Here is a 57,671-nt window from a genome sequence, read left to right as displayed (position 1 = left end):
CCAACGACTACCAGGCCGACGGATACCCGCAGAAGACAGCCGACCAGTCGGGCTTCGAACAGAGCACCATGGACACGCTGCGCGACATGATCCGGGTCAACCGCAACCACCCCTCGATCATCAACTGGTCGATGGGCAACGAGGTGTTCTTCACCTCCTCGGCCACCCTCGACAAGGCCAAGGCGCTGGTGAGCAGGCTGCGCGACTACGCACACCAGCTCGACCCGACGCGCAAGGCCGGGATGGGCGGCGTGCAACGCAGCTCGCTCGACCAGCTCCCGGTCAGCGACATCGCCGGCTACAACGGCGACGGTGGAAAGATCACCAACACCTGGATGCCCAACGTCGTCTCGGAATACGGGTCGTACACCTCCGACCGGCCCGGTCCCTACGACCCGACGTACGCCGACGTCAAGGACCCGAACGATTCGACCAAGTTCAAACTCACGACCGGAAGCGCCGGGCTGGCCATCTGGGCCGGCTTCGACCACGGCACGATCATGGACCCGAGCTTCGCCCGCATGGGCATGATCGACTACTACCGGCTGCCGAAGAACCAGTGGTACTGGTACCGGGCCAACAAGGCGAAGTGGTCCGGCACCACCAACCTTGCCGACCCCACCCCCGTCGCCCGGGAGCAGTCCACGAGCGCAACCGCGACCAGAATGACCCTGGAGACCGGGCGGTACTCCTCGACGACGGTCACCGACGACGGCATGACCGACACCCAGCTCGTAGTGACGATGCGCAACGCCTCCGGCGCCTGGGTCAACGACACCCGGACTGTCACGTTGACCGTCACCAACGGCCCGGGCGTCCTGCCCGGCGGCAAGTCGTATACCTTCACCCCCGGCACCCAGGCGTTCGACGGGAAGGCGGCGATCGAGTTCCGCTCCTACCACGCGGGCACGACGACCATCACGGCGAAGTCGGCTGGCCTGTCCGACGCCACCATCACCATCACCACCACCGACACCGTAGGCGCGGCGGGCGAAACAGAACCCGCCAACTTCGACAACGCGGCCCTCTGGCGCTCGCCCACCGGATCCGGCTCGCAACTCGTCGGCGGCCAGTCCGGCCGGTGCGTGGACGTACCGAACTCGAGCACCACCAACGGGACACAGGTCCAGCTGTGGGACTGCGGCGGTGGCAGCAACCAGCGCTGGAGCGCGACATCGGGCAAGCAGCTGCAGGTGTACGGCAACAAGTGCCTGGACGCCAACGGCCAGGGCACCAGCAACGGCACTCAGGTGATCATCTGGGACTGCAACAGTCAGTCCAACCAGCAATGGAACGTCAATTCCAACGGCACCATCACGGGCGTCCAGTCCGGGCTGTGCCTCGACGCCAACGCCGCCGGAACCGCGAACGGCACAAAGATCATCCTTTGGTCGTGCAACGGCGGCGCGAACCAGCAATGGAGCCTCGGGAACTGACCCGCCGGCACCCACAGGAGGCAACGGCAAGTTCGCCATGCGGTTGCCACCGCACGCCTTCTGAAGGTACGACACGCGCGAATCTTGGCTTCCGCTCATGCCGCCGAGGGTGCGCGACCTCGACCACGCCTGTTACGCCGCGTGAGGACGTCCCGCTTCGGTCGGCGCGCTGAACTGCCGGTGAGAGACGCCCGAGGCGCGGGCTCTTCGGTGACCTCGGTTGATCATCGCATTCGACGGTCGCTGGACAGGGGCCGGTGCAGGCGTCGGGGCGGGCCTCCGTACTTGTGCCCGCCCCGACGGGTAGCGCGTGGGTGTCAGCCTGCGGCGCAGGGTGCGCCGTTGAGCGTGAAGACGGTCGGGGCTGCGCTGTTGGTCGTCCAGGTGCCCTGGAATCCGACGGAGACGCTGGCGCCTGGATTGATGATGGCGTCCCATGGCGTGTTGATGATGGTCACGACCTGGCCGTCCTGGCGGATGCTGGAGGCGCCCCAGCCGGTGCCGGTGATCGTCTGGCCGGCGGGGAGGGTGAAGACCAGCGTCCAGCCGTTGATGGCGGTGGTACCGGTGTCGCTGATGGTCAGGTTCGCCACGAACCCGCCGGGCCACACGTTCATCGCGTACTGCACCCGGCAGGTTGGCGTGGTGTTCCGCTGGATCGTGAGGTGAGCGGTGGCCGTGCCCAGCGCAGTGCCGCCGCTGCTCAGGTTGACCGTCGCGTCCAACCCGGTCGCCGCGCATTGGCTGAGGGTCGCGGCGAAGGTGGAGTAGGTAAGGGTCTGGGTGGCTGTCCCGTTCGGTGGAAGGTTCGCCTGCTGCGCGATCGGGTCGATCGCCGTGCAGCCGGGCGGGACTCCGTTGACGCCGGGCGCGGTGTAATGAGCGGCCCAGATGCCCTGTACCGACACGGCGGTGCCGGTGCAGTTCCGCAGCACCAATGTGGCGGTCGCGTTTGCGCCTGCGATGACCGTCGAGGGCGCGAAGGTGAAGCTGGTGACCTGGATGGTTCCGGCACAGGTCGACTGGACGATCGTGAGGGGAGCGGTGAACGAGCCCACCGTGGTGCTGCCGACGCTCAGGTTCACGACTGCGTCCAACTCCGACGCCGTGCACTGCGCGAAGGTGGAGTAGGTAAGGGTCTGGGTGGCCGTCCCGTTGGGTGCGATGTTCGACTGCCGGACGATCGGGTCGATCGCCGGGCAGCCGGTCGGGATCCCGGTGACACCGGGCGCGGTGAACCGGCCGAACCAGGTGCCCGACACCGACACAGCGGAACTGGTGCAGTTCTGCACCGTCAGCGTGGCCGTCGAGCGTCCGCCCGGGCCGACCGTTGAAGGATCGAAGGTGAAGCTGGCGACTTGGACGGTTCCGGTACAGGCGGCGGGATCCGCGGCCGACTCGGTGCTGGCCCTTGCGGCGGCGCCGCCGATCACGACGGACATGATCGCGGCGGCCGTCAGGAGCACCCCAACTAATCTACGCATCTGTGACTCCAGTTCCACCCTGTCATGGCGTCGAGGAACGGCTGTTTCCTGCATCTTGGGTCGACGGCCACCCGTTGACAATGGAAGATGTCGATTCGATGGAGTTCTCTGTGTCTACAAGCGCCGCGAGTTGTAAGTTCCGAATGGAATGGTTCTGATTCGCCTCGTATTCGCTACGGACACCGAACTCCTGCCGTTGGAGAACCGCGACGGCCTCCTCTGGGCGTCCAGCATCAGCCAACAGTTCGGCGAGTGCACTGGCCGCATACCAGGTGCCGCCTTCAGGATGTGCCCCGCGCCTGTTCGATCGCCTGCTCGCGTCGCCCGCACCTGACCATCAGCGGCAGCCGCATCCTGAAGTACTCCCACTCCTCAGGGCCGTGGCGGGCCTTGAGGGTCGCGGGCCAGCAGGTCGGCCAGTTGGTCGCGGTTGTTGACCGAAGTGGAGTCCCGCGTGTGCAGCAGGGCGACCGCCTCTTCGACGCGGCCCTGCCGCTCCCGGATCGTGGCCAGCAGGTCGATAGCGTTGGACGGCTCGATGCGACGGCACCGGCACGACGGGTTGTCGTGGCGGAGCGGCGCCTCGATGCAGGCGCTCAGCAGCACGACAACCCCGTCGCCATATCCGCTATGCCGCCGTTGGTGCGCGCTGGCCGGCCCGAGCTCGTCACCGGCGGTGACCAGCCTCGGCAAGGCCGAGCTTCCTGTCGTGGCGATGTGCGGATGCGGCAGACCCGTCTAATCCTGGTCGACGAATGAGATTACTGCGTTGATGGCGTTGTCGCGGTGTCGGAGTCGGTCTGCCGGGTCCGTGTGAAGGCGGGCGTGCAGGTGCATGTCGTGCCAGCCGTCGGCGTGGAGCAGATATCCGCGTAGGGTGCCTTCAGAGGGAAACCCGCAACTCGTTGCGACGTTGCAGGACGCCGGGTTGCCGGTCGAGTGCAGCAGGAACAGGCGATGCAGCCGGAGCACCTGGAATGCCCACTGGGTGACTGCGAGGGTCGCCCTCGTCGCCACGCGGGCACCGCGCGCGGCGGGTATGACCCAGTAGGACACCTGCGCCTGGGCCGCGAACAACGCGATGGTGCGCAGACTGACCTGGCCAATCGCCCGATCGTCGCCGGTACGCACGACGGCCCAGCCCGCATCCGTCTCGGCCTGCCACGACGTGGCCCAGGCATCCACCCACTGGCGAGCCTCGTCATCACTGTCGATCCTGCGCATGTGCCAGTGCTGAATGTCGGGGGCAGCGAACGCGGCGCGGACGGCAGCGACGTCGTCGGCCCGCCACGGGCGCAGCACCAAGTCGTCGTCGACAGCCAGTCGAGGCTGCGTGAGGCTGCGGAGCGACCCGGCTGCAAGTGCGGGATCGACCAAACTCGGCATATTCATCACCGTAGCGGTCGGCGCCCGCACACGCCGCGTGAGTCGGTCAGCGGGCCACCACGAACCAACGATCCGGACTACGACGGCCGACGCCGGTGACTATTGGATCGCTGACGTCGCCTCCACGCTGCCGTATCAGCTGTCCACAGTGGAGGCGAGGATGATCTGGATAGGGGACGACTGGGCCGAGGACCACCACGACGTCGAGATGCTCGGCGACGACGGCCGCCGCATCGCCCGCGCCCGGCTACCGGAAGGCCTGGAGGGCATCACCCGGTTGCACGCGCTGATCGCCGAGAAGATGCCGGAGTCCTGGGCGGAGCTTGACCCCGCGGAGGCCGCCAGCCGAGTACGGATCGGTATCGAGACTGACCACGGCACCTGGGTTCAGGCGCTGGTCGCGGCCGGCTACCGGGTCTATGCGATCAACCCGATGTCGGTGGCCCGATATCGGGAGCGACACTCCACCTCCGACGCTGGCGATGCGCACGTGCTGGCCGAGATCGTCCGCCTCGACCACGCCCATCACCGCCAAATCGCCGGCGACAGCCCAGCCGCCGAAGCGGTCAAGCTCCTCGCCCGCGCCCACCAGAACCTGATCTGGGACCGCACCCGCCAGGTCCTACGCCTGCGCGCCGCGCTGCGGGAGTTCTTCCCCGCCGCTCTGGCCGCGTTCGACGACCTGACCGCCGGCGAGGCCCTCGAACTGCTCGACCGCGCACCCGACCCGGACCGCGCCGCCCGCCTGCCACGCCTGACGATCATCGCAGCACTACGCCGGGCCGGACGCCGCAACCTCGACGCCAGAGCCGATGCAACCCTGCAAACACTGCGCCAGGACCAGCTTCGCCAACCGGCCCCGGTGCAGCACGCCTGCGCCGCGATCGTGTCCAGCCAGGTCCAGCTCATCAACATCCTCAACATCGAGATCGCAGAACTCGGGCAGGCGGTGGCCGACCATTTTGGCCGGCACCGGGACGCTGAGCGCTTCCTCAGCCTGCCCGGCCTCGGCCCGGTCCTGAGCGCCCGGATCCTCGGAGGATTCGGCGACGACCCCCACCGCTACACCGACGCCAAAGCCCGCCGCAACAACGCCGGCACCTCACCAATCACCCGCGCCTCCGGCACCCGCCGCGTCGTCCTCGCCCGCTACGCCCGCAACCGACGCATCGCCGACGCTGTGCACCAATGGGCCTTCTGCGCCATGCGCGGCTCACCCGGCGCCCGCGCCTACTACGACGAACACACCGCCTGGAGCCATCTCCAGCCCACTACTTGACAAAACAGAACATGGGATATCTGCCGCGATCCGATCGCTACGTAGCGTGACAGCCCGAACCAGTGGCTCGGCATGCGGACATGCCGATGGCATTTCGGCTCGTCAGAGGACCGACGACGATCAAGCGGGCTCGGAAAGGTGAGAATCAGCTGGTTGTGGACGATCACGGAATTAGGTGATCGTCCACAGCTGGTCAAAGGGCGCTAAGGTTGCAGAAAACATGGGGTTCCTCGCGCGGTGAGCGCCGCAGACTTTCCCGGTCGATCACCAAAGTCTTCCCAATGAGAATCATCCACACGGGACAGCTAGTGGAATCACGGACCGTAGTCAACCTGCTGGGCCGCACGGCCGAGCTGGAGCTGATCGAGGCATTGCTTGCCGAGCGCAGCCCGACAGGCCTCTGTCTGCTGTTGCGCGGCGAGCCCGGGATCGGCAAGACATCGCTGCTGGATGCCGCGGCGGTGCGGGCCGAGGCGGCCGGGTTGCGGGTGTTGCACGCTTCGGGGGTGGAGTCCGAGGCGGAGATCAGCTTCTCGGCGCTGCATCAGCTGCTTTATCCGCTGCGTGAGCGTGCCGGCCGGCTGGCCGTGGGCCAGCGTGAGGTCATCGACCAGATTTTCGATCTCGCGCAGGCAGCCTCGCTGGACGTGTTGGTGGTCTCGACGGCGGTGCTGGCCCTGCTCAGCGAGGTCAGCGCCGAATGTCGGGTGCTGCTGATAGTCGACGACGTGCCGTGGTTGGACCGCGCCAGCGCGACGGTGCTGGGCTTCGTCGCCCGCCGCCTTGCCGATACCCCGGTGGCGTTCCTTGCCACGGCCCGCACCGGGGTCGTCAGCTTCTTCGACGAGGTCCGCCTACCCCAACTGGATGTCAGGCCACTCGACGAGCAGCCGGCGGCCACCCTGCTGGACAGCTGGTATCCGCAGCTGGCACCGTCGGTGCGGCGGCGGCTGCTCGACGAGGCTGCCGGCAATCCCCTCGCGCTGCGCGAGTTGCCCGCGGCGCTGACCGACCGGCAGCGCCACGGCCAGGACCCGCTGCCCGTGTTCCTGCCTCTTTCCGGGCGGCTGGAGGCGGCCTTCGCCCCGGCGATCGAGAGTCTGCCCGCACAGACCCGGCACGTGCTGCTGCTGGTCACGCTCGAGCCCGATGCGAGTCTGGCCATGCTCCTGCCGGCCACGGGTCGCGCGGATGTCGATGACCTCGAGTCGGCGCGACAGGCCGGCCTGGTGTTTGCGGACCCGGTCGCCAGCCGTATGTCGTTTCGCCCTCCGCTGATCCGCTCGGTGATCGTGCAACTGTCCTCGCCGGCTGAGCGCCGTGCGGCGCACCAGACTCTGGCCGACGTGGCCGACGACCCGTGCCCCCGGGCGTGGCATCTGGCCGAAGCCGCGACCGGCCCGGACGAAGCGGTGGCCCACGTGCTGGAGCAGGCGTTCCTTGCCGAGTTCCGCCGTGGCGGCGCGGCCGCCGCGGTGACCGCGCTGGTACGCGCTGCCGAACTGAGCCCACAACCGGCCGACCGGTCCCGCCGGCTGATCGAGGCCGCATATCTGGCCAGCAGCACCGGCCCGCTGGACCAGGTGCCCCGACTGCTGGCCGACGCCCGCAAGGCAGATGACGCCCGGCTGGTCTCGGGCACGCGCAGCGGATCAGTCTTCGCCGCCGCTACGGCAACCTACCTGCTTCATGCCGATGGCGATGCCAATGGCGCGTATCGCCTGCTGACCCAGGCGCTCGACGACGCGGCCACCGCCAAGCCCACCAGCGAGTGGATCGACGACCTGCTGTACGCGCTGCTGTTCGTGTGCATCTACGCCGCCCGGCCAATGTTCTGGGACCTGCTGGGAAACGCGCTGGCCCGCTTCGAACCGCAGGCGGCAATGCCCCTGCGGCTGTGCTACGACGCGTTCACCCACTCGACCCGGACCTCCGCAACGGTGCACGAGGGCCTCGCCCGCGCCTTCGCCGCGCTACCCACCGAAGCGGCACCCCAGTGGCTCATCCCCCTGGCGTTCGCGGCCATGCGGATGGACGCCCTGTCCGACTATCGCCACCTGGTCTGGCACATGATCGAGCGGGAACGCGACGGCGGCGCGATCGCCTTGGCGCTCACCGGCTTGCTGCTGCTCACCATCGACTCCTACCACCGCGGGCAGTGGGACGAGGTCGAGACCCTGGCACGTGAGGGGTTCGACCTGGCAGTCGCCAACGGTTATCACCTTCTCAAGGCACAGCTTCGGATCAGGCAGGCACTCGTTGCGGCCGCTCGCGGCAACGCCGACCTCGCCCAGTCCCTGACCAGCGAGGTCATGACCTGGGCCGCGCCGCGGGGCATCGGGCTGACGCAGGCATTCGCCCGGCAGGCGCTCGCCATCGCGAACCTGGGCCGAGGCGAGTACGAAGAGGCCTACGCCCAGACCTCCTGGATCGGCCTGCCCAGCATCCCCGGCACCGGCATTCCTGCCCGGTGGATGGTCATGGACCTGGTCGAGGCGGACGTACGTACCGGGCGGGTCGAGGAGGCCCGCGCCCACGTCGCCGCCGCCCAGCAGTCCGGCGTCCCCCGCGTCTCCACCCGCTCGGCGCTGATCACCGCCGGGGCCGCGGCCCTGGCTGCCCCAGACGACCAAGCGGGCGCGTTGTTCGAGGCGGCACTGTCCCTGCCCGACGCCGACCGGTGGCCGTGGGAACACGCACGCGTCCACCTCGCCTATGGGCAATGGCTACGCCGCACCCGCGACACCACCCGCGCCCGGCTGCACCTCCGCGCCGCCATCGAAACCTTCAACCGGCTCCACGCCGAACCGTGGGCGCAACGGGCCCGCGACGAACTCCGCGCCACCGGAGTCGCCACCGCCACCACCGGGCCCGACACCCGCACGCCCGCATTGACCGCGCAGGAGCGGCAGATCGCCACGCTGGCGGCCACCGGCCTGACCAACAAACAGATCGGCCAACAGCTGTTCCTGTCCCACCGCACGGTCGGCGCCCACCTGCACCGGATATTCCCCAAGCTCGGCATCACCTCACGCGCCGCCCTCCGCGCCGCGCTGGATACAACCACCGTCGACGAGCACGAGCAGGCCCCACGGCCAGCGTCCCCCACACCGAAGATCAAGACGGCCAGCGAACCGTTCGACAACGCACCGCTGAACACCGCCGAATCGCATAACTCCAGACTCGACGTGCTGAAACACCCGCCCTGATCTGCCGCTCCCGGCGTGCTGGCGTTCGACCTCGCCGGTGGGCAGTGGCTGGGAGGACGGTCGGGCGGGCCGTCCAGGTCCAGTCGTGGCGGTGTTCAGGTGATCTATGCGAGGTCCCGGTGCTCCGGCCCGGTGGGGGTCGGCGTGCGCTGCACGCTGATCCTCACGGCGCGAGGACGCCGAGGCGATCGGGATCACGCCGTCGGCGATCCGGCCGGCGCGCTTGACGGCGGCCGGCAAATTCGCGGCCAGCAGCACCGGAATGCGGGCCTGGACCGGCTTGGGGTTCACCTGCGAAGGCGCGATCCTGTAGAACTCGCCTTGGTGCCGGACCGGGTCCGGGCTCCACGCGGCCCGCATCGCCGTGATGAATTCCTCCGTGCGGGCGCCCTTGCGCCTGCTCGACACGTTCGCCGTCTCGAACTCGTTGTGCTGCCAGCCCTGTCCCAGCCCGGCGATGACCCGGCCGCCGCTGAGCCGATCCAGGGTGGCGAGCCGGCGGGCGAGCATCACGGGCACGTGCAGCGGCGCCACCAGGACCGCGGTGCCCAGCTTGATCCGCTCGGTCACGGCGGCGATATGGCTCAGCGTCTCCAGCGGCTCGTACGTCGAGCCGTAGAACTCCGGCAACATCTCGGGTTCACCCCCCGTCCACAGCACGACCTTGTCGATCGGGCGGAGCAGGCGTTCAAACGTCCACAAGGCGGTGTAGCCGAGCCGTTCGGCCTCCTTGGCGACCTTGACGATCGTCTCCGGTGAGGTCTGCGGCCCGGCGGTGGGCAGTGCGAGACCGAGTTCCATGGGGTCCTCCAACAGGTGCAATACATAAACGGGTTGTCAGACATCGGCAGTCCCGACGAGTCAGCGACGCCAGGCGCGGCCCGTATGCGCCGCGGCCCTACGCCGCCGGGGACCTGCCCGGCGGTCCTGCCGGCACGGTGGCCAACCCGTGCCCCCGGCAGCGGAGCTGCACGACTCCTTCCCAGGCACGAGGATCGGCCTAACCAAGGGAGATGAGTCAGGCATCGGGAGAGGTGGATCCTGCGGGTGCCGGGATGGTTCTGCCGGCACTTGGGGCCCTGAGTGGTCGGCAGCGCTGCATGAGGAGTCGCCGAACCGTCTCGTCGGACTGCCCGGATCAGGGGCGGTGCGTGATGGTGCGGATGCCGCGGACGGCGTCCGCGGGTTCACTGAGGCGCGCGGGCGTGCCGGGTCTGGCGCAGGTCGCGGACGCCTCCGGCGTGTCCCGCGCGATGATCAACCGGATCGAGCGTGCCGAGAGCAGCCCCACCGCTGTCATCCTCGGCAAACTGGCCGCTGCCTTCCAGGTCCCCGTCTCCGCCCTACTCACCCCTGCTGAGGCCACTGGGGTGCACCGGACGGCCGACGCCGCGGAATGGCACGATCCTGCCACCGGATATCGCCGGCGCCAGATCACCGGGCCGCGCTTCCCTGCAGACATCGCCGAAGTCCGCCTGCCGCCCGGGGCCCGCGTACCGTATCCGGCAGCATCCCTGGCCTTCCAGCGGGAGGCTATCTGGGTGCTCGACGGCAGGCTGACCTTCCACGAGGGCGATGCGGTGCACGAACTCAACCCGGGCGACTCGATCGAAGTCGATGAACAGTCCCGCACGTCTTCGCCAACAACAGCGATGCCGAGTGCCGCTATGCGGTCATCCTCACCCGCGTCCAATGGCCGTGACCCTTTCGCCGTCCGGCGCCATCGCTACCGCGCCTGCCGCACTGGATGCACGTCGATGTCCTGTACCGCGCCAATACTCGTCGCACATGGCGTGAGCTGCTGTTCCGTGATGTTGGTGCAGGATGGCGGGCGCGTTGGTTCGGCTGCTGTACCTGAGCGTTGTGCGGGTGTTCGGCTGGCTGCCGCAGGCCGTGCGGAGCGAGTCCGTGATGGCCGCGGAGCTGATGGTGTTGCGCCATGAGGTGGCGGTGCTACGTCGCCAGGTCGGTCGGCTGCGCCTGTCATGGCCGGAACGGGCGGTGTTGTCCGCGCTGGTCCGGGCGGTGCCACGGGAACTGTTGAAGCATCGGATCGTCACTCCGGCCACGCTGCTGGCCTGGCACCGCCGGCTGGTCCGCCGACACTGGACCTACCCGAGCCAGGCGGGGCGCCACGGGTCAGCGACGACGTCCGTGACCTGGTCGTGCGGCTGGCCCGGGAGAACCCGGGATGGGGGTATCGATGGATCCAAGGTGAGCTCGTCGGGCTCGGTCACCGGGTCGGCGCCGGCACCATCCGCCGCATTCTCGCTGGCTTCCGGGTACCGCCTGCGCTCAGACGACGCCGCGGCGCTTACGCCGGGCGCGACAGTGCAGGTCTGGGTGCTGCCGGGGGACCTGTCCGAGGTTCGCGTCGCCCGGCCCGGCGACGTGGACCGGATCCTGCCGTTCCAGGCCGCCCCGGAGGTGTCCGGCGAGTACCCCGACGGCGGCATCGACGGCCTCGGCGACCCGCCGGACCGGTTGCGCTGAACGGGTGGCGCCTCCGGTAGGGCCTACGCGGCATTGGCGCCCGGAACCGGCGGCGAGCACCGTGCTCAGCTCGCCCGGGACGACGGCGCTTGGGTCGCGCACCAGCAACCTGGACCCGGTCCTCCTTCTGGCGTCCGTTGCGGCCGCCTCGGCCTCGGGCACCTGTGGAGGTGCCACCCAAACCGTGCCCGCGACCGTCAGCCCACCCAGGGCATCCGGATTTGCCGCGCTGCGGAAGCATGGTGATCGGCCGGGCTCGTCACCGACGGTGAGTGGCTTGCCAGGCGCGGCGGGCCCGCGTCCTGGCCGGACAGCGCCGCGAAGGGCTGGCAGGATGTGAAATGAGCGTGGCGCACGGGCTTGGCGCCGATTTCGCGAAGCTCGTCGCCCGGTGCCGCACCTGGCATCGCGGCGGGGTGCCGACCGCCGTCACGCCTCGCACCGCCACACCATGCCCGACGCCTCGACTCCTGCCGCGCCGCGCCCGCCACCGCGACTGGCGACGCCTAACCGGTTGTCGCGAGGTGCGCTGACGAAAGCACCCGTTCACCGCCGCGGCGATGGATGGCTGCAGCGACACGTTCTCTACCGGATCATGGCAATCCCGTGTTTCCCGCACCACTCGCCATGATCCGGTAGAGATCGTGTCGTTGACGCGCCGTCAGTGTCCGTGGCCGTGTTGTCCGTGGCCGTGTTCTCCCGAACTCGCCGTGTTCCTTCAGCGCGCGAGGTTCGCGGTGCGCCAGAACCGGACGAGGGTTACCAACGACGCTCGTCCGATGGCCGCGGGCGCTGGCACGCCGCAACGACATCAGCGTGGTCCGGGTTCGTCGCTGCTCACCGTCCATGCCTCACTGACCGTCTGCCGCCAGGTGGTTCACGGTGGTCGTCACTCGGTGGTCCCGGCCGTTGACAGAAAGAGAAAGCGTTTTCCAGGTGGGAACCGTGGCGGCGGGAAGCTTTCGTGGAGTGGCCACCTGCGCCGGATGCCGTCAAGATCTGCGCCGGCAGCCGATACCGTGCAGGATGTTGGCCGTCCGGGTCGCCCGACGCCGCCGTCGCGCGACGGCGGCGTCGGGAAGCGGATCGCTCAGTCGAAGGTGACCTTGATCTTGCTCGAGGCGTCGAGGCCGACGTGACCCTTCGGCTGGATGGTGATGTCGCCGGACTTGCCGTCGAACTTGCGGCCGTCCGACAGCGTCCAGATGACGGCCCAGTGCACGACGGTGTCACTGCCGGTGAAGCGCATTTCGCCGCCTGCCCCGGACGTATACGCAAAGGTGGGCAGCTTGGTGATCGTCAGCGTGGCCCCGGAGGTGGCGACCATCCTCCCCGGCGTCATCGTCATCCCCTCGAGCGCCTCGAGCGGAGGGTCCCCGAACATGTCGATCGATGCGAACGTCCCGGGAAGGGCCGGACAGGAGGTGGGCGTGTCCGGGGTACCGGCGGCGGCCACGAACTGCGGGGAGGCGGCGCCGAAGCAGGTCTGCAGCGCGGTGTTGATCGCCGCGTCGGCCTTGGGCTTGGCGTCCGCCGACATGGTGGGCGCCGGCAGCGTGATCACGGCGACGTCGTCCGCCGCCGGCACGACCGTGACGGACCGGCCGTCGAACAGTTCGTTCGCGGGGGTGGTGACGGCGTACGCCCCCGGGAACGCCGGTCCGTTCTTGGCCGGGTCGACCGCGACGCCGTTCACCTTGACCTTGAGCTTCTCCGCGTCCGACAGGTTCGTGAAGGACAGCTTGACAAGCGGATTTTCCAGTTGGTACTTCCGTCCGCGGCGCTGCGCGTCGAGGGTCTGCGTCACGGTCGCGCCGTTCGCCTGGTACTGCACCGTGATGGTGGCCCTGTCCCCGGACTGGGCGACGTGGGTCACCTTCATGTGCTGGGGCCGCGACGCCGGGTCGACCAGGGCGGCGCCGCTGAGCAACAGGTCGGCGGTGGGCAGCTCCGCGGCGATCGAGCTCTTGTCGACGTCGCGCAGGGCGCCGAAGGCGTCGCCCGCGGCCAGGCGGGCGAAGTAGTCCTCCGCCACGCCGCGTGGGTCGGGGTGCAGCAGCCACCAGGCGGCCCCGCCGCCGGTCACGATGCTTCCGAGTAGCACGGCCGCGGCGACCAGCGCGAGGCGGCCCCGCCCGCGGGACGGGACGGGCTCGCCGCCCGGCTTGTCGTCATCGTCGTCATCCGAGGCGGCCGGCTCCTCGGCGGAGCCCGAGGCGGCCCGTTCTGTGGGGGCGAACTCCTCCGCGGCCGATGCGGTCGGCCTGTCTTCTTCCTGTATCGCGACCGGCTCGTCGATCGAGGCCGGTTCAGCAGCGTCAGTCACGGCGGGAAACAATAGGTGACCCGCCCGCTGCGTGCTGCCCCGCGGCCCGCACGCCACCTGCCGCGACGCACGGTTCGCCGGGATGCGCCGCCGCGACGTCCCGCGCGCACGCAGGCACCCCTCTGTGTCATCCATGAAGGAGCGGGGCCGCGGACCTTACCCCGACCCGCCCGGCTTCGGAATCTTGCGTTCCCGCACCGGAACTGGCCGGAACGTGCCCGCCTTCAGGCGGGCACGCAGGTCGTCCAGGAACCCGGGAACTCCAAGGTCTCCTTGGCCGTGACGGACTAAGCCACCGCAAGCCTCAGGGGATGCGACGCGTGCTCTCCCTGAGCCTGACGGTGCACCGGATGCGTCTCACCTGCGGCGTGAGGCCGCCGTGCGGGGCGAGCACCAGGCCCATCGCCTCTGTCCCGAGGGTCTCCAGCGGAATGTGTACGGTCGTCATCGCCGGTGAGATGTCGTGGAGCGGGATGATGTCGTCGAACCCGGCGATCGAGACGTCGTCTGGCACCGACCGGCCGAACTGGCGCAGCGCGGCCATGGCGCCGACCGCCATCACGTCGTTCGCCGCGAACAGGCACGTCGCCTCGATGCCTGAGGTGCGCCACCGCATCGCGGCGGCGAACCCGCCGTCGCGCGTGAAGTCGGCGTGGATCACGTGCCGGGGGTCCAGCCGCAGTCCCCGGTCGGCGAGCCCCTGGAGAAATCCGGAGACCCGGTCGCGGGAGGTGCGCAGCGACGCCGGGCCGGCGAGGACCACGAAGGACCGGTGCCCCAGATCGAACAGGTCGCGGGCTAGGTCGCGGGCGCCCGCGCTGTTCTCCACCAGCACCGTGTCGACCCCCGGCAGCTGCTGGCTGATCATCGCCACCCGGCCGCCGTCGCCGATGAACGAGGCGATCTCCCGCTGCAGCCGCGCCTCTGAGGCCTGGTCGGTGCTGCGGCTGCCGGCGAGGATTACTGCCCGGCAGCGCAACTGCCGCAGCGACGCCAGGTATTTCGCCTCCCGCTCCGGGCGGCGGCGAGTGTCGGCCAGCGTGACTATCATGTCCTGCTCGTCGGCCGCCCCCGTGACCCCGGCGGCGATGGAGGAGAAGTACGGGTCGCTGACGTCGTGAACGATCAGGCCGACGACGTTGGTGTGGCCGCGAGCCGCACCCTGCGCCGCGGCGCTGGGCAGGTAGGTGAGTAGCTGACCCAACTCGATTGCGGGACGCTGGGTTCCACCGTTGAGGTCACGCGAGGTCGTCGCGACCGACCCGTCGGCCAATCTCGCCAACTCAGCCAACGTCATGGGGCTCAGCGGTTCCACATGGCCTCCCGTGCCGTCCGTCGGCTAACACTGCGCCATCGGCCCGCCGCGCGCAACCACCGTGCGCCCGCGCCAGGGAAACGGCCGCAATCGTGACCGGCAGACGCGGGTGAGCCGGGCGCCTGGGACTGCCCGCAGTACCCAACAGAAGACGCGGAAGACCGGGGCGTCGCGCTACAGCCAGCTGGGCCGCGGGCGAAGCTCGGAGAACAGCCGCGACTCGGCGACGGCGCGCTCGATGTCCTCCTCGACCCCGGCGATGCTCCACCGCGGCCCGAGCTCGTCGTCGTGGCGGCGACGGGCCTCGGCCGGCACGGGCCGGACCGCCCGGCCGGACCGCCATTCCACGACGCCGACGAACGGCCGGGTGTCCTCGAGCGGACAGCGCGGTGCGGCGCCCGGGTCGCCGATCGCCCGGAGCAAGTCGTCGAGCAGGTCGACGCGAGCGTGCCGCTCGGTGAAGGCGGGCCGGCCGGTCGGCGCGACCTCCAGCACCTCGGTCTCGTACCACCGTCGCGCGCTCCCCCGGTCGCCGCTCACCAGCAGGTACGGCGGACGGGGGTACTGTGCGCACAGGGTGACCGCGACCGTGATCGGGGGGGGCGGCCCGAGGCGGCCAGGCGCAGCGTCCTGGGCCGGGCCCAGACCCGGCTGCGGCCGGCCCCGCCGGCGCCCCGGCCGGTCGGCCCGCGGGTACGCCGCGAGGCGGACGGGCGGCTGCGCCTGGGCCCGGCGGTGTTCGAGCCGCGGTACGGCCGGCTGGTCCGCCTCGGCGACCTGGAGGTGGCCGGACCCAGGCTCGACGTGTGGCGGGCGCCGATCGACAACGACCGGCTCGGCTCCGACCCGCCGGAGCCGCGGTGGCGGGCGCTCGGACCGGACCGGATGACGCACCGGCTGCGGGAGCTGGCCATCGACGGGGACGAGTTGGTCACCGTGACCCGGGTCGCCCCGGCCGGCTCCGATCTGGCCGTCATGGTCACCTGTTGCTGGTCCGCCGACCCCGACTCGGTGGCGCTCGACGCGACGATCGTCCCGCTGGGCGAGTGGAGCGTGCCGCTGCCGCGGGTCGGGATGCGCCTGTCGGTGCCCGCCCGGCTGGGCGAGGTCGAGTGGTTCGGCGGCGGTCCGGGCGAGGCGTACGCCGACTCGCGAGCCGCCGTGCGCGTCGACCGGTTCGCCGCGACCGTCGACGAGCTGCAGACGCCCTACGTGTACCCCCAGGAGAACGGCAACCGGACCGCGGTGCGCTGGGCCGGGCTGCGCGCGCCGGGCGGCTCGGGCCTGCGGATCACCGGTCATCCGACGGTGGAGTTCAGCGCGTGGCGGTGGAGCAGCGAGCAGCTGGGCCGGGCCCGGCACACCACTGACCTGGTGCCGGGCGAGCGGGTCGTCGTCAACCCGGACGTTGCCCAGCAGGGCCTGGGCAGCGCGGCCTGCGGCCCCGGCCCGGGAGCCGGCGACGTGCTGGAGGCCGGACCGTTCGCGCTGTCCTTCTCGTTGCGGCTGGAACAGTAGCGTTGCTTCTGGTGGAATTTCGTCGGATCATGGTGTGTAGTTTGTTCTCAAGACCCGGAGGTGGCCCCCGGCCTTGTAGGTTTGCTATCGAGCTCTGACCAGCACCCTGCCATTGACCAGGGAATATCGGCCTGATCCACCGGACGCGCGGGCGCCGTTGGTTCTGGTTGGAGTTCGTTGAGTCTCGTCGCGCGCGACGCCACCGGCCGCCACGGCCTTCGTCCGCGCCAGCCGGTGGGATTGGTGGCGCGGGATAACGTCGGTACCGTGAGATCCTCGTCCGCGCAGGCCTCAGGAGCCACGAGTCCGATGAGCACACCGCCCATGACCGGCACGGGCCCCTACCGCCCAACCATGGCCGACGTCGCCCGGCTGGCCGGGGTCAGCCTCAAGACCGTGTCGCGGGTGGTCAACCAGGTGCCGACGGTCGACCCCGCGCTGGCCGAGCGGGTGCTGGCCGCGGTCTCGGAGCTGGGGTTCCGGCGCAACGACATGGCGCGCAGCCTCCGCTCGCGCAGCACGTCGGGCACCGTCGGGCTGGTCATCGACGAGGATCTGGCCAACCCCTTCTACTCCAGCCTGGCGGCCGGGGCCGCCCAAGGCGCGCTCGATCACGACGCCATGCTCATCACGGCCAGCTCGGCGGAGGACAGCGAGCGCGAACGTGGCCTGGTGCTGGAAATGTGTGAGCGGCGGGTCGCCGGCCTGCTCGTGGTGCCGGCCGGGGGCGACCAGAACCACCTGCGCGCCGAGATGGCGGTGGGCACGCCGGTGGTCTTCCTCGACCGCCCGCCCACCAGCGTGCGGGCCGACACCGTGCTCATCGACAACGAACAGGGCGCGCGCAGCGCCATCGAATACCTGGTGGCGCTGGGCCACAAACGCATCGGGGTGCTCGCGGACCGGCTGACGATCTACACGATGCGCGAACGGCTGACGGCGGCCGAGGCCGCGATGGAGCGTGCAGGGCTGCCGTACCGGCCAGACCTGATCCGGGACGGGCTGCACTCGGCCCCCGACACACAGGCGGCGGTGGAGCGGATGCTGGAGTCGCCGGAGCCGCCCACCGCCCTGTTCACGCTCACCAACCGGCTCACCCTCGCTGCGCTCAGCGTGCTGGGCCGGCAGCGTAGCGACGTGGCGATCGTGGGCTTCGACGACTTCGAGGCCGCCGCGCTGGTGCCGCACCCGCTGACGGTCGTCTCCACCGACGCCCGCGAGATGGGCCGCGTCGCCGCAGAGCTGCTGTTCCAGCGAATCGCGGGGGACCGCTCACGGCCCCGGACGATCGTCATCCCGACCACGCTGGTAGAGCGCAGCAAGGGCTGACTGGCGCCCGGCCGGGTCGCGCCGCTCGGCAGCCACTTCGAGACAACGTTAGACCGTACAGAAGTTCCCCGCTTCGGCCGGGCCGGCCGTCGCACCCGGTCCGCGATCTCCCCCGCTTTCCCGCGCCAACCGGGGCCGGACGAGTGCCCGCGGACACGCCGTCACCACGGAATATGAACCCATCCCGGCACCATCGCCCCCGACGGAGGCCGGCCCCTCGGGCCGTGCGCAGCCACCTCGAAATCGCCCCGGCTTCCGAGTTGCCCCGGACCGACGGCTGGACAACGTTGTCTCGCGCGGGTTACCGTTCCCCCGCGCCAAGCCCCCGCTAGGGCCGGAAGGGCAACTTTCATGGACGTAACGGACAACTCGCATCTCTGGACTGACGGAAATGTCCTTTATGCGGGCAACATTGCGGTAACCACGTTGACGGACGGCGTGCGGTTGCAGGCCGATCCACAGGCCGACGCCACCGTGGTTCGGATCTTCAGCATGGGTTCTGGGACAACGTTGGTACGAATCGACGTCCCGCTCGGCGACGGAGTCGGCTACTGGCACCCCGCGGCCGGCTGGGAGCGCCCGCTCCCGGCGGACTGGGAGGGCGACTGGCGGCGGGTCGGGCTCATTGACTCGGCCGTCGCGGGCTGCCTGTACGACGGCGCCGGGCGGTCACTGCTCGCCTTCGCCGGTGACCGCAGCGACGCAACGACCCTGATCCGGTTCGGCCTCTCGGAGGACACGGCCCGCTTCGGCGTATGGCTTGCGATGCCGATGCGGGCCGGCGAGGAGTGCCGGTTACGCATCGAAGCGCCGGGGCGTCCCGCCGACGACGCCCTGCGCGCCCTGGCCCGGTGGATGCCAGGCACCGGCGACGCCCTGCGCACCCCCGAGGCCGGCCGCACCCCGGCGTACTCGACCTGGTATTCGATGCACCGCGACGTCAGCGCCGCCGCGGTGGAGGCGGAGGCCGCCATCGCGGCCGAACTCGGATGCGGGCTGCTGCTGCTCGACGACGGCTGGCAGGCACACGCCGAAAGCCGCAAGTACTCCGGCTGCGGCGACTGGACGCCCGATCCGGCGAAGTTCCCGGACTTCGCTGCGCACGTACGCCGGGTACGGCAGATGGGGCTGTCCTACGTCGCCTGGATCGCGCCGCTGCTGCTCGGCGAGCGCAGCCTCGCCCACGGCGCGCTCGAAGGCCTCGCCCCGCACCGGGTGCCGCGCCTGGCGTGCCAGGTGCTGGACCCCCGGCAGGACAAGGTGCGCGCCTTCGTCGTCGAGCGCTGTGCCGAGCTCGTGGAGCGCTACGGGCTCGACGGGCTGAAGCTCGACTTCCTGGAGACGGCCATGGTCTACAACACCGGCGACGATGACCGTGCCGCCGACGTGAGCGAGGCGATGCGCACCCTGCTCGACGAGCTGTACACCCGGCTGCGCGCGCTGCGCGGCGAGGACCTGCTCATCGAGCTGCGCCAGCCCTACGCCGGGCCGGGCATGCGCCGCTTCGGCAACCTGCTGCGGGCCAGCGACTGCCCGGCGGACGCGACCGCCAACCGAGTGCGCACGCTGGACATCGCCCGGCTCGCCCCAGGCGCGACGGTGCACTGCGACATGCTCATGTGGGACCCCGGCGCCGGTGTCGAGGCGGCCGCTCGGCAGCTGCACTCCGCCCTCTACGCAATCCCGCAGGTCTCCGTGCGGCTCGCGGAGCTGTCCGCCGAGCACCGCGCGATGACGGCGTGGTGGCTGGGGCTCTGGCGGCGGTACCGCGACGTGCTGATCGACGGCGAACGCCACGCCGGCCGGCCGCACGAACGCGACGCCACCGTCACCGCCTGGAACGGCGACCGGGCCGTCATCACGGTGTTCGGCGAGCACCGGGTGGTGGCGCTGGAACCAGGACGGTTCACCGACGTCGCGCTGATCAACTCGACCACCGCCGACCACCTCGTGCTCGACCTCGCCGACACCGCACGGGTCCGCCTGGCGGTCACCGACGCCTGCGGCCGATCGGCCGGCATCCACATCCGGGAGCTCGGCCCCGGCCTGCACCGCCTGCCGGTGCCGCCGGCCGGCCTGTGCCGGCTCTCCCCCGCCTGACCCCCGCATCGCAACTGCGCACCGACGGTCCTCGCGACACACCCTCGGAGGTTTGTGCATGTCCGACACCCCTGACCCCAACACCACAGGCCCGGGCACCGACGCCCGGGGCATCACGCGGCGCCGGGCCCTCGCCTACGGTGCCGCCGGCACGGTCGGCGCTGCGCTGGCCGGCGTCATGAGCACGGGCCTGGCGGCGCAGGCGGCCACCGCGCCGTCGATCGACCTGCGCTTCGACGATCCGACCGCGCTGTTCCCCATCGACGGCTCCGGCCGGGCCACCCCCGAGCTGCTCGTCACGGTCGCCGCCCAGGACGCGCTGAGCGGCACGGTGGCCTGGGCGGTCAAGGCCCGCAGCACGCAGACCGTCCGCACCGCAACCACGAGCTTCACCGCCGACGCGGGCACGCCGCAGACCATCACCATCCCGCTCGGCGCGCTGGATCCCGACTACTACCGGGTCTCGGTCACCGTCACCGACGCGGGAGGTGCGCAGCTGCTGGTGAAGACACTGGGGCTGGGCGTGCTGCGCCCGACCGTGTCCGGAGTGCGCCCCGGCTCGGCGTTCGGCCTGGGCATCCGCTCGGAGGGCAACCCGGCCATCACCAAGCGGATCGCGCAGCTGATGGGCGTCAAATGGACCCGGGGCCTCGCCTCGGTGCAGCCGGACACGGTCAGCCCGGCGCCGAACACGTTCTGGGGCCAGGCCGACATCGACAAGGCCCGGGCCGAGGTGGCCGAGTGGCTGAGCTACGGCATCTCGCCGATGGGCGGCATCAACTACAACATGTCCTGGAACGTGCAGCCCGACGCGAACGGCCGGCCGCTGCCCACGTACCGCAACCGGCCCAGGGACATGGTGGCGCACACGGACATGGTGTACCACGCCATCGCCCCGCTGCAGGACCTGGTGCAGAACTGGGAGCTGTGGAACGAGCCGTGGGTGCACGGCCGGTACTGGTCCACGGGCGACTCGCAGGACTACCGCAACATGAGCAAGCTGATCTGGGACCGGGTCAAGCCCGACTTCCCCGACGTCAACCTGATCGGCGGCGGCTCGGTCAGCTACAACCGCGACGCGGTGTACGCCAAGGGCTCCACCGACACCGGGTACATCGACGGTTCGGTGAACCACGCCTACGGATACCCCGACGCCACCCAGTACGCGATGGCCAAGACGCAGGTCGAGATGGACAGGCGCTGGTCCCGTTCGGGCGGGCGGGGCGGGCAGTGGCAGACCGAGTGCGGCACCTCGGTGGTCAACTCGTTCCCCAGCCTGCCCGTCGAGCAGGCCATCTACGGCGTGGCCCGCACCCTGGCCCCGACCTACCTGCTGCACATGCTCGCCGGGGCCGAGGCGGACTCGCCGATCCGGATCTTCTGGTTCTCGCTGTGCTACGACAAGCCCTACTCGGGCCAGGAGTTCAACATCTACGACAGCAGCACGAAGACGCCGCTGCCCGCGGTGGTCGCCTACACCACGATGACCAGCATCCTGGAGGACGCGACCCTGCAGACCGAGCTGTACCCCGACGCCAAGTCCACCTGGGGCTTCCTGTTCCGCACCGAGGACGGCAAGGGCCGGGCGGCGATCTACGCCGACCAGATCTACAAGGGCAGCGACGAGTCGTCCGCCGCCGGGTACCACGGCACCCTGAAACTGCACGACGCCTCCGGCGTGCGGGTCTACGACTACCTCGGCCGGCAGCTGGCCGACGGGTCGGCGAACCTGGTGAAACTGCCGCTGAACCCGTGGGAGGTGCTCTACTTCGACACCGACCGCAGCGCCGAGGAACTGCGCGAGGTGCTGACCGACAGGGCCTCCTTCGAGTACGACACGCCGCTGCTGGTCACCCCGCTGGCGCTGGTCAAACCGCTGGGCGCGGGCAGCGAGCTGCAGGTGCGGGTGGAGAACGTGTCGCCCGGTGCGCTCGAGGCGATCCTGCGGGTCGCCGCGCCGCCGGGATGGACGCTGGAGCGCACCAACGTCGCGCTGCACGAGCTGGCGCCGGGCGAGCAGCGCGTGATCAGCTTGCCGGTCACCGGCTACCAGGTGAGCCCGGACAACGAGTACCACGTGGACTGGACGATCAAGCTGCCCGGGCGCGACGACGTCACGCCGAGCGGGTCGCAGACCGTGCGGGTCGCCCATCTTCCCTTCCGGTCGATGACCGCGGGCGGCGGCGCGGACCAGTGGAGCGACGTCATCCCGGTGACGCTCACCAGCGTCAGCGCGACCGGCGACACCAAGAAGTACGCGATGCGCGGCGCCTGGGACGACGACTACCTGTACTTCCGCGCCGAGCTCCAGGACGTCATTGCGTCCTTCAACGTGGCGTTCGCGGCCAACCCGTACCTGTTCCCGTTCCAGGCCGACAGCATCCAGCTCGGCTTCGACACCGGCAACAAGCCGGACGACCTGCTGGCCGGCGACCGGCACTACGAGAAGTGCCTTGTCTCGCTGTCCCACCTCTACGTGGCCACGCTGGCCAGCGCCACCCCCGACCACGCCAGCCAGAACGCGTTCGCCCAGCTGCACCGCCAGTGCGCGCCCGGCACCAACTACCAGACCTACTACCCCACCAACGCCGCCCTGCCGACCCCGCTGGGCCCGATGGACGCCACGGCCACCGGCGGGCGCGAGGGCCGGATCGTCATCACCCGCGACGCCGTCGCCAAGGTGACCGTCTACGAGGTGGCCATCGCCTGGAACCAGCTGCCCGAGCTCAAGGCGACGCTGCCGGGCGCGGCGGGCGGCCACGCCACGATGGCGTTCGCGTTCGCCGTCGCCGACGCGGGAACCGGAGGGCACGGCATGACCTACTCCACCGCGCAGTTCGGGGCGCCCCAATCGTCCGGCTACAACTTCGCGGCGTTCTGGGGCACCGGCGCGCAGTTCAGCGGCGGCCGCGTCGACACGCGCTGGGGCCTCAGCCGCTGAACCGGCGTCGCCCAACCACCCGGCCGCGGGGTGAGCGACCCGCGGCCGGGCCCCCATCGTCAGCCCTAGCCCGACCAGAGCCCGAACAGAGAAGGAAACCCAGCCGTGACCAGCGTCGACGGTACCCCCTCCGCGCCCCCGTGGGCGGACTCGCCGGCCATCCGCATCACCGGCGTGCGGGCGGTGCTGACCGCCCCCGCCGGCACCACGCTCGTGGTGGTCCGCGTGGACACCAGCGAACCGGGCCTGTACGGCCTGGGCTGCGCGACGTTCACCCAGCGCGCGGCGGCGGTGGCCACCACGGTCAACGAATACCTGGCGCCCCAGCTGATCGGCCGGGACCCGGCCGACCTCACCGACATCGCCGGCACGCTGCACGTCAGCGGCTACTGGCGGTCCGGGCCGGTGCTCAACAACGCACTGTCCGGAGTGGACATGGCGCTGTGGGACATCAAGGGCAAGCAGGCCGGGCTGCCGGTGTGGCAGCTACTCGGCGGGCGCTGCCGCACCGCCGTTCCGCTGTACAGCCACGCCTCCGGCCGGGACGCGCACGAGGTCGCCGACGAGATCCGGCAGATGACGGCCGACGGCTACCGGCACGTGCGGTGCCAAGTCGCCGTGCCGGGGGCCGGCACGTACGGGGCGCCCGGCGTCGCGGCGCCGGCCGGTGCCCGCCCGCCGCTGACCGCGAACGCGTGGGATCCGGCGGCGTACCGGCGCACCGTCGTCTCGCTCTTCGAGCATCTGCGCACCGAGCTGGGCGACGAGGTCGAGCTGATCCACGACGTGCACGAGCGGGTCCACCCGACCGACGCCGTCGGGCTCGCCAAGGACCTCGAACCGTTCCACCTGTTCTACCTCGAGGACCCGGTGGCCCCGGAGGACATCGACTGGCTGCGCCGGCTGCGCGGCCAGTGCAGCACCCCGATCGCCATCGGCGAGCTGTTCACCAACCCCGCCGAGTACCGTCCGCTGCTCGCCGACGGGCTGTGCGACTTCATCCGCGTGCACGTCTCGGCGATCGGCGGCATCACCCCGGCCTGGCGGCTGGCCAACGCGTGCGAGCTGTTCGGGATCCGGACCGCCTGGCACGGGCCGGGTGACGTCTCCCCCATCGGGCACGCGGCGAACCTCGCCCTGGACCTCGCGTCGCCGAACTTCGGCATCCAGGAGCAACACCTGTTCGCGCCGCAGCTGCGGGACGTCTTCCCCGGCTGCCCCGAGATCCGCGACGGCTACCTGTGGCCGAGCGACCGGCCCGGCCTCGGCATCGACTTCGACGAAAATCTGGCGCTACGGTTCCCGCCCCAGCGCCTCGGCCACGCCTGGGCACCGCCGCGCCGGACCGACGGTGCCCTGCAACGCCCGTAACTCCTGCCGGCAGCACCCCGACCCAAGAAGGAGCAACACCATGGATACCCGCACCAGCGCACAGCCCGCGACGGCGCGGCGGCGCGCCAGAACGGTCCCGCTGATCGCCGCCGCCGCGGCCGGCGCCTGCCTCGTCTCCGGCCTGAGCGCCTGCAGCGGCGGCTCGGACTCCGGCTCCGGCGAGAAGGTCACCCTGACCATCGGCCAGTGGACCAACCCGGGGGCGATCGAGTTCACCAAGCAACTCAACGCCGCATTCGAGAAGGCGCACCCCAACGTCACGGTCAAACTGCAGCAGGCACCGACCGCCAACGGGGCGTGGCAGCAGCTGACCAGCAGCATGCTGCAGTCCAAGTCGATGGACGTGCTGGCCCAATTCGCCCCCACCCAGCAGGCCTTCGCGCCGTCCTACACCAACCTGAAGCCGGGCGGAGCCGCGGCGCTGGTCGCCTCGGGTCAGCTGGTCGACCTCAAGGACCAGCCGTTCATGAAGAACTACGACCTCACCAATCAGCAGGCCGCGGTCGGCTACAACGGCGGCATCTACGGCGTGATGGCCGCGGAGTACGTTTCCGCCGGCTCCGTCTGGTACAAGAAAGACCTCCTCGCCAAGTACAACATGGAGGTACCGAAGACCTACCAGGAGTTCCTCGACGACTGCGCCGCCCTGAAGGCCAAGGGGATCACCCCGATCTTCGCCGCGGGAAAGGAAGGCCTGCACGCCGGCGTCTGGCACGGCATCATGAACCAGACGCTGATGGCGGGCCACCCCGCCGCGGACTCGGTGAAGGTGTCCACCGACCGGGCCACCGCGTTCTGGCAGAAGACGCAGTCCTGGGCCGACCCGGTCTACAAGAGCATCTCCGAGCAGTATCAGAAGGCGATGCCATACCTTGAGCCGGGCGCGGCGGGCGTCTCGCAGCAGACCGCTCCGGGCGCGTGGGCCAGCCAGCCGGACAACTTCCCGTTCCTGTTGGACGGCTCGTGGGACGGCGCGACGATCCAGCAGGCCAACCCGAAGCTGAACCTGGGCTTCTTCATGATGCCGGGCACCAACGACCCGGCCGCCAACCGCGTGGCCATCAAGCCGGACCTGACCTGGGTGGTGCCGACCAGCGCGCCGCACAAGGACCTGGCGATGCAGTGGCTGGAGTTCTTCTCTCAGCCGGACAACTACAAGAAGTGGCTGGAGGCGACCGGCTCGATGTCCACCCAGCCGGCGCTGCAGAATACCGGGCTGCCCTGGATGGACTGGCTCAACGCGCACATGACCGACTCGTTCGTGGCGCTGACCGCCCCGTGGACGCCGGCCGGTGCGTCGACCGACGCGGGCGGTCCCGACCTGTACAAGATGGCGCCGATCGGCAGCGACAGCGTGGACACGGTCCTGGCCCGTTCCGCCAGCGCTTACCAGAAGGCCCTCGGGTAGTCCCTGCGTCACGGTAGAAGGGAGAGCGGCGTGTCACGCTGTTTGTTCGGGACTCCACGGACCCGGCGGTTCATTCCCTGGGCGAGCATCGCGATACCCGGACTCGGATGGCTGGTGTTTGGGCTGTACCCGTCGCTGGCGACCATCGGGTACTCGTTCACGCAATACTCCGGCCTGCCGGGCACGCCGCTCGACTTCTGCGGCCTGTGCAACTACACCAGCGCGTTCACCGCGCTCTCCTCGGAGGTGTGGGGCGCGGTGCGCGTCACGCTCATCTACGTGGTCGGCGTGGCGATCGTGCAGAACGCGATCGGCATCGGGCTGGCCCTGCTGCTCAACCGGCGCGGCCGTTCCTACGCCGTGTACCGGGCGCTCATCTTCATGCCGCAGATCTTCTCGGTCGCGGTCGTGGGGGCGATCTTCTCGCTGATCTTCGACCCGTTCTCCGGCCCTCTCGAGAAGATCCTGCACGACGACTTCGGGATCACCAGCACCTTCCTCGGCTCCAACCGGCTGGCGCTGCCCCTCGTGATGCTGGTCAACGTCTGGATGTTCTCGGGGTACTCGATGCTCATCTACATCGCCGGGTTGCGCAACGTCCCGCCGGAGGTGTACGAGGCAGCGTCGATGGACGGCGCAGGACGCTGGCGCATGTTCCGCAGCGTGACCTTCCCGCTGCTCGCGCCCGCCTTCACGGTGAACATGTTCCTGGCCGTGGTGGGCGCGCTCGGCGAGTACGCGCTGATCCTGGTGCTCACCGGCGGCAACTTCGGCACCCGCACGCTGGGCATCTACATGTTCAACTCGGCGTTCCTCAGCGGCAGCAGCCAGCTCGGGTTCGGCTCGATGCTGGCGATGCTGCAGTTCTTCCTCACCCTGTTCATCGGTGGTGGCGTGCTGTGGACCCTGCGACGGCGGGAGGTGACACTGTGACGACCTCGACGGTGCTACCCGACCGCACCCGAAGCCAGGCGGCGCCGCCGCCCCGGCGCCGGCGCGGCGCCGGGCGGGTGCTTCGCGGCGTGCGCACGAACGTGGTGTGCTTTCTCATCTCGGTGGTGCTGTTCGCGCTGCCGCTGTTCTACCTGCTGCTGCAGGCGTTCAAGAGCTACCCGGACTTCCTGCAGCACCCGACAGGGCTGCCGCAGGAGTGGACGTTGCAGAACTTCGCCGACGCGTGGGAGCAGGGCGGCTTCAGCCGCCAGATGATCAACAGTCTGGTCTACTCGGTGATCCCGACCGCGATCACCCTCGTGCTCGGGGTCTTCCTCGCCTTCCCCATCTCTCGCGGGTACTTCAAGCACTCGAACGCGCTCTACACGTTCTTCATCTTCTCCGGCTTCCTGCCCGGCGGCCTGATCCCGCTGTTCATCGAGGCCCGCACGCTGCACCTGTACAACAGCATGGCCGGTTACCTCGTGATGACCAGCCTGTCCGGCGCCGGGTTCTTCTTCTTCGTCGGCTACATCAAGGGAATCCCCCGCGAGATCGACGAGGCGGCCGTGCTGGACGGGTGCGGCTACATCCGGTTCATCCTGACCTTCATCATCCCGCAGATGAAGCCGGCGCTGGCCGCCTTCGGCATCTTCGGCTTCGTTGCCTCCTGGAACAGCCTCATCCTGCCGCTGGTCATGCTCTCAGACGACACCCTGTGGCCGGTCACCCGCGGCCTCTACTCGTTCTTCGGCGAGCACACCCAGAACTGGCCCATGGTGGCCGCGGCCACCTTCATCGTGGCGGCACCGATCCTGGTGCTGTTCATCGTGCTGCAGCGCTACCTCGTCGAGGGCGTAGCGGGCGGGGCGGGCCTGGGCAGCCAGGGCATCGCGCCGACGCAGGCGGCGGCCGGCGAGCCGTCCGGCGGGGACGAATGAGCGACCCGGCTGATCCGGTCCGGCCCGGGCGGCACACCCGGTGGGAACCGGGCCGGGCGAGCGTCACGTTCCGGCTGCGCGAGGAGATCGACCATCCCGAGTTCGAGTGGCCGCGGACGCTGCTGCACTGGCCGGTGCGCTGGCCCGAGCCGGCGCTGCCGGCCCGGCGGCTACGCCTGGTCGACGCCGCGGGCACCCCGCTGCCGTTCCAGCTCTGCGAGGTGCGCACCGACGATGCCGGACTGCTGCGCAGCGCGGTGGTCGGCTTCTTCGCCGCACTGGCGCCGGGCCAGTCCCACGAGTTCACGCTGTGCGCCGACGAGTCGATCCCGCTGGCGGCCGTCGCCCACCCGGTGACGGCCGTGCACGGCGACGACGGCATCGTGCTGGACGCCGGACCGATCCGGGTGCGGCTGCCCCGATCCCACCGACCCGGCACCGGGCCCGTGCCGGGGCCGATCCTCGCGCTGGACCGCGGGAACGGCTGGGTAGGCCGATCAAGGCTGGTCGACGGGCCGACCGGTATGCAGGCGCGGGTCGAGCGGATCGACGTACGCGAGGTGCAGGCCGGGCCGCTGGCCGTCGCGTACGAGATCGGGTACCGGTTCGCCGGCGGCGGCCGGTACACCGCGACCGTGCGCTGCGTGCACGGGTACGACTTTGTCGAGCTGACCGAGCGGATGCAGGACGTCGGCGAGCCCGCCCGAGCATGGGAGCTGCGCTGGGACGGGTTCTCCCCCACGCACCGGTTCTCCTCGACCTGGCCGTACTCGCAGGACGCCGCCGACTACCTCGACCCCGGCTCGCCGGAGACCTACCGGTGGCCGGGCATCGACGAGCCGCTGCTGGTCGCCGACAGCGGCGAGGACCCGGCGTTCTCCGGACCGGGCCGGCCCGAGGACCCGCGCGAGGAGATGGCCTTCACCGTCGGACCCTACGCGCCCGCGTACGCCTGGGACATCCGTCCACATGCGACGTTCTGGGACCTGAGCACCGGCGACGCCGCCGGGGTGTTCGTCCGCGATCCGGCGCTGTGGGACGACCACCGCTATGCCTCCTGGGCCTCGGCCCGCGACCTGCAGATCCAGTTCCGGCACCGCGACGGAGTGCTGAGCTGGCGGTGGCCGCTGCGCACCGGCAGCCGGCGCACCGGCATCGCCTTCTACGACCACGAACGCGACCGGGACGTACTGCGGGCGCAGCGCGACAACGCGCACGCGCTGTCGGCACGGTACGGCATCAGCCCCGAGGTGGCTCGGCGAGCCGCCTGCTACCAGTCCACCCACGTCCGGCAGCTGTACCACTGGCACAGCACCCTGGACCTCGACCGGGTCAAGGACTGGGTGCTCACCTACGGCGGGCGGCGCCCGGCCCCGCTGTGCACCACCGGCGAGATCCGCACCGGGCGGGAACTGCTCAGCGCGCTGTTCGCCGGCGCCGAGGGCCCGAGACTGATCGCGCACGGCGTGAACGAGGTCGCCGGCTACCTCAACATCGGCCAGCGGCCGCTGTACGACCGGCTGCTGGGCGCCTACGATCGCCTGCGCGGCGAGCTGGACCCGCAGCAGGCCGCCCGGGTCGACGCGCTGCTGCTGCTGACCGCGTACGTGTCCGCCGGCGAGGAGATCGGGCCGATGCGCCGGATGTTCGGCGGCCACCCCAACTTCATGTCCGACGGCAAGGCGGCGCTGGCCTGCCTGGCCTGGTTGTACCCCGAGCATCCCGCCGCCGGCGACTGGCTCGACCAGTTCGAGACATTCCTGCGGCTGGCCGGGGCGTTCAACACCCGACCGGCACTGCCCGGCCGGCAGGCCAGGCCCGGCCGCTGGACGGAGAGCCTCGCCACCTATGTGTGGGCGTTCCTGCGCCCGGCCACCCTCGGCAACGCGCTGGGCATCCGCGCCGACGGCCACAACCGGCTCTGCACACCGCAGTACGCGGCCCTGGGCGACTGGCTGGTCGACGCGCTGAGCGCCCCGGTGATGACCGCCGCCGCGCCGGACTGGGACGTCTCGGCCACCGCGCCCGGCGCGCTGCGCATGCACCCGCCGCAGGGCGCGCACGCAAGCTGGCCGCGCCGGCCACCCATCGAGATGCGGCTGCTCGGCGAGCAGCTGCGCCGCTACCGGCCGCTCGTCGCCGAACACCTGCTGTGGGGCTGCGACGCCGCGGGACATCGCCTGGACCAGCCGCGCGGGGCCGCCGACCCGTGGCGGGTGCTGCATCCCCCGCCCGGGGACCGGGGCACCAACCCGCGCCTGGGCAGCACCAAGTACACCGGTTACGGGATCACGCTGCGCGCCGGCATCGGCGAGCCCACCGAGGTGTCGGTCCACCTGCAGCAGACCGACCGCGGCCCCAACTACCGGTGGGGCATCGCGGACGACAACGGCAGCGGGCACCTGTACTACTACGCCGCCGGGCGCGCCTACAGCGGGCACGGCCGGGAGGACGCCGGAGACCGGCGCGCGCCGGACGCCACCTTCGTCAGCTCCTGCGGTATCTGGCGCGGCGGGGCGATCCGGTCGCTCGGCCCCAACACGCTGGACCGCCCGCACTACGACCTGGACACCGCGCAGTACGCCGAGATCACCCCCGCCCCCGACAGCCCGGTGTACGGCCACTACCTCGGCCGCAGCGTCATCCTCGTCGGCCACGACTACCTCGTCGTCTACGACGCCGTAGCGGCTACCCAGCGGATGGCCTGGACGTGGGCCACACTGACCCGGCCCACCGGGGACGACGCCAACAGCATCGACCACCTCACCGACCGGATGCCCTTCATCCACGTGGTGCGCGGCGTGCGCACCGACGGCGCGGGCGGCGGCGAGTTCCGCACCCCGTTCTCCCAGGGGGTACGCCTGGAGGGTCCGCCCGACGTCACCACCGGCAGCACGCTGGCGATCGTCAGCCACCGCGACGACCTCACGATCGACCCGCAGCACCGCACGCCCTGGGGCGCCCGGATCACCGGCCCGGACGGCGTGGACTACGTGTTCCGCCACGAGCGGGCCGCCCATCACGAACCGGAGGCGCTCGACGTCACGCTCGACATCGCCGGGCTGCGCTTCCGGGGCACAGCCGGGGTGATCCGACTGCGGCGCGACGGCGAGCGGCGGCTGGTGCTCTTCCACGGCACCGCGATCGGCACCGGCGACGTGGTGCTCACCACCGAGGACCGGGACCTGGGCATCAGTCTGCGCTACCGGGCGGACGCGCACGAGTGCCACGGCGTGTTCCGCGCCGCGGCTGACACCACGCTGACCCTGCGCGTGCCGGCCGGCCGGCGCGGCGCGGCCTTCCACGTCGACGGCGCGCTCGTGCGGCCACTGCGCGAGACCCCCGACGAGGTGACCGTGGCGCTGCCGGCGGGTCGGCACCGGTGGGAGCTGACCGCACACGCACCCCGACCGGCGCCCGCCGAGGTACGCCGCACCGTGGCCGCCGGCGGGGGTCTCGCCGAGGTGCACTTCGCGCCGGTGCCGGCGGCCGAACGGTACCTGGTGCAACTCAGCGACGACGGTGGCGACACGTGGCGCACCGCCGCGACCGCCCGGACCAGCCCGTGCCGGCTGACCGGCCTGACCGACGGCCGAAAGCTGCACGTTCGGGTCGTCGCCGCGAACTCCCGGCACCATGCCCCGCCGGGCGCGGACTACCCGTTGTACGTCACCGACGCCCCGCCCGCCCCGCCGGACGGGCTGGCCCCGCTGCCGGGCCCGGGCGGCGTGGAGCTGAGCTGGGGCGAGGTGCTCGGCGCGAGCGGGTATCGGCTGCTGCGCCGCCGCCGCGGCGAGGCCGGATACCACGAGATCTTCGCCGGGTTGGCGTTCTCCTACGTCGACCGTACGCCGGCCGCCGGCGACGAGTACGTGGTGGCTGCGGAGGACGGCAACGGCGTCGGCCCGCCGAGTGCGCCGGTGCCGGCCGATCCTGGTGGTTGGCGGCACTGGCGCCCACCGGTCCCGCTGACCTTCCGCCGGACACACACGTACCACGAGCCGCCCTACCTGCCCGCGGGGGCGGCTCCGCAGGAATACCACGGGCAGGACACGCCGTCCGACCTGCCGGCCATCGCTGGCCCGTAACCGCAGGGGGTTCATACATGTCCGAGCGAATCCTGCTCACCGGCGCCGCCGGGCGTATCGGCACCGTGCTGCGGCCCGGACTCGCCCGCCCGGGCCGGGTGCTGCGGGTGCTGGACGTCCAACCGCAGCCGCCGGCGGCCCCGGGCGAACGGGTGGAGATCCACACAGCGTCCGTCACCGACCCGGACGCGATCCGCGCCGCCTGCGAGGGCGTCGACGCGGTGGTCCACCTCGGCGGGTGCGCCGGCGAGGCGCCCTGGGAGACGATCCGTGCCGTCAACATCGACGGCACGCAACAGGTGCTGGCGGCGGCGGTCGAGGCCGGGGTACGGCGGGTGGTCCTCGCCGGAAGCATCCACGCCGCCGGGTTCCGCACCCGCGACGAGGCGGTGCACGGCCCGCTGCCGGCGGACAGCTCGGCCCGTCCGGACACCTTCTACGGGGTGAGCAAGGCCGTGGTCGAGGCGCTGGGCAGCCTCTACCACTCGCGGTTCGGCATCGACGTGACGTGCCTGCGGATCGGCGCGTTCCGGCCGCTTCCGACGGTCCCCGAGGACTTGGCCAGGTGGCTCTCGCCCGGGGACGCCGTCCGGCTGGTCGAGGCGTGCCTGCGGGTCGAGCCGGCCGGATTTCGCATCCTGTGGGGCATCTCGGCCAACACCCGCCGGTGGTGGTCGCTGGCCGAGGCGGAGGCTATCGGGTACCACCCGCGCGACGACGCCGAACGGTACGCCGCCCAGGCGCTGGCCGGCGGCGACGCCGACCCCGCCGCGCCCCGCAACCATCTGGTCGGCGGCGGGTTCTGCACGATGCCGCTCGGCTGACCGGATCGGGACTCGGCTACCGAGCGCCGGCCGTGCCCTGCGCGGCCGGCGCGGCGGCGCCCACCCCGGCGAGCCACCGCGCGCACAGCCGCGTCCACTGCCCGGCCGACTCGTCGTCCTCGGCCAGCCCGAGCCCGTGCCGGCCGTGCGGGAAGACGTGCAGCTCGTGCGGCACGTCGTGCGCCGCCAGCGCGCGAGCCAGCCGGTAGCTGTGCTCGACCGGGACGACCTTGTCGTCCGAGCTGTGCCACAGGAAGAACGGCGGCGCCTGCGGTGTCACCAGCTCCTCCAGCGACGCCTCCCGGCGCTGCGCGGCCGGCGCGTCCGCGCCGAGGAGCTGCTCTCGCGAGCCGGCGTGGTGCTCGGGGAGCATCGAGACGACCGGGTAGCACAGCACCGCCAGGTCCGGCCGCCCGTCCGGCCGCACATCCGGCGCCAGGGCCGCATGGCCGGCGAGGTGGCCGCCGGCGGAGAAGCCGATCACGCCGATGCGCCGCACGCCGCGCCGCCGCAGCCCGGCGATCTCCGCCTGCACCGCCAGCAACGGTCCGGGGTGGCGGGTCGCCACCGGGTAGCGCAGCACGCCAGCCTCAAGGCCCAGCGACCCGAGCCACTCGGCCACGGGTTCGGCCTCGTGCGTTGCGTGGTGCTCGTACCCGCCGCCGGGCAGGACGATCATGTGAAGCGGCACTGACCCAAGCCTTCGCGTCAGTCGGATGCGGTGATCCGGTCGAGCAGTTCCAGCAGATGGTGGTACGTGTGGCCGGTGGCCCGGCTCATCCCGATCTCGCAGGTGCGGTTGACCGAGGCGTGGGCGGCGCATCCGTCACGCTCGACGGCCTCCGCCTCGCCACGGGTGGCGGAGGCGGTGAGCTGCGGGTGCAGCAGGCCGCGGTCCCCGGCGAAGGCGCAGCACTGCCAGGCGTCCGGGACGACAACGCGCTCGGCCACCGCGCCGGCGATGCGGGCGATCGCGGCGTCGAGGCCGAGACGGGTGGAGGAGCAGGTCGGATGCAGCGCCAGCGAGGGCAGGCGCCGGCCGGCGGGCAGCCGCGGCAACACGTGCTCGGCCACGAAGGTCACGGCATCGACGACCTCGACGGCCGGGGCGACCTCGGCGAGGAGGCGATGGAGGCCCTCCGTGCAGGAGGCGGCGTCGGTGACGACCGGGAGCCGGCCGTTGTCCGTCGCGGCGGCGAGGATGTCGCGGACACGGCGCCGCATGATCTCGTACCCGTCCGTCAGGCCCTTGGACGACCATGGGGTGCCGCAGCACAGGTCGCCCACCCCCGCCGGGATGTGCAGCCGGACGCCGGCCCGGCCGGCAAGCCTGCGCACTGCGGCCATGACGCCGTCACCGCCGCGGGCCGGGGCGAACATGGTGTTCAGGCACGAGGGCAGGTAGACGGCACCGGCGGCCGGATCGGGTGCGGCGCGGCGCCGGATGCCGCCGCGCGGCAGGTCGCGGCTCCAGGCCGGCACGGCGTCGGGGTTGCCGATGCGGCGGGCGGCCCGGGTGGTGGCCTCGGCGACGCCGGGCGGCACCGCCGCCGCCAGGTCCAGGGCGAGGTTCATGGCCCGGGTCGCCGTGTCCCAGTGCTTCGCGGCCGTGCTCCACGCCTGCCGGGCGGCGCGGCCGTTGTGCCCGGCGCGCAGCCGCTTGGTGAGATCGCCGGTGTTGATGAGCACGGGGCAGGCGGTGGCGCACATACCGTCGACGGCGCAGGTGTCGACGGCGTCGTAGCGGTACTCCCGCTCCAGCTGCCGGGCAAGCGCGGGGTCGCCGGCGGCCACGGCCGCGGTGATCTCCCGGCGCAGGACGATGCGCTGCCGCGGGGTGGTGGTGAGGTCGCGGCTGGGGCACACCGGCTCGCAGTAGCCGCACTCGACGCACCGGTCGACCTCGGGCTCGACGGTGACGACCGGCTTGAGGTGACGCAGGTGCGCCTGCGGATCGTCGGTGAGCAGCACCCCGGGGTTCAGGGTGCCGGCCGGATCGCAGTGCCGCTTGACCTCGAGCATGACCTCGAAGAGCTCGTCACCGTACTGCCGGCGGACGAACGGGGCCATGACCCGTCCGGTGCCGTGCTCGGCCTTGAGCGTGCCGCCGTGGCCCAGGACGGCGTCAATCATCTCCTCGGTAAAGTCCGCGTATCGCTGCACGTCGTTGCCGGCGCCGAACTTCTCGTTGAGCATGAAGTGCAGGTTGCCGTCCTTGGCGTGGCCGAAGATGACGCTGCGCTCGTACAGGTGCCGGTCGAACAGGCCGGCGAGGTCGTCGCACAGGTCGGCGAGGGCGGGCACCGGGACGGCCACGTCCTCCAGCAGCGCGACGGTGCCGGACGGCCGGGCCCCGGCGACCGCGGCATACAGCCCCTTGCGGATGTGCCACAGCCCGGCGCGTCCGGTCGCGTCCCGGCTCAGCTTGGCCGGGACGGCGAGGTTCCATCCGCCGAAGAGCTGCTGGGCCCGCCGTTCGCGCTCGGCGAGGCGTTCGGCGTCCGGCTCCTGCCACTCGACCAGCAGCGCGGCGTGACGGTCGACGGCCAGGTCGAGAGCCGAGGCGTCCAGCGCGCGGGCGACCCGAAGGGACTCGGCGTCGAGCAGTTCGACGGCCGCGGGTGCGGCCGCCACCAGGTCCGGCATGATCGCCATCGCCTCGCGCAGCGTGGGGAAGACCACCAGCCCGGTCGAGACCGCAGGGTGGACCGGGACGGTCCGCAAGACTGCCTCGGCGACGAAGCCGAGGGTGCCCTCGCTGCCGATAACGAGGTGGGCGAGGATCTGCGCGGGCGTGGTGTGGTCGAGGAAGCTGTTGAGGCCGTAGCCCATGGTGTTCTTCATCGCGAACTGCGCCTTGATGCGCCGCACCGAGTCCGGGTTGCCGCGGACCCGGGCGCGTAGCCGCTCGATGGCGCCGGTCAGGGCCGGCTCGTGGGCGCGCAGCCGCGCGTCGGCGTCGGGTGCGGCGGTGTCGACGACGGTGCCGCTGGGCAGCACGAGCGTCATCGACTCCAGGGTCTGGTAGGTGTTGGCGTGCGTACCGCAGGTCATGCCGCTGGAGTTGTTGGCGATGACGCCGCCGATCGTGCACGCCGACTCGCTGGCCGGGTCCGGGCCGAGCCGGCGGCCGTACGGCGCGAGGCGGGCGTTGACCTGGCGCAGCACCGCGCCGGGCTGCACCCGGACCCGGGCGCCGCCGTCGAGGACCTCGACGGTGCGGAAGTGCCGGCGGACGTCGACGAGCAGATGCTCGGTGCCGGCCTGGCCGCTGAGGCTGGTGCCACCGGAGCGAAACGTGACACCGAGTTGCAGCCCGGCAGCGGCGCGCATGAGCGCCGCCACCTGCCTGGCGTCGCGTGGTACGAGTACCGCCTGGGGCGTGAGCAGGTAGTGCGAAGCGTCATGGGCCATGCCGAGCCGGTCGCTGGCGCGGGCCCGAATCGCGCCGGGCGCGGCCCGCTCCAGCGCGCCCAGCAGCTCGCCGTCGATGGGGGCGAGCCGGGGCGGCCCTGCGGGGTTCTCGGTGCTCATCGGCGTGCTCACCCGGCGAACATGGCGGCCGGCGTTCCCGCCACGCCCAGCCCGTTGACCGCGAACACCGATCCCGCGGGGTCGTCGTCGGCCAGGTCCAGACCCTCGCGGGCCGACGTGATGTACAGAACGTCGAGGGCGGGGCCGCCGAAGGCGCAGGAGGAGGGCTGGTGCACGGGCATGGGCAGCTCGCCGAGCAGGTCGGCGTCCGGTGAGAGGCGCACCACCCGGTCGCCGCCCCACATCGCCACCCAGAGACAGCCGGTGGCGTCGACGGTGAGCCCGTCCGGCATGCCCGTGTCCTGGGGGAACCGGGCGAACGTGCGCCTGCGGCCGATCGTGGCACGCTCCAGGTCGGCGTCGAAGGCCGAGATCTCGCCCGCCATGGTGTCGGCGAGGTAAAAGGTGCGCCCGTCGGGACTCCAGTCGAACCCGTTGGGCAGCGTCAGTCCCTCCAGGACCACGCGAGTCGTCCAGTCGGGCATGAGCACGTGCAGCGCGCCCCGGCCCGGCTGGAAATCCATCGTGGTGCTGCCGGCCCAGAGCCGCCCGTGCCGGTCGCACTTCGCGTCGTTCATGCGCTCCCTCTCCGGCAGGATCGCGCACCGGACGGTCATGCCGGCCTCGACGCTGGCGAAGCCCTCGGCCACCGCGGCGACGAAGCCCCCGCGGCGGCGGGGTACCGCCGCGCCGACCTGCGTCGGAAGTGTCAGCGTGCTGGTCTGTCGGGTCGTCGGGTCACTGGTGTGGATGTGCCCGGCCGGGATGTCCACCCAGTGCAGGCGGCCGCTGAGCGCATCCCATACCGGCCCCTCGCCGACCCGGGCCCGGCCGGCAACCGCGACCTCGGGCGTTGTCGCCGGCGTCATTCGGGGAGCACCACGGCCGCGTTGGCGAGCAGTCCGCCGTCGACGGGCAGCGCGACGCCGGTGATAAAGCTGGCGCGGTCGCCGGCGAGGAAGGCGATCGCCTCGGCGACCTCTTCCGGCCGCGCCACCCGTCCCAGTGGGTGGCTGCGCCCCCAGGATTCGACGAGGGCCTGGGTGCCTTCGTCGGTGCCGTCGGAGAACATGCGCGCGGACGTACGCAGCATCGGCGTGTCCACCGAGGCGGGACAGACGGTGTTGGCCCTGATCCCGTGCTTCGCCTCGTCGACGGCGAGCGACCGAGCGAAGGCGTTGAGCGCGCCCTTGCTGGTGGTGTACGCGGCGACCGCGCTCTGGGTGATGAAGGACTGGACGGAGGAGACGAGCACGATCGAGCCCGCCCCGCGGGCGCGCAGGTGGGGCAGCGCGTGCTTGACCGTGTGGAATGCGCCGGTCACGTTGACGGCGAGCACCTCGTTCCACTCGTCGGCCGTGGTGTCCGCCGCCGTGCCGTAGCGCTGGATCCCGGCCGCGGCGACCACGATGTCCAGTCCGCCGTGCGCGGCGGCGACGCGAGCGATGAGCCGGGCCGTGGCCGCCTCGTCGGTCACCGACAGTTCGGCGTACTCGACGCCGGGAAGCTCGGCCTCGGCTCCGGCCGCCGGTGGCAGGCCGGCGGCGACGACGGCCGCGCCGCGCGCCGAGAGCACCTGGGCGGTCGCGCGGCCGATGCCGCTCAGTCCGCCGGTGATGATGGCGACCTTGCCGTCGAACTCCACAATGGACTCCTTGCTGCCGTCCGCGGGCCCCGCAGCGCGCGGCGCGGGGGTCAGCCGCGCTGGGGAACGATCGCTGCAGCTGTCTGTCGCGCCACGACGGGCCTTGATCAGCCGCGCGGATCAGAGTCTAGACAACGTTGTCTGCGGCCGCTAGTAGCGTGTGGCGCCGCCCGCCTGACTTTCCACTATGGACGGTAGGCTCGACCATCGTCGACAGCCAGGCATCCGGACGCTCCATGGCCGACGGAGTCGTCCGGACAGGTCCAGGTGGCTGTGACGCCGGCGCCGTGGCCGATTGCGGTGCCTTCATGCGCCAGGTCCGTTGTCAACGTCCGACCAGCGCTCGCGGTATCGAACTCCTTCGCAGAGACCGAGCGCCCAGCGCATCGTGCGTTCGACCGCGTGGAGGTCACCGCTGTCGAGCGTGCGACGTAGCTGGTTGAGCGCCGAACGTAGTGCGGCGATGTCGGGCGATCGCCTCCTTGCTCCGCCCCGAATCCGCGACAAGGCGCCCGCGGCGGCGAGCGCTCCGAGGTCTCGCTGCACGGTGGAGTTGGAGGTGCCCGTGGCCGCCTGCACTTGCTCGATCGTGACGAACTCCTGTTCGGCGAGCAGATCGAGGATGGCCCGGCGCCGTACCGCAGGGAGGCGTCCGTCCCGGTTGGTCACCTAGACCACCCCCGGCCGGGCCGGCGCGGTCCGGCCGTGGTCCGCGAGCGCGGCGGTGCCCTCGTCGCCGTGCTCGCCGGCGGTGATGACGAGGGCGTACCGGAAGCCGACCGTCGCACCAGGGGCCAGTTCGAGTTCCGCGCTGAAGAACGGCGCCGGGTTGAGGCAGGCCAACGCTTCGCCGGCCAGCGTCCGGATCGGATGCAGATAGGGCTTGGGCGACTCCAGCCGCGGGGTATCCGGGCGGTACCCGTAGCTGAGCAGCGCGCCGCCGCCGGTGGAGACGGTCACCGACCGGCCGAGGGCGTGGTCGACCTGCAGGCTCATCGGGCTCGCATCGCTTCCATGGGCTCCCGATGTCCTCCCTGACGAGGTGCCCGTCCTGCCTTGACGATCCGCACCCGGCCCGCCGGCACGTTGATCTCTCCGCCGTGGATGGATCCGTCCAGCAGGTCGGTGCCGGAACCCGCCACCCTCGCCGCGGTGACGCCATGGTTGATCAGGAAGGTGTACTCGTGCTCAGCGGACCGGCGCACGACGATCTCGAGCCCATCTGGAGTTCTGGCCGACGTCACGGCCGAGCGATCGGCGAGCACCGCCACCAGGCGGGCGCGGGCGTCGTCGTCCAGCTCAACTCCCGCGTACCATGCCTCCCCGGCACCGCGGACGGCGCGGGTGACCGCCGGCGCGCCCGCGAAGTCGCCGCCGGCGTACCACGCCTCGGCCACCGCGTCCGTGAGGTCGATCGCCTCGTGCCAGGTCGAGACTGCAGTGGCTCCGGTGACCCCGTCGATGTCCACGCAGTCCGCCTCCGGCAGCGGCGCGAACTCCTCCACGCGCAGGCCGAGCAGTTCCCGGAACGCCCCTGGGTATCCGCCGAGCCGCACCCGGTCGAGCGGGTCGACGATGCCCGAGAAGTAGGTGACCAGCACGGTCGCGCCCGCGTGCGCGGCTTCCGCGATGGCGGACGCGTCGCGGTCCGAGACCAGGTAGAGCATGGGTACGACGATCAGCCGGTAGCCGGACAGGTCGGCCGACGGTGGCACGATGTCGACGGTGACGCCCGCGTCGCGCAGACTCCGGTACCACCGCAGCGCGTTCTCCATGTAGGACAGACCGTTGTGCGGGTGCCCTTCGCGGTCGGCGGCCCACCACGACTCCTCCGAGAACACCAGCGCGCAGTCCGCGACCACCCGGGTGCCGAGCACTTCGGCGCAGGACGCCAGCTGCGCGCCGAGCGCCACTACCTCCCGGAACTTGCGGCTGTCAGACCCGGCGTGCGGGAGCATCGCGGAGTGGAACCGTTCGGCCCCGGCCTGGGCGGCGCGCCACTGGAAGAAGCAGATGCCGTCGGCTCCGCGCGCGACGTGCGAGAACACGTCGCGCTGGAGTTGCCCGGGGCGCTTCGCGGGATTGACCGGACGCCAGCTCGTGGCTCCGGTGGCCGTCTCCATGAGCAGCCAGGGCTTGCCCGCCGCCAGGCCGCGGGCCCGGTCGGCCGAGAACGACAGCTCGGACTGGGCGTCGGGCGTCGGGCGCAGGTAGTGGTCGCTCGCGACGAGATCCAGGTCGGCGGTCCACGAGCTGTAGTCCATGTTCTTGCCAGCGTCGAACAGCACCAGGTTCGTGGTCACCGGAATGTCCGGGGTGACCCGCCGCAGCACGGCGATCTCCGCTCGCAGCTGCTCGCGCAGCTGGTCCGAACTGAACCGGTCGAAGTCCAGCAGCTGCGTCGGGTTCGAGTCGGTGAAGGTCAGCCGCGGCGGCTGGACCTCCTCCCATTCCGAGTAGGCCTGGCTCCAGGCGGCAGTGCTCCATGCGGCGTTGAGCTCGTCGAGCGAGTCCGCGTACCGGTGCCTGAGCCAGTCCCGGAACGCTCCGGCGGTGGCGTCGTCGTAGGACCGGGAGTTGTGGCCGCCGAGTTCGTTGGAGACGTGCCACAGGGCAAGGGCCGGATGCTCGCCGTAGCGCTCGGCCATCTTCTCCACCAGCGCGAGCGAGTGTTCGCGGTAGACCGCCGACGACGGCGACCAGGCCTGGCGGCCGCCCTGCGCCATCACCCGGCCGTGCCGGTCGACCGGCAGCACCTCCGGGAACCGTGTGGTGAGCCACGGTGGCGGCGACGCGGTGGCAGTGGCGAGATCGACCGCGATGCCGCCCGCGTGCAGCAGATCAAGCACCCGATCAAGCCAGCCGAAGTTCCAGCGGCTGGGCGCCGGCTGCAGCACCGACCAGGAGAAGACGCCGACTGTAACGAGGTTGACGCCGGCGTCGCGCATCAGTCGCACGTCCTGCGGCCACACGCTGTCGGCCCACTGCTCGGGGTTGTAGTCGCCGCCGAAAGCCACCGGCTGGCCGCCGAACCGGGCGATGACGTTGGCCGGCCACCGAATCCATTGCGTCGTCATGCACGTGTGCCGTCTCGCTCGTCGAGCCCCATCCCGTTCAGGACGCCCTGCAGGTAACCGATCGCGTGCGCCCGGCCCCGGCTGCAGTACGCCTCGGACGAGATGTCGCCCCAGGTGTCCACGTCGCCGATGATCGCCGGGACGTGGTCGTCGATGAGGAACCCGTCGAATCCGGTGTCGTGCAGCCGCCGCAGCACGCGGGCCGGGTTGTAGTTACCCTCACCGATGAAACACTCGGTGAAGCGGGGCACGGTGCCGCGGACGTCCCGGAAGTGCACATAGAGAATGGCCGGTCCCAGCAGGTCGATGACCTCATTGACGCTGCGCTCACCGTCCATTTCGGACACCGTTCCGAGGCACAGGTTCAGTCCCCACGACGGGCTGCCGCCAGCTTGCTTGAGCGCCTGCCCGATCGCGGCCGGGGACGTGAAGATCCGGGCTATACCGCCCAGGGGCTCATCGACGGGTGGGTCGTCGGGGTGCAGGGCGAGCCGCACCCCGGCCTCTTCGGCCACGGGCAGCACCGCGTCGAGGAAGTACTGGTGATTGGCCCACATCTGCTCGGCCGTGATCGGCTCGCCCACGGGCCGGTCCGGCGTGAGCCGGTATCCGGCGAGCGCGTTGCCCGCGGCCACGTCGGCCAGGTCGAACGCGGTGACCTTGGCGCCGCCGCGGCCGCGCGCGGCCATGTCGGTGCGCCATACGTAGGTGCCGAGGAAGTTGTAGCCGAGCAGGTCGATGCCGACCGCGGCGAGATTGCGGATGGTCTTCTGGTAGTTCTCGATCTGCTCGTCCCGACCGGGCAGCCCGCGCTGGATCTTCCAGAAGTGGGCGAGCGGAACGTTTTCCAGGCCGTCGATCGAGAGTCCGTCGTCGTCGCACCGCGCCCGGAGGGCCCGCAGCTCGGCCAGACTCCAGTGGCCGTCGACGCCAGGCAGCAGATCGGGCGTGTGCAGCTGAACGCCGGTCAGCCCGAGCTGATGGGCGAACGTCGCGACAATGGCGTCATATTTGTCGATGTGACCAAGGCTGATGCGGATGGTCATTCCTGCGCGATTCCGTTCGTTGGTAGGGGTTGTCAGCCGGCGAGCAGTCCGCCGTCGAGGACGAGTTCGGTGCCGGTGATGAATGCGGCGTCGTCGGAGGCAAGGTAGAGGGCGGCCGCCGCGACCTCCTGCGGCGTGCCGAGCCGGCCCATCGGTTGCCGGGCGACGAGCTGGTCGCGGGCGCGGGCCGGATCGCCGGCCGCCGTGAGTAGCCGCCCGACCCACGGCGAGTCGACCGTCCCGGGGCAGATGCTGTTGCAGCGCACGCCGGTCCCCGCGTACTGCACCGCCACTTGGCGGGTGAAGGCGATAACCGCGCCCTTGCTCGCGCAGTAGGCGGCGCGGTCGGGCAACCCGACGAGTCCGGCCACGGAAGCGGTGTTGACGATGACCCCGTACCGCTGGGCGAGCATGTGCGGTAGCGCGAACTTGGTGCCGAGGAACACGCCGCGGCTGTTGACCGCGAAGGTGCGGTCCCAGTCCTCGACGGTGCACGCCACCGGGTCCGTGGTCGAGGATGCCCCCGCGTTGTTGCACAGTACGTGCAGCGCGCCGGTCTCGGTCACGGCCCGGGACACCGCCGCGGCGACCGAGACGGGATCGGTCACGTCGGCCGTCAGCGGGACGGTGCCGCGCGGCACGCCCGCGGGGGCGAGGTCCGCCGCGTACACCGTCGCCCCTTCATCGAGAAAACGGCGGGCCATCTCGTAGCCGATCCCGGAGCCCGCCCCGGTCACAAGGATCGTCTTGCCGTCGAACCTGTTCAACCGGGTCATTCGGTGAAGTAGTCCGGGTATTTGTCACGCAGCACCGGGGCGAGCTCCATGGCGCGCCGGGCGTGCCGGCTGATCAACGCGCGACCGGCCGGGACGTCGGCCTTCTCCAGGGCGTCCACAATTGAACGATGTTCGTCTATCAGCGCGCGCACGCCGGCCTTGTCCGGCAGGGTGAGGCGTCGGAGCCGGTCGAGTTGCAGCTTCGTGCGCTGCACGGCCTGCCAGGCACCGGGATAGCCGCTGAGGGCGAAGATCTCGGCGTGCAGCGCCTCGTCGGTGGCGAAGAAGGCGTTGTAGTCCTCGGTGCGGTAGCTGCGCTCCTGCCGTTCCAGCAGTTCGCGCAGCCCGCTGACGTCCGGCGCGAGGTCCGTGCAGGCGACCTCGAAGGCCGAGACCTCCAGACTCTCGCGGACGAACCGCGCCTCCTCCACCTCGCGCAGGCTGATCAACCCGACCCGGGTGCCGACCTGCGGCACGACCCGCACGAGCCCCACGTCGACCAGCCGGGCGATCGCCTCGCGCACCGGCGTGCGACTGACGTGCAGCCGCTCGGCGAGCTCAGTCTCGGACAGCGACGCGCCCGGAACGAGCCTGAGCTCCCGGATCGCCGAAACCAGCTCGTCGTAGACGCGATCGGAGGTCCGGGCCGCCGCACGCTCCCGGACGACCGGTGACAGCACCGGGCCGGTCGGGGCGGGTGTCGGCTCGGGGACGAGCGCAGGTCGGGGACTCATGAAAATGATCGTTGCATGCCAGTGCACTTGTATGCAAGTATCCGGACGTTCACTTGAGCGACGTAGATGGGAAACAATATGCCCGCCGGCCCGCACGAGCGTTCGCCGTCGGCTCCGCTCCCCGACAGCTCCTGACACCCCGGGCGTTCACCCCAACAGCGCCCTGACCGACCTCAGCAGATCCCACGCCTCGCGGGAAGCTGTGCCTCAGGGGCACGCGCATCCGGCGTAATCAGCCGTGCACGCGTAAGGGCGCTCCCGTCAGACACCCCGGACAGCCCCAGCGCGACGATCCGCACTGTCCACACAGGACCACATAGGAATCGAGAGAATCATGGTCAAGCGAACGGCGAAACTCATAGCGGCAGCGGTCGCCGCCGCTGCCGGCATTGCCCTGGCCGGATGCGGCGGCGACACCAGTACCCAGGCCAGCGGCCCCGTGGACGTCACCTTCTGGGGCTGGGCCGCGGGCTATGACAAGTCCGTCGCGCTGTGGAACGACTCCCACCCCGACATCCACGTGAAGTACGAGGCCCTGCCCAGCGGCGGACAGACCGGCTACGACAAGATGCTCACGGCCGCGAAGGCGGGCACGGCCCCGTGCCTGGCCCAGGTCGGCTACGAGACGTTCTCGACCTTCCTCGCCGCCGGCGTGCTGCAGGACGTCAGCCAGTACGTCAAGCCGCAGCATTCCGAGTTCCCCGACTGGGTGTGGAACAACGTAGGCGTCGGCGGCGCCGCATACGGCGTGCCCGTCGACACCGCGCCGATGGCCATGTTCTACCGCGCCGACCTGTTCAAGAACGCCAACATCGCGATCCCGAAGACCTGGCAGGAGTTCACCACCGCCGCCGCCGCGGTGAAGGCCGCCAACCCGCAGGCCCGCATCATGAACCTGCCCACCGACCCGTACCTGTACTCCGGCTTCGCCTGGCAGCACGGTGCCGCCTGGTTCGGAGTCAAGGGCGACTCGTGGACCGTCTCCATGGACAGCGCGGCCAACGCCGAGGTAGGCCAGTACTGGCAGGGCCTCTTCAGCCAGGGCCTCGTCACCTCTTACCCGTCCTTCGACGCGGCGCTCTACTCCGCGTGGAGCAAGGGCGAGGTCTGGTCCGAGGTCGGTCCGGTCTGGTCGGCCTCGCTCATCCGCGACAACGCCGGCGCCTCCGCCGGCAAGTGGGCCGTCGCGCCTATGCCCCGCTGGGGCACCACCGACGCCGTCGGCAACTCGGGCGGCTCGTCCACCGCCGTCATGAAGGGCTGCAAGAACCCGAAGCAGGCCACCGAGTTCGCCCTGTGGATGTCGACCAACGACCAGTCCGTGTCCAACCTGATCGCGTCCGCGGCCATCCTTCCGGCCTCGAAGTCCGGCCTGGCCAACACGGCGCTCGACAAGCCCGAGTCCTACTACGGCGGCCAGCCCATCTACCAGCTGTTCCGCGACGAGTCCGCCAAGGTGAACCCCAACTGGCAGTGGGGCCCGGTGATGAGCGCCACGGCCGCGTCGCTCGGCGACGGTCTCGGCAAGGTGCCCACCAAGGGCGGCACCTACCAGGACGCCCTGAGCGGGGCGCAGAAGGCGACGCTGTCGACGTTGCAGGCGCAGGGCTTCTCCGTCAGTAAGTAGCGCTTCGCGGGGGCGCCGCCCGGGCGTCCCCCGCGACCCGCCCCTCCGGTTCTTCACAGATAGGCTGACCGTGTCCCACGTGACGATTCGGCGGCGTGGCCGCACGCGCGACCTGCGGCGAGCCGCGCCGTTCGTCCTGCCGTTCCTGGTGCTCTTCGCCGTCGTGTACCTGATACCCGCCGGGTATTCCGTCGCGCAGAGCTTCTTCGCGGTGAAACGCTCGGGCCTCGGCCTCGGCGGCACCGAGACCGTCTTCGCGGGCCTCGACAACTACACGCGGGTGTTCCAGGACGGGGACTTCCTCGGCTCCCTGGGCCGGGTGGCCTTCATCGGCGTCATCCAGGTGCCCGTGATGCTCGGCATCGCGCTCTTCCTCGCCCTGCTCATCGACTCGTCGGCGTCGACCGGGCGGAAGTTCTTCCGGGTCGCCTACTTCCTGCCCTACGGGCTGCCCGGCGTGATCGCGGCCCTGGTGTGGTCGTTCCTCTACGCACCCACCCTGAGCCCGGTCACCCGGCTGTTCGACTCGATGGGAATCCACTTCAGCTTCGTCACCGACGGTGCCCTGCCGTTCTCGATCGCGAACATCCTGACCTGGGCGTGGACCGGATACAACACGATCCTGATCTTCTCCGCCCTGCAGGCCATCCCCGATGAGACGATGGAGGCCGCCGCCCTCGACGGCTGCTCCGGCTGGAAGGCCGCGCTCCGGATCAAGGTCCCACTGATCCGGCCGGCCCTGCTGCTGACGCTGGTCTTCTCCATCATCGGCACGGCCCAGCTCTACAACGAGCCGGTGACCATGAAAGCTGTGGCGCCGAACCTGCCGTCCACCTACACCCCGATCATGGCCGCGCTGCGGTCCCTCTCGTCCAACGACTTCAACTACGCAGCCGCGCAGTCCGTCGTGCTCGGCGCCGTGATCTGCGTGCTGTCCGTGCTCGTATTCCGCGCATCGGCCCGGAGCGTTGACTCATGAGCACCACACTGCAAACCCCCGCGCCCACCGAACCCGTTGTCCCGGCAACGAGGCGGCGACGGTCCCGGATGAGTCCGCTCACGACGGTCAACCCCGCCACCCGCCTGCTCGTGCTGCTGGTCATGTCCCTGTTCGCCGTCTACTTCCTGGTCCCCATATGGTGGCTGGTCGTCTCGGCCACCAAGGGTCAAGGGGAGCTGTTCTCCGGCAACGGCTTCTGGTTCGGCCACCATTTCGCCCTGGTGAAGAACGTCCAGACGCTCTTCCGGGCCCAGGGCGGCATCTACTCGCGCTGGCTGCTCAACTCCCTGCTGTACGCGGTCGGCGGCGCCATCGTCTCCACGCTCCTGGCCTCCATGTGCGGCTACGCGCTGGCCAAGTTCTCGTTCCCGGGACGCGAGGCGGTATTCGGCACCGTGCTCGCCGCGGTGCTGCTGCCCGCGCCCGTCCTCGCCATCCCGCTCTACCTCGTGTTCAGCTACACCGGCACCATCAACACCTTCTGGGCCGTGTTCATCCCCAGCATCGTCAGTCCGTTCGGCGTCTACCTCAGCCGGATCTACGCCGCGTCATCGGTGCCGGACCAGCTGATCGAGGCGGGCCGCCTCGACGGCGCAGGCGAGTTCCGGATCTTCACGATCAGCGTGCGGCTCATGGCGCCGGCGATGGTCACCATCTTCCTCTTCCAGTTCGTCGCGATCTGGACGAACTTCCTGCTGCCCTCACTCATGCTGGCCGACACCTCGCTCCAACCGGTGACGGTGGGGCTCGTCAGCTGGCGCGAACTGCAGGGCTATCCGATCAGCTACACCACCGTCGTCACCGGCGCGCTCGTCTCGGTGATTCCGGTTGTCGCCATGTTCCTGTCGTTGCAGTCCTTCTGGAGCAAGGGGCTGGCGACGGGGGCGGTCAAGTAGCACCCCCACCCACACATACGCACGCGCACACCCAGAGAGAAGGATGGTCCATGAACATCCTGAAAAGGATGTTGTCGTCCCTGTGTGCCGCCGCGCTCGTACTCGCGGCACAAACCGGCGTCGCGTTCGCATCACCCTCGGCTGACACCCTACCCAACCTCCTCGCGGCCGACATGGACACCGAGTTCAACGGCCCGGTCAGCCCGCTGTCGATCGCCAGCGCGACCAGCGGAGCCGCGCAGCAGTTCGTCAGCGTCGGCGGCACCAGCGCCCTCGAGCTGCGGGACTCGGCCCTGGGGGCAGCGAACCCCAGCTACTTCTACCACCGCTTCTCCACCGGCGCCCTCATCGACGCCATCAACGCCGTGTACAAGCAGCCGGTCGGCAGCCCCGCCAGGCAGTTCAGCCTGTCGTTCGACCTCAAGCGAAGTGCGGCGAGCGACCAGCCCGTCGCGAAGGACATCTTCGCGCAGATCATGTTCGGCAACTACGACAACAAGCTGGTCCCCCGGTTCCCGATACCGCCGCAGCTGACGCTCACCACCACCACGGCGTACAAGAACACCTCAGGTGCCCTGTCCCGGGTCACCGACGCCGACATCGCACAGTACCGGTTCACCATCATGCCCAACGGGGGGCAGCGTCTCGTCACCACGGTCGAACTCGGCTGGCAGGTCCGGGTCAACACCACCGGCACCGACGAGGCGGTCGTAGTCGACAACCCCTCGGTCGTCGAACTGCCCGATCCGGTCATCGACAATGAGCCGCCGACCGCGCCGACCGGGTTGACCAAGGGACAGGTGTCCGAAACCAGCGCCTCCATCGGCTGGGCGCCGTCCACCGACAACTTCGGCGTGACCGGATACGACGTCTACCGTGACGGCTACCTGGTCACGTCCACCACGGGAGGCACCACGCTGGCGGTCGTCGGCAACCTCGTGCCGGCCACGACCTACCAGTTCACGGTGCGGGCCAAGGACGCCAGCGGGAACGTCAGCGCGCCCAGCGCCCCATTGGCCATGACCACCAGCCCGCACGTACCCACCGCACCCGCACCGTTCCCCGGCGACCAGCAGAGCCGGTCGCAGTGGCTGTGGGACAAGACGAAGACGATGTTGGAGGAGGAAGGAGCGATCAACACCGCGTCGTACGTGGCGCAACTCGGGGACCAGGAGAACGTGACCACGAACCTCGGCAAGCTCGACAGGCTGTACCAGCTCTACGACGCCGAGCAGTACAAGACCCTGTCGAAGATGTACGGGTACCTCATGGTCGGCGACCAGTACAGCCCGACGATGCTCACCCACGTACGGAGCTACTTCGCCCAGTACGCCTACGGGCCGCTCGCGCAGACCGAGAACCTGCGGATGAGCAACTACGTCACCGGGTACCTCGTCGGTCGGTACCTCCCAGACGTGTCCGACATCAACGGCAACTCCGGCGACCGGCTGAAGTCCATCAACAAGGCCGCCATCCTCGCGATGATCGACGCCGGAGTGCATCGTGGCTGGGCAGAGTACGAGAGCAGCGAATACACCTTCATGACGTACTTCGGGCTCAACGCGCTCTACCAGTGGGCCGACGACCCGGAGCTGGTGCAGAAGGCCAAGATGGCCATGGACGTCATGTGGTTCGAGTGGGCCAACGACTGGATCGACGGCTACCGGGTCTCCTCGGAGAGCCGGGCCAAGGGCGACTCGACCCTCGCCGACGACCCGACCTGGCGCGGTGCGAACCACTCGATCCTCGCCTGGACGTACTTCGGCGCCGACCGGGCGCAGCAGGGCGTCGGCGAGTCGGACAACCTGGCACCGTCGGCCTACCGTCCGGACCTGGAGTACGTCGGGCTGGTGGCCTGGGCGGGAACGAAGTACGCGCCACCACCGCTCGCCGTGCAGCTCGGCCAGAAGACCGACAAGTCCTACACCTCGTACAAGACGAACTTGCAGAACTCGAGCGGCCGCGCGATGGACATCTACCGGACGACCTACGTCCGCCCCACCTGGGGTCTGGGCACCGAGGTCCAGTACCGGCGGGTCGACAACTGGCTCGAGGACATGCCGATGGTGCTGCGCTGGCAGTCCAACGCCCCGCAGTCGGTGTTCCGCGTGTCGGTCGACGTGGGCAACGCCTCGATCGGGACCTACGACGATCCGGCCCAGCACCGGGTGATGCAGGACGGTCCCGCGGCCGTCGGCGTCTTCAAGTCCTCCGGGGACCAGACCGAAAACTACCTCAACGCGATGTTCCCCGACACCGGCTCGATCGTCGAGCGGCGCGACGTCGGCGGATGGTCGATCGTCGACACCGGAACGTCCTACTTCGCCTTCAGGATGGCGCAGCCCGCCACCTGGTACCACCAGACGCCGAGCGACCCGGCGAACAAGGTGAAGACGACGGCGCAGAACCACCCAACGGCCAGCCTCAGCTACAGCTACGAAATCCTGCGCAGCCAGGCCGACCGCAACGGCTGGGTGCTGGACACCGCGGACAAGTCCGAGTACGCCAGCCTCGACGCGTTCGCGACCGCCGTCGCCACCAGGACGAGCCTGGACACCAGCCACATCGGCGACGACAATCCGCGCCTCGTGTACCACGGCGTCCACGGCGACACGCTCGACATCACCTACGACAACCCCGCCCAGGCCCCGGGCGCCACGCACCTGATCAACGGCACCCCGGTCAACTACGATTCGTTCAAACTGTTCGACACCCCGTGGCTGCAGCAGGACAAGCTGGGTGCCACCTTCACCGCGTCGGTGAACGGCGAGTCCGTCGTCTACGACTTCGACAAGTGGACGGTGACCCCGGTCGTGCACGACCAGGTGCCCCCGACGACCACCCTGACCTTTTCGCCCGGGAGGCCAGATGGCAACGACGGCTGGTACAAGACGGCCCCGTCCTTCACGCTCGAGGTCAGCGACGACGTAGCCGTGGCCGGCACACACTACCGGATCGACGGCGGCGACTGGGCGCTCTACCCGGGCTCGCCGGTCGCTGTCGACCTCCCGGGAAGCCACCAGATCGAGTTCCGTTCGACCGATACCGCCGGCAACGTCGAGGAGACGAAGTCCGCCACGGTGAAGGTCGACACGGTCGCGCCGGCGGCGACGTTCTCCGGCACGATCGGCGAGGTGTACTTCGGCGCAGTACCGGCCGCACCGGCGTGCACCGCGACCGACCTCATCTCCGGGCCGGCCGGCTGCATCGTCACCGGCTACAGCACCGGCGTCGGCCTGCACACGCTGACCGCGACGGCGACCGACGCCGCGGGCAACGTGGGCACGAGCCAGCAGACGTACACGGTGCTGCCGTGGACGGTGCGGGGTTTCTACCGCCCGGCCGAGATGGACGGCGTGGTCAACACGGTCAAGGGCGGCAGCACGGTGCCGATGAAGTTCCAGGTGTACTCCGGCACGACCGAACTGACCGACCCGGCCGTGGTCACGATGAGCGTCCAGCAGGTCACGTGCGCCGCCGACGCGCGAACGGCCGAGATCGAGACGCTCGGCACCGGTGACACGACGCTGCAGTACGCCGACGGCCAGTTCCAGTACAACTGGAAGACCCCGGCCACCATGCCCGGCGCCTGCTATGCGGTGACCGCCACGGCCCAGGACGGGTCGGGCACCACCGCCCTGTTCAAGCTCCGGTGACACCGACGGAGGGGCTGCTTCCCGTGGCCCCTCCGTCGCTGTGCTGAAGCCATTCTGACCCGCTCACCGTCAATATGGCGCCTCGCACCGGGGGTCACCGGAGCTGACGGCGGAGGCCTGACGACTGGTTCGGTAGCGGCCCGGGGTCGTTCCAATGAGGTTGATGAACGCCGCGATGAAGCTGCTGGGGTTGGCCCATCCGCAGGCGTAAGCGGCTTTTGTGTGTCCTGGCCGTCGGCGAGGCCGCAGCATCACCAAGCCCACTGAACTGGCGTACTACCTGTGCTACGGCCCAGACGGCACCAGCGACGAGGAACTGATCCGGGTGGCCGGTACCGTTGGGCGATCGAGGAGTGCTTCCAGACATCGAAGAACGAGGTCGGTCTCGAAGTGCGGCTGGAGTACTAACCAAACTTGTGTCGTTAGCTGTGCTGCCCGATTCGGCGGGCCAGGTCGGCGGCAAGGTGCTCGGCAGGGCGGGCAGCGTCGACGCTGATCAGGCGATCCGCTGCACGGTAGTGCGCCAAGGCCGGGAAGCTCACCCACAGGCACGTCTTCCACGCCCGCTCCCCCGATACCAGCGCCACTCCCCGCCTGATGCTGGGCAAGGAGATCCCACCAGGCCTGACACGGGGGCCGCACCCGCGGCGGCAGATCCGTGCGCCAAGTCCGATCGCGCCCGTGCGAGTCACGGCCCGCTCTTCAACCCCGACGGCGCGCAACCACGGCAACAAAGTCGTGTCGGGCAGACGCCTCGAACGCGGCTCAAATTATTGCTCTTCCTCCCCTAAAATTTGAAGCTCTTCGCTTTTTCGGCCGGCATCCGTACGAAGCGTCCGGCTGCCGTGCACGCCGGCGCGGCCACGTCTCCGGCCGGATCGCACGGGATGACCGACCAAGCGGGCGACGGCCTTACCGCGATGTGCAGCGCCATGCGGTGCGCCCTGTCCGCGGTGACGGCGACAAACCAGGCACGGCGACGGCCGTCTCAGGGCCGGGATGGCCCCGACCCGTACGCCCGCCGCCTCACCCGGTGGAAGGCTCAGACGTCCCGTCGGTGGTGCACGATCAAGGCGGCGGTGACCGCGGCAAGAGGCCAGATCAGATACACGAGCCACGCTTCCACCAGCGGCGGGTAGAGGTCACCGACGAACTGCGGCGGCCCGTACGCTTCGGTCAGCCGTTGCCAGGCCGGTAGCAGCGTCGCGTGCTTGATCTCCGCGCTCAGCGGCTGGTTGGTCGTGAAGAGCTGTGGCAGTAACGCCAGCAGCAGGATCGCTGTCACGTAGGTGGTGCCGCCGTGCCGCAGCAGCACGGCGATGCCGAGGCCGACCAGGGCGGCGGCCGGCCCGATGAGGACGGCCCCGGCGAGTCCGGCGACGGTCGCCTGGTCGGTGACGGAGACGTCGGCGTGGCGCCTGGCCAGGATGGCCTGGGCGACGGTGAACCCGCCAAAGGCGGTGCACGCCCCGACGACGGTCCAGACGGCGGCGACCACGGCGGCCTTGGCCAGCAGGAGTTCGCCGCGCGCGGGCACGGCGACCGACGTGGCGCGGATGAGCCCGGAGCTGTATTCGCTGATCATGGTTGCTGCGCCGAAGCTGGCGGCCACGACGATCAGTATCAGGTACCCGTTCAACGGGAACGAGTCGCTCAACGAGAACCCGTGGGTCAGCTGCTGTTGGAGGCTGTATCCGGGGAAGTTCGCGTAGTCGCGCTGGGCGGCCAGAACCGCCGAGCCGATCACCGCGAGCGCGGTCAGGGCGAGCGTCCACCAGGTGGAGCGCAGCGCACGGATCTTCAGCCATTCGGCGGCGATCAGGCCCTTCACCGGGAGCCTCCGGCACGGTAGTCGACGCTTGCGGTGGTCAGTTCGAGGAAGGCGTCTTCGAGCGAGCCGCCCGGACCGGCGAGCTCGGTCACGGAACCCGACGCCAGCAACCGGCCTTGCCCGATGACGACGATGTCGTCGGCGGTCGCCGTCATCTCGCCGATGAGGTGGCTGGAGAGGAATACCGTGCGGCCCTCGGCGGCGAGCCGCCGGAACAGTTGGCGGGTCCAGCGCACCCCTTCCGGGTCCATCCCGTTGACCGGCTCGTCGAAGATGAGCACGGGCGGGTCGCCGAGGAGCGCGGTGGCGATGCCGAGGCGCTGCTTCATGCCGAGCGAGTACGTCCCCACCCGCCGCGCCGCGACGTCGGTCAGGCCCACCTCGCCGAGCACCTCGTCCACCCGGCGCCGCGGCAATCCGTTGCTGAGGCCCAGGGCGGTCAGATGAACCACGGCACTGCGGCCGGGATGCGCCTGCTGGGCGTCGAGCAGGGCGCCGGCGTGCCGTAGCCCGCGCCGGTGCCGGCGGAACGGCATCCCGCCGATCCTGGCGGTGCCACCGGTCGGGGCGTCGAGGCCGAGCAGTACCCGCAGCGTGGTGCTCTTGCCGGCCCCGTTCGGACCAAGGAAGCCGGTGACCCGTCCGGGACGCGCGGTGAACGACAGGCCGGCCACCGCGGTGGTGGCCCCGTACCGTTTGACCAGATCGTTGACTTCAATCATGCCGGTACCGTCCCGCTCGGCCGCCGGTGTTGTCATCGGACCGCGGGCGATCTTCGGCGTCGACCCGGGTATGCATACCGTGGGTGGATGTCGGCATCTCGGCGCGTCGATATGATCGGCGCGTGCCCGGTACACCGCGTCCTGGACGGCTGCCGCTGGGCGGTTGGGTCGCGCTGCTCTGGTGTGCCGTGACGGCCTCCGCCCTGCGCGGCTACTCGGGCGTGCCGGGCATGCCGTCCGGGCTGCCTCCGCGGTCCGCGCTGGTGTGGGCGGTCGTCGCGGTGACCGCCGTGGGCGGGCTGGCGGCGAGTACGCAGGCACGTCACCGGCCGCTGGTCGCGGTGCCCCTGCTCGTCGGGTGCGCCACCGGCATCGTTCTGGTCCTCGGCACGCGCAGCCTGGCCCTCGCCCCGGACACGGCACTCACCCAGTTCCTGCTCTCCGCCGACGTGGTGCTCGGCTACATCGTGGCGACCCGGCCGCCCTGGACGTGGTTCGCCGGCCTGGTTCCGGTGCTCGCCACCCAGCCGGTGAGTGCCTGCCTGCGGATGCTGACCGGCCAGCCGGACGGCCACGGGCACACGGGCCCGGGCCTGCACGCGACGGCGTGGGTGGCGTACACGGTGCTCCCGGCGTTCGTGGCCGGCCTGCTGGGGTACTCGGTCAGGCAGGCCCGCAGCTACGCCGCACGGCTCAGCGAGCAGGCCGCCGCGCAGGCCGTCGTGGCGGAACGGCTGCGGATCTCGCGGGAGCTGCACGACCACGTCGCGCACAGTGTCAGCATCATCGCCCTGCAGGCGGGCGCCGCGGCTCGCGTCTTCGGCACGCAGCCCGAGCGGGCCCGCGAGGCGATACGCGCGGTCGAGACGACCAGCCGCGACACCCTCTCCGGCCTGCGCCGGATGCTCGTCGGCCTGCGTCACCCGGACGACGGTCCCGCCGACGGCGACGCGCTGCCGTTGCACCCCGCGTCCGGCCTCGCGGACGTCGACCGCCTGATCGTCGCCACCACGGCCGCCGGCGTCGACGTCGACCTGTGCTGGAGCGGTGACCGCCGCCCGCTGCCGGCCGACGTGGAGCTGTCCGCTTACCGGATCATTCAGGAGTCACTGACCAACGTGCTACGGCATTCCGGCGCCGCGGCCTGCCGGGTGTCCGTCGCCTACCACCCCGCGGAACTGGCGATCGAGGTCGTGGACGACGGTCGCGGCGACAGCGCACCGGCGGGCGGATACGGGCTGCTCGGCCTGCGAGAACGCGTCACGCTGCTGCAGGGCACGTTCACCGCCGGAGACCGCCCGGAAGGCGGGTTCCAGGTGGCGGTACGTCTGCCGGCCGCCACGGAACCGGCAGCACGTTGACCGTGCGGGTGGTCCTCGCCGACGACCATGTCCTGATCCGCTCCGCCCTGCAGATGGTCTTCACCGATGCCCCGGACATCGAGGTGGTCGGCGAGGCGGCCACCGGTGCCGCGGCCGTCCGCCTGGCCCACGAGCTGTGCCCGGACGTCGTGGTGATGGACATCCGGATGCCCGGCATGGACGGGATCGAGGCGACCCGCCGGATCACCTCAGAACCCGTGGCGCCCCGCATCGTCGTACTCACCACCTTCGACGACGACGCGTACGTCTACGGGGCTCTGCGTGCCGGCGCCTCCGGATTCCTGGTCAAGGACATGGCCCTGGAGGACATCGTCAGCGCGGTCCGGGTGGTCGCGGCCGGGGACGCGCTGATCGCTCCCAGCGTCACCCGGCGGCTGATCCGGATGGCCGTCGAGAACCCCGAGCCGGCGGGTGAAACGGCTTCCCTGAACGGGCTGACCGAGCGGGAACGCGAAGTCCTCACCCTGGTCGGGCAGGGATCCTCCAATGCCGAGATCGCCGACCGTATGCACATCACCATGCCGACCGTGAAGAGCTACGTGGGACGGCTGATGACCAAGCTGGCGGCCCGCGACCGTGTCCAGTTGGTAATCGTCGCCTACCGGACCGGACTCGTCTCGCCCTGACCGGCCCGATATCCGGTCGCCGGGCCCGGCGCGGTCGCGCAGCGGCGGGGTCCGTCAGTGAGGCGTAATCGATCCGGCACTCGTGGTAGACCGGTGGTGCGGCAGTCGCCTACCGTAACAACGTCGGGCTGCGGCACTCGGAGAGATGGGCAGTATGAGTGATGTCGATGTGATCATTGCTGCACTCACTGCCGATGCGGCGGCCGGTGCCGGCGACGCGGCCAAAGACCACGGTGACCCACGCTTACGCCGGCTTGCGACACGCGTTGCCGAGGCGGTTGGCCGGATGCCGGGGCGAGGGCGGCGCCCGTGAATGACAACGCGCGGCCCGTCGACCTGAACGATGCAGAGGTCACCGCCGAGCCCACCGCAGTGATGCATGCCGCGGTCGACGCCCGCGAAGCGAGGGGCGTCGTCACCGGCAACAACAATACGCAGTACAACGTATTCGTGGAGCCCGCGGCTCTCCCGGTCGCCTCGTCACGCATATGGTCACTGGGACCACGGAGCAGGTCGTTCGTCGGACGCGAAACAGAACTTGAGCACGTACGCCAACAACTGACGGCCGCCCAAATCGATCCCGCCGTCGTTGTCGTGTACGGGCCCGGAGGTATCGGCAAGAGCCAGATCGCAATGGAGTATGCCTGTCGGTATGCCGACCATTACGATCTGGTCTGGTGGCTGCCCGCCGAGGATCCGATCGTCGTGAACGAGCGGCTCGCCACGCTCGGCGACCGCATGGGCGTCGTCTCCGGGACTGACCCGCGCGGACCGGTCGCCAGAGTTCTCGAGGAATTGGCGAACCGCGACCGCTGGCTGCTCATCCTCGACAACGTCAACAGCCGGCGACTGGCGCATTCGCTCATCCCGCCCGGGGGTCGCGGGCACGTGATCATCACCTCACGCGACCCGGAATGGGACGGTATTGCCGCTCAGGTTCCGGTCCATCGCCTTTCCCAGCAGCAGTCGCTGCAGTTGCTGCGGCAACGGCTGCCGCGCCTGAACGCCGCTACCGGCAAGCAGCTTGCCAAGGAAGTCGACTACCTCCCGCTCGCACTGGTGCAGGCATCGAGCACGATCGCCGGGACCAAGATGGCGCCGCAGGACTATCTGGAACTGCTGGAGAGTGAGGCGGGCGAACTCCTCGTGGAGGGGACGCCGGAAGACTACCCCCTGTCGCTCGCCGCGAGCTGGCATCTGGCCATGGACAAACTCGCCGCCGAGGAGCCGCTCGCGATCGAGATGCTGGAAACCTCCGTGATCTTCGCGCCGGAGCCGATTCCGCTATCCATGCTTTCGCGGGGCGCGGAGGCGTGGTCCAGCCTGACTGCCAATCCTCTTGCACTTCACCGCGCGATCCGGGCGATACGAACATTCGGTCTGGCGCAGATCGACGAGTCCACTTTCACCGTCCACCGGCTGGGCCGTCTGATCATCCGGCATCGCATGTCCGAAGCGCGAGTGAAGATCTGCCACTCGACCGCCATTCACATCGCGCTGGCCAGCCACCCGGGCACACCGAGGAATCCCGAACACTGGCGGCACTACAGCCGGCTCCTGCCCCACATCCAAGTCCTTGAACTCGTCGACAGCGACCTCCCCGCCGCCCGCCGATTGCTCCTCGACGCCATCGATTACGTAGCCCGTCGTGGTGACACACGCACGGCCGCACGGCTTGCCGAGGCCACCCACAGCGCTTTGACGGTCCGGCTCGGGGCCGACGATCACACCACCTTGCAGGCGGCGCATCTGTTGGCGAACTGCCTGCACTGGCTGGGCGATAACGTTTCGTCCTGGCAACTGCGTGCCGAGACCCTCCGGCGCTTCGAGCGCACCCTCGGCGCCGAACACGTCGACACCATGACGACCGCCACGAATCTCGCAACGGAGTCCTTTCACCTCGGCAGGTACCAGGACGCCCGTCGGATCAACGAGGAGACGCTGGCGAGGCGACGCCGCATCCTCGGCATGGACGATTCGGAGACGCTGAGGTCGGCCAGCAATCTCGTCACCGACCTCATTCATGCAGGCGAGTTGACTGCGGCGCGAACCCTCAATACCGACACGCTGGAACGACGACGGCGCACGCTCGGACCGGACCATCCGGATTCGCTGACGTCGGCCAGCAAGATGGCGATTGTGCGATTCTCCCTGGGTGACTACGAAGACGCCCGGGTCTTGGATTCCGAAACCCTTGGTCGACGCAAGCGCATACTCGGCGTCAATCATCAGGACACATTGTCGTCAGCCAGCAACTTGACTGCCGACCTGTTCGAGCTTGGTGCTTACGACGCGGCCCGTGAGCTTGGCGAGGAAACACTCGCCCGTCGCAGGAAAGTGATGGGAACAGATCACCCGGACTACTGGACGTCAGTAATGTATCTGGCCACCAGTCTCTTCCAGTCGGGGGAACTGGAAGCCGCGCATGCCCAGGACCTCGACACCGTGCAGTGGCGGCGCCGGCTGCTCGGCGAGGATCACCCCGACACCCTGATCTCGGCGGCCAACCTCGCTGTCGACCTGTTCCATGCCGAGGACCTGTCCGGCGCGCGCAAGCTGAACGAGGAGGTCCTCGAGCGGCGGCGCCGGCTGCTCGGCGAGGACCACCCCGACACCCTCATTTCGGCGGCCAACCTCGCTGTCGACCTGTTCCATGCCGAGGACCTGTCCGGCGCGCGCAAGCTGAACGAGGAGGTCCTCGAGCGGCGGCGCCGGCT

Annotated in this window: 40 protein-coding genes and 2 pseudogenes (1 of these 42 running past the window's edge); 23 read left to right on the top strand and 19 right to left on the bottom strand. The window is 70.4% G+C overall.

The genetic code is table 11. The annotated features are described in order from the left end of the window. Nucleotides 1-1,436, top strand: partial view of a ricin-type beta-trefoil lectin domain protein gene (locus AB0B76_RS06640; protein WP_360370450.1) — the 3' portion only. Its footprint begins 1,345 nt before the window's first position; 1,436 of the gene's 2,781 nt are visible here — the last part of the coding sequence; the start codon falls outside the window, past its left edge; the stop codon is at nt 1,434-1,436. Nucleotides 1,437-1,753: 317 nt separating this feature from the next. Here the strand turns inward: AB0B76_RS06640 and AB0B76_RS06635 are convergent, their stop codons facing one another. From AB0B76_RS06635 to AB0B76_RS06625, 3 genes are all read right to left on the bottom strand, one after another. Continuing rightward, nucleotides 1,754-2,938, bottom strand: a complete 1,185-nt coding sequence (locus AB0B76_RS06635) for a cellulose binding domain-containing protein (RefSeq protein ID WP_360370448.1) — start codon at nt 2,936-2,938, stop codon at nt 1,754-1,756. 354 nt (nt 2,939-3,292) lie between these two features. After that, nucleotides 3,293-3,613: a hypothetical protein gene (locus AB0B76_RS06630; RefSeq protein ID WP_360370445.1), complete on the bottom strand. Its 321-nt coding sequence runs from the start codon at nt 3,611-3,613 to the stop codon at nt 3,293-3,295. Between the two features lie 45 nt (nt 3,614-3,658). Further along, on the bottom strand, nt 3,659-4,306 hold the full coding sequence (locus AB0B76_RS06625; RefSeq protein WP_360370442.1) for a GNAT family N-acetyltransferase: 648 nt from the start codon (nt 4,304-4,306) through the stop codon (nt 3,659-3,661). A 148-nt stretch (nt 4,307-4,454) separates the two neighbouring features. Between AB0B76_RS06625 and AB0B76_RS06620 the strand changes: the two genes are divergently transcribed. Together AB0B76_RS06620 and AB0B76_RS06615 are read left to right on the top strand one after the other, a co-directional pair. Then, nucleotides 4,455-5,585, top strand: coding sequence for a transposase (locus AB0B76_RS06620; protein WP_360370440.1), 1,131 nt, complete (start codon nt 4,455-4,457; stop codon nt 5,583-5,585). A gap of 281 nt (nt 5,586-5,866) precedes the next feature. After that, nucleotides 5,867-8,794 (top strand): AAA family ATPase, encoded by a 2,928-nt coding sequence (locus AB0B76_RS06615; protein WP_360370437.1) that lies wholly within the window; start codon nt 5,867-5,869, stop codon nt 8,792-8,794. Nucleotides 8,795-8,914: 120 nt separating this feature from the next. Here the strand turns inward: AB0B76_RS06615 and AB0B76_RS06610 are convergent. Further along, nucleotides 8,915-9,595, bottom strand: a pseudogene (locus AB0B76_RS06610) (TIGR03619 family F420-dependent LLM class oxidoreductase); the annotation flags it as partial. Between the two features lie 353 nt (nt 9,596-9,948). Between AB0B76_RS06610 and AB0B76_RS06605 the strand changes: the two are divergent. Further along, nucleotides 9,949-10,737 carry an XRE family transcriptional regulator gene (locus tag AB0B76_RS06605; RefSeq protein ID WP_360371633.1) on the top strand — a complete coding sequence of 263 codons (789 nt, stop codon included), beginning with the start codon at nt 9,949-9,951 and terminating at the stop codon, nt 10,735-10,737. Between the two features lie 271 nt (nt 10,738-11,008). Beyond that, a complete protein-coding gene (locus AB0B76_RS06600; protein WP_360370434.1) occupies nt 11,009-11,287 on the top strand; it encodes a hypothetical protein in 279 nt (92 codons plus the stop codon). A gap of 1,090 nt (nt 11,288-12,377) precedes the next feature. On the opposite strand, the gene AB0B76_RS06595 is transcribed toward AB0B76_RS06600, so the two are convergent. The 3 genes from AB0B76_RS06595 to AB0B76_RS06585 all read right to left on the bottom strand — a co-directional run bounded on the left by AB0B76_RS06595 (nt 12,378) and on the right by AB0B76_RS06585 (nt 15,468). Then, nucleotides 12,378-13,613: a hypothetical protein gene (locus tag AB0B76_RS06595; protein ID WP_360370432.1), complete on the bottom strand. Its 1,236-nt coding sequence runs from the start codon at nt 13,611-13,613 to the stop codon at nt 12,378-12,380. Nucleotides 13,614-13,917: 304 nt separating this feature from the next. After that, nucleotides 13,918-14,895 (bottom strand): LacI family DNA-binding transcriptional regulator, encoded by a 978-nt coding sequence (locus AB0B76_RS06590; protein WP_360370429.1) that lies wholly within the window; start codon nt 14,893-14,895, stop codon nt 13,918-13,920. Between the two features lie 207 nt (nt 14,896-15,102). After that, nucleotides 15,103-15,468 carry a hypothetical protein gene (locus tag AB0B76_RS06585; RefSeq protein WP_360370426.1) on the bottom strand — a complete coding sequence of 122 codons (366 nt, stop codon included), beginning with the start codon at nt 15,466-15,468 and terminating at the stop codon, nt 15,103-15,105. Nucleotides 15,469-15,663: 195 nt separating this feature from the next. Between AB0B76_RS06585 and AB0B76_RS06580 the strand changes: the two genes are divergently transcribed. The 10 genes from AB0B76_RS06580 to AB0B76_RS06535 all read left to right on the top strand — a co-directional run bounded on the left by AB0B76_RS06580 (nt 15,664) and on the right by AB0B76_RS06535 (nt 32,402). Continuing rightward, entirely contained in the window at nt 15,664-16,446 is a 783-nt protein-coding gene (locus AB0B76_RS06580) for a beta-galactosidase small subunit (RefSeq protein ID WP_360370422.1), read from the top strand. A 309-nt stretch (nt 16,447-16,755) separates the two neighbouring features. Beyond that, nucleotides 16,756-17,775, top strand: a complete 1,020-nt coding sequence (locus AB0B76_RS06575; protein WP_360370420.1) for a LacI family DNA-binding transcriptional regulator — start codon at nt 16,756-16,758, stop codon at nt 17,773-17,775. A 492-nt stretch (nt 17,776-18,267) separates the two neighbouring features. Continuing rightward, the gene (locus AB0B76_RS06570; RefSeq protein WP_360370418.1) at nt 18,268-19,875 is read left to right on the top strand and encodes an alpha-galactosidase; all 1,608 of its coding nucleotides are present in this window, start codon (nt 18,268-18,270) and stop codon (nt 19,873-19,875) included. Nucleotides 19,876-19,933: 58 nt separating this feature from the next. Next, nucleotides 19,934-22,816, top strand: a complete 2,883-nt coding sequence (locus tag AB0B76_RS06565; protein ID WP_360370415.1) for a hypothetical protein — start codon at nt 19,934-19,936, stop codon at nt 22,814-22,816. Nucleotides 22,817-22,921: 105 nt separating this feature from the next. Beyond that, on the top strand, nt 22,922-24,187 hold the full coding sequence (locus tag AB0B76_RS06560; protein WP_360370412.1) for an enolase C-terminal domain-like protein: 1,266 nt from the start codon (nt 22,922-22,924) through the stop codon (nt 24,185-24,187). Nucleotides 24,188-24,227: 40 nt separating this feature from the next. Then, a complete protein-coding gene (locus AB0B76_RS06555; RefSeq protein ID WP_360370409.1) occupies nt 24,228-25,616 on the top strand; it encodes an extracellular solute-binding protein in 1,389 nt (462 codons plus the stop codon). A 114-nt stretch (nt 25,617-25,730) separates the two neighbouring features. Next, nucleotides 25,731-26,549, top strand: coding sequence for a sugar ABC transporter permease (locus AB0B76_RS06550; protein ID WP_360370406.1), 819 nt, complete (start codon nt 25,731-25,733; stop codon nt 26,547-26,549). After that, nucleotides 26,546-27,490, top strand: a complete 945-nt coding sequence (locus tag AB0B76_RS06545; protein WP_360370403.1) for a carbohydrate ABC transporter permease — start codon at nt 26,546-26,548, stop codon at nt 27,488-27,490. Before AB0B76_RS06550 ends, AB0B76_RS06545 begins: the two co-directional genes overlap by 4 nt. Next, nucleotides 27,487-31,578 carry a hypothetical protein gene (locus tag AB0B76_RS06540; protein WP_360370400.1) on the top strand — a complete coding sequence of 1,364 codons (4,092 nt, stop codon included), beginning with the start codon at nt 27,487-27,489 and terminating at the stop codon, nt 31,576-31,578. Before AB0B76_RS06545 ends, AB0B76_RS06540 begins: the two co-directional genes overlap by 4 nt. Nucleotides 31,579-31,595: 17 nt before the next feature. Beyond that, nucleotides 31,596-32,402 carry an NAD(P)-dependent oxidoreductase gene (locus AB0B76_RS06535; protein WP_360370397.1) on the top strand — a complete coding sequence of 269 codons (807 nt, stop codon included), beginning with the start codon at nt 31,596-31,598 and terminating at the stop codon, nt 32,400-32,402. 16 nt (nt 32,403-32,418) lie between these two features. Here AB0B76_RS06535 and AB0B76_RS06530 read toward each other — a convergent pair whose 3' ends face one another. The 10 genes from AB0B76_RS06530 to AB0B76_RS06485 form a co-directional block, all read right to left on the bottom strand. Continuing rightward, nucleotides 32,419-33,093, bottom strand: coding sequence for an alpha/beta hydrolase (locus tag AB0B76_RS06530; RefSeq protein ID WP_360370394.1), 675 nt, complete (start codon nt 33,091-33,093; stop codon nt 32,419-32,421). 17 nt (nt 33,094-33,110) lie between these two features. Then, nucleotides 33,111-35,948, bottom strand: a complete 2,838-nt coding sequence (locus tag AB0B76_RS06525; protein ID WP_360370391.1) for an FAD-binding and (Fe-S)-binding domain-containing protein — start codon at nt 35,946-35,948, stop codon at nt 33,111-33,113. Next, entirely contained in the window at nt 35,945-36,805 is an 861-nt protein-coding gene (locus AB0B76_RS06520; RefSeq protein WP_360370388.1) for an SMP-30/gluconolactonase/LRE family protein, read from the bottom strand. The genes AB0B76_RS06525 and AB0B76_RS06520 overlap by 4 nt, the downstream gene beginning before the upstream one ends. Then, nucleotides 36,802-37,581 carry an SDR family oxidoreductase gene (locus tag AB0B76_RS06515; protein WP_360370385.1) on the bottom strand — a complete coding sequence of 260 codons (780 nt, stop codon included), beginning with the start codon at nt 37,579-37,581 and terminating at the stop codon, nt 36,802-36,804. Before AB0B76_RS06515 ends, AB0B76_RS06520 begins: the two co-directional genes overlap by 4 nt. A 306-nt stretch (nt 37,582-37,887) precedes the next feature. After that, complete coding sequence (locus AB0B76_RS06510) at nt 37,888-38,250, bottom strand: DeoR family transcriptional regulator (RefSeq protein WP_360370382.1); 363 nt, start codon at nt 38,248-38,250, stop codon at nt 37,888-37,890. Continuing rightward, a complete protein-coding gene (locus tag AB0B76_RS06505; RefSeq protein WP_360370379.1) occupies nt 38,251-38,577 on the bottom strand; it encodes a DUF6807 family protein in 327 nt (108 codons plus the stop codon). Beyond that, on the bottom strand, nt 38,574-40,658 hold the full coding sequence (locus AB0B76_RS06500; RefSeq protein WP_360370376.1) for a beta-galactosidase: 2,085 nt from the start codon (nt 40,656-40,658) through the stop codon (nt 38,574-38,576). Before AB0B76_RS06500 ends, AB0B76_RS06505 begins: the two co-directional genes overlap by 4 nt. Continuing rightward, complete coding sequence (locus AB0B76_RS06495) at nt 40,655-41,704, bottom strand: mannonate dehydratase (RefSeq protein ID WP_360370373.1); 1,050 nt, start codon at nt 41,702-41,704, stop codon at nt 40,655-40,657. Before AB0B76_RS06495 ends, AB0B76_RS06500 begins: the two co-directional genes overlap by 4 nt. 32 nt (nt 41,705-41,736) lie before the next feature. After that, nucleotides 41,737-42,471: an SDR family oxidoreductase gene (locus AB0B76_RS06490; RefSeq protein ID WP_360370370.1), complete on the bottom strand. Its 735-nt coding sequence runs from the start codon at nt 42,469-42,471 to the stop codon at nt 41,737-41,739. Between the two features lie 5 nt (nt 42,472-42,476). Beyond that, nucleotides 42,477-43,214, bottom strand: a complete 738-nt coding sequence (locus tag AB0B76_RS06485; RefSeq protein WP_360370367.1) for a GntR family transcriptional regulator — start codon at nt 43,212-43,214, stop codon at nt 42,477-42,479. 334 nt (nt 43,215-43,548) lie between these two features. Here AB0B76_RS06485 and AB0B76_RS06480 point away from each other — a divergent pair, with 334 nt between their 5' ends. From AB0B76_RS06480 to AB0B76_RS06460, 5 genes and pseudogenes are all read left to right on the top strand, one after another. Then, nucleotides 43,549-44,841 carry an extracellular solute-binding protein gene (locus tag AB0B76_RS06480; protein ID WP_360370364.1) on the top strand — a complete coding sequence of 431 codons (1,293 nt, stop codon included), beginning with the start codon at nt 43,549-43,551 and terminating at the stop codon, nt 44,839-44,841. Nucleotides 44,842-44,920: 79 nt separating this feature from the next. Continuing rightward, entirely contained in the window at nt 44,921-45,820 is a 900-nt protein-coding gene (locus tag AB0B76_RS06475) for a sugar ABC transporter permease (protein ID WP_360370361.1), read from the top strand. A gap of 68 nt (nt 45,821-45,888) precedes the next feature. After that, nucleotides 45,889-46,737 (top strand): carbohydrate ABC transporter permease, encoded by an 849-nt coding sequence (locus AB0B76_RS06470; RefSeq protein WP_360370358.1) that lies wholly within the window; start codon nt 45,889-45,891, stop codon nt 46,735-46,737. 50 nt (nt 46,738-46,787) lie between these two features. Continuing rightward, nucleotides 46,788-50,393: a PxKF domain-containing protein gene (locus AB0B76_RS06465; protein ID WP_360370355.1), complete on the top strand. Its 3,606-nt coding sequence runs from the start codon at nt 46,788-46,790 to the stop codon at nt 50,391-50,393. Between the two features lie 244 nt (nt 50,394-50,637). After that, nucleotides 50,638-50,783 (top strand): annotated as a pseudogene (locus AB0B76_RS06460) (IS701 family transposase); the annotation flags it as partial. A 652-nt stretch (nt 50,784-51,435) separates the two neighbouring features. Here AB0B76_RS06460 and AB0B76_RS06455 read toward each other — a convergent pair. Further along, nucleotides 51,436-52,224 carry an ABC transporter permease gene (locus tag AB0B76_RS06455; protein WP_360370352.1) on the bottom strand — a complete coding sequence of 263 codons (789 nt, stop codon included), beginning with the start codon at nt 52,222-52,224 and terminating at the stop codon, nt 51,436-51,438. Continuing rightward, entirely contained in the window at nt 52,221-52,946 is a 726-nt protein-coding gene (locus AB0B76_RS06450) for an ATP-binding cassette domain-containing protein (protein ID WP_360370349.1), read from the bottom strand. The genes AB0B76_RS06455 and AB0B76_RS06450 overlap by 4 nt, the downstream gene beginning before the upstream one ends. Before the next feature lie 122 nt (nt 52,947-53,068). Between AB0B76_RS06450 and AB0B76_RS06445 the strand changes: the two genes are divergently transcribed. From AB0B76_RS06445 to fxsT, 3 genes are all read left to right on the top strand, one after another. Further along, complete coding sequence (locus AB0B76_RS06445) at nt 53,069-54,307, top strand: sensor histidine kinase (protein WP_360370346.1); 1,239 nt, start codon at nt 53,069-53,071, stop codon at nt 54,305-54,307. After that, nucleotides 54,304-54,954: a response regulator transcription factor gene (locus tag AB0B76_RS06440; protein ID WP_360370343.1), complete on the top strand. Its 651-nt coding sequence runs from the start codon at nt 54,304-54,306 to the stop codon at nt 54,952-54,954. Before AB0B76_RS06445 ends, AB0B76_RS06440 begins: the two co-directional genes overlap by 4 nt. A gap of 309 nt (nt 54,955-55,263) precedes the next feature. Beyond that, nucleotides 55,264-57,671: FxSxx-COOH system tetratricopeptide repeat protein (fxsT, locus tag AB0B76_RS06435; protein WP_360370340.1), on the top strand; the 2,408-nt coding region annotated here is incomplete at its 3' end.

The organism is Dactylosporangium sp. NPDC049140 (assembly GCF_040648435.1).
Note: the sequence above shows the minus strand (reverse complement) of the source record. Positions and strands in the feature narration are given on the sequence as shown.

Coding starts and splice junctions, on each gene's coding strand:
- AB0B76_RS06625 (WP_360370442.1), bottom strand. CDS start 4,306: ATGCCGAGTTTGGTCGATCCCGCACTTGCAGCCGGGTCGCTCCGCAGC.
- AB0B76_RS06615 (WP_360370437.1), top strand. CDS start 5,867: ATGAGAATCATCCACACGGGACAGCTAGTGGAATCACGGACCGTAGTC.
- AB0B76_RS06605 (WP_360371633.1), top strand. CDS start 9,949: ATGGTGCGGATGCCGCGGACGGCGTCCGCGGGTTCACTGAGGCGCGCG.
- AB0B76_RS06575 (WP_360370420.1), top strand. CDS start 16,756: ATGAGCACACCGCCCATGACCGGCACGGGCCCCTACCGCCCAACCATG.
- AB0B76_RS06570 (WP_360370418.1), top strand. CDS start 18,268: ATGGGTTCTGGGACAACGTTGGTACGAATCGACGTCCCGCTCGGCGAC.
- AB0B76_RS06565 (WP_360370415.1), top strand. CDS start 19,934: ATGTCCGACACCCCTGACCCCAACACCACAGGCCCGGGCACCGACGCC.
- AB0B76_RS06555 (WP_360370409.1), top strand. CDS start 24,228: ATGGATACCCGCACCAGCGCACAGCCCGCGACGGCGCGGCGGCGCGCC.
- AB0B76_RS06540 (WP_360370400.1), top strand. CDS start 27,487: ATGAGCGACCCGGCTGATCCGGTCCGGCCCGGGCGGCACACCCGGTGG.
- AB0B76_RS06535 (WP_360370397.1), top strand. CDS start 31,596: ATGTCCGAGCGAATCCTGCTCACCGGCGCCGCCGGGCGTATCGGCACC.
- AB0B76_RS06520 (WP_360370388.1), bottom strand. CDS start 36,805: ATGACGCCGGCGACAACGCCCGAGGTCGCGGTTGCCGGCCGGGCCCGG.
- AB0B76_RS06505 (WP_360370379.1), bottom strand. CDS start 38,577: ATGAGCCTGCAGGTCGACCACGCCCTCGGCCGGTCGGTGACCGTCTCC.
- AB0B76_RS06500 (WP_360370376.1), bottom strand. CDS start 40,658: ATGACGACGCAATGGATTCGGTGGCCGGCCAACGTCATCGCCCGGTTC.
- AB0B76_RS06495 (WP_360370373.1), bottom strand. CDS start 41,704: ATGACCATCCGCATCAGCCTTGGTCACATCGACAAATATGACGCCATT.
- AB0B76_RS06485 (WP_360370367.1), bottom strand. CDS start 43,214: ATGAGTCCCCGACCTGCGCTCGTCCCCGAGCCGACACCCGCCCCGACC.
- AB0B76_RS06480 (WP_360370364.1), top strand. CDS start 43,549: ATGGTCAAGCGAACGGCGAAACTCATAGCGGCAGCGGTCGCCGCCGCT.
- AB0B76_RS06470 (WP_360370358.1), top strand. CDS start 45,889: ATGAGTCCGCTCACGACGGTCAACCCCGCCACCCGCCTGCTCGTGCTG.
- AB0B76_RS06465 (WP_360370355.1), top strand. CDS start 46,788: ATGAACATCCTGAAAAGGATGTTGTCGTCCCTGTGTGCCGCCGCGCTC.
- AB0B76_RS06450 (WP_360370349.1), bottom strand. CDS start 52,946: ATGATTGAAGTCAACGATCTGGTCAAACGGTACGGGGCCACCACCGCG.